This window comes from Enterococcus mediterraneensis (genome assembly GCF_900604485.1).
GTDB lineage: Bacteria > Bacillota > Bacilli > Lactobacillales > Enterococcaceae > Enterococcus_C > Enterococcus_C mediterraneensis.
This window is the reverse complement of sequence record NZ_UWOP01000001.1, coordinates 1,301,887-1,359,557: the sequence shown is the minus strand read 5'-3', so window position 1 is coordinate 1,359,557 and position 57,671 is coordinate 1,301,887. Positions and strand designations below refer to the sequence as shown.

Below are 57,671 nucleotides of genomic sequence, written 5' to 3'. Positions count from 1 at the left end.
TCATTTAATGTAAGTTGGGATAAAACTACTTTTGCAGCAACCCGCTCTTCAGAACTTTCTGCAGCTACTCCAGCCAGCTTATCCCCAGATTTTTCTTCATTTGCTTTAGCCAAAACTTCTTTGACTGAAGAAAACTGGTAGGTATTGCCAAACAGCTTTGTTTTTAAAATCATTCTTTCTTCACTCCCTCTAATTAAAAATCAATGTTTTAACAATTACCGGTAAAACGGCTCCTTCTGCAACCGGTAAGCCAATGTCGATATAATCGCCATTTTCTACTTTGACTGAATCTAAACAGACGAATGGATATTTTTTAGGTAAAAAAGCGTGGAGACTGTGTCCAAGTGCTTTTGCCATATCCGTATCTACTATGATGATCAATGGGATTTTTTGTTTGATCAAAGAATCTAAGCCCAACACTATCCCTTCTCCATAACGTTGAATATCTGTAAAAGCTGGGTTCTTGATACCTTTAATTGCCAAAGCGATTTTGGGTACATCTCCTTCTAAAGAATGCCAATTCAATTTATCTATGATACGGGCGGCCATTTTCTCAGAAGTCAATACTTCGTCTTCTTGTGACAATTTTAAAATCGGCAAATTTTTGATTGGCAAAACTTGTTCTGTGTAAACAATCGTGCTGCCGCTTACTTCAGCCGTATGTGAGCCAGCACCTACAACTGTTGCACGAATTGTTTCACGTGACTGCAAGACTTCTTTTTCTGTAAACAAACGAGAATGACGTAGTCGATGACCTAGTAACAGACCAATATCACCATATTTAAAGATATCTGTTGGTCTGTCTTCATATAAGCAATCAGCAACACCTCCAGAAAAAGTGATTGCTGGAATTTCATTATCAAGCCGCAGTCCATGATTGGTAATAAACAGATCATAAAAATGGCTTTTACCAATACCAACACTATTTTCCAACACATTGACTAACTCAGAAATAATGGGTTGTAATAAATCAGGATCAACACGTTGCCCAACTGAAACCGGAGATTGTATTTCTTTGATTAGTTGTTGAACTTTAGGAGATATATACACGATTTTTTGTGTTTGGGGATTTATTTTGATCAATCGTCCCCCAATATCAAAACAAGCTGTGTCATAAATCTCTCCGTCTTTAAACACAGCTAAATTACTTGTTCCGCCTCCGATATCAATATTGACAATTGTTCTGTGCTGTTCTTTTGAAAACTCCTCTGTACCGGCTCCTTTTCCAGCAATAATACTTTCAAGATCCGGTCCAGCTGTTGCTACGACAAAGTCTCCCGCATAACCACTCAATGCTTGTAAAACTTTACTAGAGTTTACCTTTCTAGCAGTTTCACCAGTAATAATGACTGCCCCCATTTGGATATCTTCTTTTTTAATACCTGCTTTTTGATATTGCTCTGAGACAAATCTTTTGATAGGTTCGTCATTAATTTCTGTTTGACTAAGTAAGGGGGTGAACATGATATCGCTTTTAAATATGATTTTTTTTTCTGAAATAGTGATTCGCGGAACTGAAAAAGCCGAAGCAAAATTCTCGACTGTTAACTCAGAAAGAACTAATTGAGTTGTAGATGTTCCTAAATCAATACCGACAGTCAGCAATTTTTCTTTTTCCATTTCATCACCTCCCAATGAAGTTTTTTGCAACAAAAAAGACACTCAAAGAATAGTAAAATAATTTCTACTTTCTTTAAGCGTCTTTGCTTAATTTCAAACAACATCATTGGTGTTTTTTTCAAAATAGAAGCAAGTTGTAGTTCCTTGCTCATTCGATTCAGTTTTAATTTTACCTTTTAGCTTATCTTTAACATAACTGTTTACAATCATCAGGCCTAAGCTGCTGTCATACTTTGCTTTAGCATCATAGCCATGACCATTATCTTGAACCTTGATACAGATAATGTAATCATCTATTTGACCTGATAATTTGATTTTTCCTTTTTCATTTGATGCATAGGCATGATCAAAAATATTTTGGATTAATTCATTAACAATCAAAGAAATTGTTACCATCTGATCACTTTGGACGTAAATTTTAGGATCGATCTCTACTATCCATTCAATCTCACGAGAATTTGAAAATATATGTCGGAAATTATATACCACCGCTTCAAGTGTCTGGATCAAAGATACCTGATCCTCAACTTGTTTGGACAATAATTCATGCGTGGCAGCAATCGCCATAATCCGCCCAACGCTTTCTTTCAATACTTTTTTAGCCTCAGTACTTTTTGTCCGACGCTCTTGTATTCGTAAAAGAGAAACAACAGATTGTAAATTATTTTTCACTCGGTGGTGGATTTCACGAATAGCAGCCGATTTAGACACAATCTCTGCTTCTTTCTCCTTGATAGCTGTATCATCTTGAATGATAACAATCAGCTTTGCTTCACTTTCAATCCAAATCCGTTTGATTTTAAAATGGTATGAAAGATAAGTCGTTTCTGTGTTTAGTGATTCTGTAATAAAGGCATTTTTGAATTGATAAAGTGAATATTCAAAAGTAGTATAGTCTAATGTTAAGTTATCATAGTGCATTCCATAAATTTCAGTTCGATAACCTAATTTACGGTATAGCTCTTTAGCAACTTGATTTGAACTGATTAATATACCAGCATCATTGTAGATAAGGATTGCTTCCGCTAACTGGTCGACAAAACCTTCTTGAACTTGATAGATCTGTTTAATAACATTTGATATTTTAAAACCGTTAGACTGTTCAGCTTTAGCAAAATTCCCATCAAATTCTTGAATAATATCCTTTTCAACAATGATTACTCCTATTGTTTTTTTATTATTTCTTATAGGATAGATATTTTGTCTAATAGGACGATTTTCTTGTGACAAGGCCATTAACCCAATGGTATTGAGGCTTGTTTCCATTGTGCGCATAACTCCCGGCTCATTTTCCAATAATGCTGCTTGACCAATAACACGCTTTTGATACAGTGATTCTTTATTTTTAGGACGTTTATGGTAAACAACCAATGCTTCTTGTGTCATCTCGTTATACACATCGATAAAGACATCTGCATCTGCATATAAATTTTTTTCAGTGATATGCTGAGCAGTTTTGATAAGCTCTTTGATATCGCTTTCAAAAAGGCTCGTATATTTCTCACATAAGTAAACAATTTCCCTGATATCAGTCATCGTTCATCACGATCACTTCTGCAATTTCGCTCATACGCGCACGCTTATCCATGCTAAGTTTTCGAATCATTTGATAGGCTTCATCTTCAGTAATTCTGTTTTCTTTAACTAAAATCCCCTTCGCCTTTTCAATGATTTTTCTTTCCTCTAAGCGTATCTTGAGTTTATTGATTTCCGACATCAAGTCTTGAGTTTGTTTCCCTTTGGCAATACTCATCTCCAATGTAGGTACTAATGATTTCTCATCTAACGGTTTCACTAAATAACCGATTGCACCTATTTTTTTGGCTTTTTCTGTATTTTCTGTATCACTATAGGCAGAGAGAAAAACAATTCCATTAGCTAACCCATCCTGCGCAATTTTCTTTCCGGCTTTCAATCCATCTAGTATCGGCATTTGAATATCCATCAGCACAACATCAGGCTTCGTTTTTTTACAAATTTCAATTGCCTCAAAACCATCGGCGGCTTCACCAACTACTTCATATCCAGCTTCTAAAACAATGTCTCGAATATCCAACCTTGTAATAGGCTCATCGTCGACTATCACAATTCTTCCATTCATCTTTTTCACACCTTTACAGATTCACTTTTTATGTCTTAGTAATAGAACATGTTACTGAAAAATTCAAAATATTAGCCAATCCCTCAATAACTGCTCTAAGCGCTGCTTCAACTGAGCTGATATCACCAGTTATCACAACAGAGCCTGAGAACCGGTCAATAAATCCGATTTGGACATCTCCACTTTTGGTGGCAATATCAACAGCGATAATTGCCGCTTCACTGGGTGTAATCGTTAAAATACCTAACGCACTATTTGTCACAAAATTCAGACCTAATTTTGAATATAGCTCTTTGGTAGGGCTTGCAATTATATGCGCCAGTGTTACCTGTTTACCAGGAACATATTCTTGAATCATTCGTTGTTTTTCTTCCAACAGGTATCGCTCCCTAATTAAGCAAATAAAAAACCCTCAATAAATACGCAAAGCAACCATCACTTTTCGCTATTTATTAAGGAGCTTCTTTGCTCTTTAGTTTTGAAGCACCACGTTGTGCTAAATAAAGTATAGGTTATCTCTATAAAAGTGTCAATGATTTTTTAAGCGATTTCATTAATGATTTTTTCTATGTCGCTTATGGTTGCCTTTCTCGGATTCGTATTTGTGCATCCGTCAGACAACGCGCCCGAACAAATAGCATATTTATTCTTTTCAATTTCATTCTTTGAAATACCATGTTCTGTCAAAGTTTCTGGCATATCCAATTTTTTACGCAATTGTTTGATATTTCGTACCAAACGTTGAATACCAATTCGTGGATTTTTAGTTGATGTAGCACTATCAACACAATTTGCCAACATCATATATCGCTTGGCTGTTTCATTTTCTGTTATATCAAAACTTTCTAATGAGCCATTGAACTCAATGACACTAGGTAGCAAGATTGCATTTATACGCCCATGTGGTACATGAAGCAATGCTCCAGCAGCATGAGCAATTCCATGATTCAAACCTAAAGATGTCAAATTAAATGCCATGCCAGCTAAACACGATGCTAAATGCATTTTTTCGCGAGCTTCTTGATCCGATCCATCAATATAGGCTCTCTCTAAGTAATCAAAAACCAATCTTACTGTTTTTTCGCAAAGAGCATCTGCTACTACATTTGATTGACTGGATACATAAGCTTCAATAACATGAGTTAACACATCCATTCCCGTATCTGCAGTTATTTTGGGCGGAACACTCATAACTAATGTTGTGTCCAATAACGCAATATCCGGCTGTAACTCATTTTTGACTAGGGGAACCTTGATTTCTTTTTCTGGAATCGTGATTACAGAAAAATTGGTCACTTCAGATCCTGTACCGCTAGTAGTAGGGATAGCTATAAACTGTTCTATTTCCGTTTGAAGTGTTCGCTTACCAAAAAAATTCATAGCTTTTGCTGCATCAATAGCTGATCCGCCGCCGACTGCAATTATCACTTCTGCATGAAATTCATCCATTACTTGAATTCCAGATATAACCTTATCAATCGGGGGATCTGGAACAATATCACTAAAAACATAACAGTCATTTTTAGCTAGATTTTGCAAAACTTGATCAATAACACCTGAATGGACAAGAAAGGGATCTGCTACGATAAAGACTCGTTTATTTTTTATTTGTTCTAATTCACAGAGAGCATCGTTTCCTACCCATATTTCAGTTGGAAAATTGATTTTTTCCATTCTTTCGTTTCCTCCTTCTTAACTTTAATTCTGCAAAAATCAAAAAACGCTTCAAACAGATCTCTACAGAATCCGTTTGAAGCGTCGTTGCTTCTTTTGTATACACCATTGTACACCCGACTTTTACAAAATCAATGTACAACGATAATATAAAATTGTCAATACAAAAAGGGAATTAGCCATACATCAGTGTACTTGTTACCTCTTTCAACTTTGAAAGACTAGCCGTATCCCATGCACCTCATTGTGCGTATTTTTTGAAAAAAGATGCTTGGGCTTAGACACTGTGCGGAGCGTAAGAAGAAACATCCTGTTTTACCTCGAAACAGCATGCCCGAAGATGAAATTTTAGAAAGACCTGACTTTAGAAATATATACTCTCCAAGGAACGGCATACTTTCTATTACAGTGGCGGGACCGTGCCAGATTCTCACTGGCTTCCATCTAAAAATCTCATAAACATCATTATTCATTTATCAAAAATTTATCACAAGTACCTCTACTTTACAAGCCATCTTTCTTGATTTTATGAAATACCTTATCACTACGTTCATAAAAAACATCTGATTGTCCTTGTTTAGCGTTAAAATAGCGTCCAATTGCATAAAAATAATCCGATAAACGGTTAACAAAGGCTATGGCTTCCTGATTAAAAGTAGCTGTCCAGTTTAACCGCACAATACATCGTTCTGCTCGACGAGCAACAGTACGTGCAATGTGGAGCATACTTGCTTCTGGTGTCCCACCCGGTAAAATAAAACAATCAATATCTGGTGATGCCGCTACATAAAAATCAATTCTTTTTTCCAACCACTCTACAGATTCTTTTTTCAAACGATAAGGACGCTCTACATCGCTTGGTGTAGCTAAATCTGTACCAACGTCAAATAAAAATTGTTGGATTTGTGTTAGCTCATTTTTTTCTTTTTCATATTCACTCCCTAATAAACTAGCTATGTAACCGACCCATGAGTTTAATTCATCGATAGTACCATAACTTTCTACACGATCTGAATCTTTCGATACAGATGAACCCCCGACTAGCTTGGTCATCCCTTTATCTCCGGTTCTAGTATAAATTTTCATTCTGCCATCTCCTCTAAAAATGTTATTATTTCCTTTATCCCCATTCCATTCATTGAAGAAACTTCAAAAATTTTTTCAGCACCTGCAGTTTTTAGATTTTGTCTCACTATCTCTAGATTTTCTTTAGGATACTCCATATCCATTTTAGAGATAATACCAATAACTGGTTTGGGGAAAATTGCTCCAAATCCCGGAGAAAAAATCTGCTCTACTTCCATAATGCTTTGAATCAAGCCAATAACTTGTGCGTCTGCTGCACTGACAATCAATGCATTATAATATTGGCGATGTAGAATAAACTCTCCTGGTGTGTCGATAACCTCTGGATAAAATGATAAAGCTTGTGTTTTTGAATACCTTAGTTCTTCCCCATAAATTGCTTGGCATAAAGAAGTTTTTCCACAACCAATAGCTCCCATAAAAATAATTTTTTTCATATTTCCTCCGTCAATCAAAAATAAAAATGGAGCCCGAAAAAGAATTTAATCTCTTTCCGGCTCCATTGCCATCTATTTTTATAAATCAGTGAACATACTACATTGTATGCTTAGTTAATTTTATTATCTATACAATTACTTGTCAAGTATGTTTGAAAGTTCAACATACCTTCTATAATCCTTTATATTTTCCTATTATTTGCTCTTCTATGCTGTAACGTTTCCAACACATGGCTTTCTCTTTTTTCATATCTACTGTAAGTTAGCATAATAATCGCTCCGCAGACGAAAAAGATTGCTGGAAGATAAGAAAATCCGAATTTGATTGCGCTTAAAGCACTGCTTGTTTGTTCCTGATTCGCTACATAGCCGAAAGCTTCCATAAGTTTCAGCGGCACAAAATCCCCAACACCAGTACCTACTTGGATACCGACCGCTGATCCAACTGCTGTTAAGAAGCCACTAGCACGAATACCATTTTTATATTCGCCATAATCTACCGTATCAGACAACATCGCAAATGGCATCGAAACAGCGATCCCGGTCCCAATACTAGTCAGAATCCACGTAATAACCAATAGAGGGAAATTACCACCGGCTAACCCTAAACCTATTTGTCCAACTGCCGCCAACAACAATCCAATAATCATCGTTGTCGTTTTAGAATAGCGTCGAACCAAAAATGGAATTAAAGCGATACCAATCATTTGTGTCAAAACTAACCCGTTTAATACGGACACATAATGAACATTTTCTAAATTATAACGAGCATAATAAATCAGTGACGATGTTCGTGTCGAATTACCCAACCAGTAAAAGATAAAGCTTGAAACAATGATTACCCACGGCCAGTTACCTTTAAGTGCTTTGAAACTATCCTTGATAGGCATGCTTTCAGCAACTTCTGTTGTATTGATCTCCCGTGTATTTTTGAATGCAAAGAAGAAAAGAGCTGTTGAAATGATGGCAAAAATGACTACTGTTAAAAAGAAACCTCTTTGATCATTGGAGCCGCCAAGCATAGATACAAGTGTCAACGTAAATGTGGCAGTAATGAAATATCCAATATTTCCACCATTCATTCGCATCGAGTTTAATTTTGTACGCTCTAATGGATCATTAGTCATGTTCGGTAAAATCGCTGTGATTGGTGTTGAAATACCGGTGTACAAAATACTTGCTGTCAGATACGTAAAGGCTGCATAAGCAACTTTAGCCCCACCATCCAAATTCGGCGTAAAAAATGTTAATGCCATGAATACACCAAACGGAATCGCTAATCGTGCAAACCAAGGACGTGATTTTCCATATTTCGATTTTGTTTTATCGATCGCCAATCCCCAAAATGGTACCGTCAATGTGTTGACGATTCGCACTACCAATGCGATCGTTGCCGCGGTTCCGATCGAAAGGCCAAACACATCTGTGTGGAAATAATTGATGAAGCTGGTCAATGTACAATACAATAAATTCCCTGCAGCATCTGTTCCAGCATAAGCCAGTCTGTTCTTCATAGTTAATCTAGGTTCTGCAACTGCTGATTCACCGGCGTGACTATCAATAGTAATAGCTATTTTTTCATTAACTTTATCCATTGCTTGATCTCCTTATTCTTAATTCTCGTTGTACTAGTCAATTGTCTCGATATTTTTTGCGATAGTTCTGGGGTGAAATCCCCGTAATTTTTTTGAAGCGGCTGGAAAAATAAACTTCGGAATTATATCCTACCTCTTTAGAAATCGTTTGAATATCCATATCAGAACGCAATAAATACTGTTTTGCCCGCTCGATCCGGATATCCTGTAAAACCTCTAGAGGTGTTTTTCCAAAAGTAGATTTGATCGCTAACGCAATATGATTACTGTGCATATGAAAGACTTCTTCCAGCATCTTATTAGTGATTGGCTGATTAAAGTTGTTTTCCAAAAACAATTGGACTTCATCTGCTAAAAGCGTCGTACGGTCTTTATGGATCTTCTGCTCTTCAACAAATTTTAAAAATCGCAAAAATAATTCTTCTGTCCGCCAAATGTCATATGTGCCATATTCTCTTTTAATCGTGCTATCTAAGATCTCTTGCATCAATTCAAACATCAAAATCGGTTCTTTGATTTTGGCGTGTTTCGGTAGATTCAATGTATAGGAATGCTGATGGTAATGAAGATCTGGTATCGGCAGATTGGAAATAAATCGGCTCGGTCCGTCACTTTGTTTCCATTGCGCTGTAGTATAAAAATGGATCCAATAAAAAACAGTCTCCTGTTCGCAAGGCTTCCATGAATAATGATGTTTGTCAGGTAAAAGAACGATAAGTTCATTTTCTTTTATCGTATAGCGTTTCATTTCTTCTTGCAGATATAGCACACCTTTTTTTACAACGATCAAATCAAAATAACCCAAATTTTTACGGTTAGGATGATACTGTCCTTCTTTGAATATTTTGACATTTCCTTCAATAAAATCGGGAAAGGGTGGAATAGAAATCGAAATCATTTCACCTGACATCATTATTTCTCCTCTCTATATTTTTTCAGGAACTCCTTGACTCTTTCGTCAAGCAGTAACCGGCTCTTCTTTTTTCATAGTTACTCTTTTATTTACGATCGGTTCGTTTAATAAATGGATTTTTCCTTCTTCTATCAGGTAGAACTGGTTAGCGTACGGAGCAAAGCTGGTAAAGATGAATTCGTCGTCTTTTTCTTCAAAGCTGCCATTGATCACTTTATATGATCCGTTTTCTTTGATAATAAATGTCTTTTGACCAAAGCTTTCTAAGTAAGCGACTAATTCTTCTCCCATATCCCAATCCGGTGTCTGACTATCATTTTCAAATAAGCGGGCAAATATTCCGCCATCACGGAAAAAGGTTGCTTGTCCAAAGCGTTCTCTCGATAGATCCGGCCGATTCAAATGCGGGCCAGCTACTGCGTATGTAGAAGCCGCCATACCTTTTTCTAATTCCAATGTAGTAGTGGAATGGGTATCATAACAATACAGAATACCCGCAGTTGCGCGATAACTTGCTTCTAAATAATCCGTATCTTTCAACGCATCAAATACTTTGAAGGTAGCTGCTGCTGTTACGCCACCCCATAATGAATGAATCATGTAAGACAACGCTTCCCACCAACGATCAGGATTTTGTCCTCTAAAATCATTGGAATATCCGATATTCGCTAACAGCAACTGACCATACTTTTCAGCACTTTCATAATATCCTGACTCGCTTAACGCTCCGGCTGTCGGACCAAAACCAGCATTATCATAGTAATGTTCAGTGATAGCTGCTTTATAAGATGATGTTTCATTCGCTACTCGTTCAGTTACTTTCTGCCATAAAGAATTGATCGCTTGATAGGTATCCAACATGTTGTTTTCTTTTAATTTTTTCAGTAGTTCTTGGATATATAGGAAGTAGACTCCCAGCATCTGTGCCTCTTCTTTTCCACGTTCATCTTCATGGAGATCTGGATTTACACGCAAATTGAAGACATCTGCTGCCCAGTTCAAATATGTTTTAGAATCGTTCAACAGCAAAACTTCATCGTCAAATTCTGATAACAGATAAAAAAGATGTCCAATATATTCAAAATCCATACAACGATAAAATTCACCATACAATTTACGAGGTTTTGTGAAGTCACCATTGATAAACCACTTAGGACGAACATACCGCACTGCACTTTCTTCTACTTTTCGGACCTGTTCTATATCTAGTTGTCCTAAAAGATTTTTCTTCAAGACCAGATTCAGTTTGCCTAAAGATTCGCCTTGATTGGAGACCGGCTCAAATGCGTACGGAACGTTGCCTGATTTTCCATTATATAAAGAATCGCAGATATATGCCGCACGCTCTTCGATCACTTTTTCCAGAGCATCCATTACATTGAAGACGACAAAATCTTCGGTACCGTCTGCTAAAGTGACTACAGCTTTGTGTTCGCCTAGGCAGATTGGTTTGAACGTGACCACAGTCGTTTCATCTTCTACAGTTATCTTTTCTGACAAATCCAGATACTGCAGTTTTTCATCTTTTTTATACCAAATCTTGATTGCTGCAATCGTTTGATTCTCTGGAAGTTCGATCGTTAATCGGGCTGTCTCACCTAATATATTGAGAGGTGTATACTCGATTTTCGGATGACCTAATGTCAGCCCTTGTTGATCAAAGTCTTTTTGATCACTGTTGCTTTTAAATACATAGATCCATTCTCTTGTTTCATTTTGCTCCAAAGTCAATGTTTCTTTAGAATAGATCCAATCACGATTCTCAAATGCTTCAGGATAACCGCCTGCTAAAATCAGTTTATGAAAAATCAATCCGTCCAAAGAAGGTGAAACATTTTCAAAGAATAAATTTTCATAATCGCAATAGGTCCCAATAGACAATGTTTTTCCTCTTACTTGATAAAGTCCTAGGTTGCCGCCAGTATTATCTCGGCGTACGGCATTTACCTTTGTATAATTTGTCGAAATGGAAGAAAAAATCGCTGCGGAATTATGGATATTACGCAAAACATCTTTGTCTCTGAACATGACATATGCTAAAGAAGCCCACACACCAAAATCAGTTATATTGACTTGTTCTGACGATTGATTAGATAAACGAATCTTCCAACATAAACCCTCACCCAAGTTATCGACAGAATATGCCATGTCAACGGTTACATTTGATAAAGAAAAAATGACAGTGATTTCTTCTGATGTTTCAACGATCTCAGGAATTACTTCTGTACTAGAATACTTTTTCCCATTGATCGTGATATCAAAATGACCAAATAATTTATCCTTTTGATGATATTCTGCTATGTCGAGATAGCTGTCTTCAATTACCCAATTCATCTTATAAGGATCATTTTTTTGATAAATATGAGAAACATACCCTTGTTTGTTTACTGCTAATTGTAAATTATTGTTTTCAATCATGTAAGCCCTCCTTACTATTTCTCATTAAAATTACCATTTTATGTAAGAGCTTACTATCAGTGATTTCAACAGAAATTTAAGATATTTCACATTTATTTTTTGAATCATCTTTTAAATATAACGCAGGTATCATCCCTTATGTATTTTTGTTTTTTGCTATACTAAAAATAAAACCAATAAGGAGGATATATGGAGAATAAACAGTTTTTGGCTTATCTCTTTGTTGCATTGATGGAGTCGTCACTTTCTAAAAAAGAAATAATCGAAGTTTTTACTTTGACGAAAAAAGTTCTAACAGAATATGAATTGGACTATGTGAAAAAAACTATCCTTACAGTATTAGGAGAAGACCCTGCACCAGAAAATACGATTGATTCCTTGGAATTTGAAAAAGTAATGACTAATTATTTTGACCAAATAAGCTTGGAGTTGGACGCAGACTTTATCGAAAGCAATGATGATCTTGATGATGAGCCAGTCTTTATTGAAGAATTTGATTTAGCAAATACAGAAGATCTATCCTTATGTGAGTTGATTGATGGTGATAACGAGGTAATGACTAATTGTGATCCAGTCGAAGCTGAGGAATCCATTGATGATTTTCTTCATTGGAAGTTTGGGAAGGATAGTTCTAATGGATAATCTTTAAAATTAATACCTGATACCCTATACGTTAGAAAAGAGCCTCAACCAAAAAACAATGTTCTCGGTTGAAGCTCTTTTCTAACACCTTACTGTTTTATTTATCCCCTGCACTGCTCTTAACAGCTGTTTCTTTGCTCTCTTCTCGCAGCTTTCCGTCTTCCATGACTAGCACGCGATCACAATAATCGATCAGACGGGTATCATGTGTGACCATGATCGTCGCTTTATTTTTGTCTTTGGTTTCTTTTGCCAGGATCTCCACTACTTCATAAGCTTTTTCTGTATCCAAGCTGGCGGTAGGCTCATCCGCCAAAATGATCGTAGGATCATGATATAATGCCCGAGCGATCGCCACCCGTTGGCGTTCACCCCCTGAAAGATCTTCAGGGTATTTGTCTTTCAGTTCTACGATCCCCAGCTGTTCGAACAAATCATCTGCGGATTGATCGCTGGTTTCTTTACTAACCTTGTCAACAAGCTGCAACTGCTTTTTGACGGTCAAAAACGGCACCAGATTTGATGCTTGCAAGATAAACCCGATTTCTTTGAAACGCAATTTCGCGCGTTCTTTTTCTTTTTTATCGCTGAAAGGTTTATTGTTGATCAATACTTCACCTTCCGAGGGCGCCTGCAATCCGCCGGCAATCGTCAGAAAAGTGCTTTTTCCAGAGCCGGAAGGTCCGATGATCGCGACAAATTCACCTTTTTCTACAGTAAAATCCGTTTTCTTCAATGCTTCGATTGTATTATCGCCGTCTTTGAATGATTTTTTTACATTTTTTAATTCGATCGCACTCATACTTCTCCTCCTATCCGATCGCTTTCAGCGGATCAATTTTAACGATACTTCGTACTGAGAAAAATGCTCCTAAAACAGCGATCACGATCATCAGCACACTGATTCCTGCAAAAAATCCGCTGTTTACTTGGAAAGGCACCGCATCCGGCAGAACCAAAGCAGTACCGATCGTTGCCGCCAATCCAACCACAACACCAATCGTCGCTAACAAGAATGTCTGGACAATCACAGAAGTTGCTATATAGCGGCTTGAGATTCCTTGAGCCTTCATGACTCCGAAGATCTCTGTTTTTTGCATCGTCAGCACGTACACGAATATCCCAATCACGATTGCCGCGATCACGATCAGAAAACCGATCATAAAGCCAAATGTCAGTACCTGTGCGCTGTATCCTGGAAGTTCATTGATGAATTTGGAAATAGATACTGATTCCAATTCATCTGGTACTTCATCAAGATGGCCCTTTGTCACGATTGCATTGATCCTTGCGTTATCGGAAGGACCTTCTTTTTCAAACCGGATTTCTTGGTAAGCTCCGATCGAGGTATAAAGAACCGGCGAAACGCTGAATTTCGCATCTTTCGTAAAACCGACGATCTTCAATGTCTTGTCATTGCCAGCGATTTTCAATGTGTCTCCTAAATCCAGACCATATTCTTCTTTTACACTCACATCAGCGACTGTTTCATCATCTCCTGAAAACATGTCCCCTTCCACGATATCCGGTGCCAAAAATTGATCGGGAATGATTCCGAAAAAGCTGACATCGACTTTTTTATCGTGTCCTTCTTTGGTGACTACACCGGCAGTTTGCGCTAAAACAGCTTTTTCATCTGCCTTGACTTCATCAAATAGCTTTCGTGGAAACATCGACATGTTCAGATTCTTATTAGATTCTTCTGATAATAAAATATCATCTGCTTGCCACTTGTCGATGGCCATTCGGTTTTCCTGTGCCAACCCATAAGCTAATCCGGTAAGAAAAAATACCAAATAAGCAATTAAAAACATTACACCAATAACTAAAGCATAGCGCAATTTTGAATGTTTGATCTCATTTATTGCTAAAAACATACATGCTATCCTCCCAAAATTTTATTAACCACTAAAAATAGAATAACATGTATATTTGAACTGAAGAAACTAAATGCTTGATGCTGTAAGAGAAAGCCAAATGAAAAAATAAAAAATCATGGTTAAATAAATATTGATCCCTTTGTTTCATTTAACCAATAAACCAAAAGTCCAGCTATGTAAAAAACGAGATACGCTTTTTGCATAGCTGGACTTTTTGCTGGTTCTTACTGAATTTTTTATTCGTTACATGTGTTGGTTAAACTTTCTGAAGTTTACCACGATAACTATTACTATTTATCTAACAATTTCAAGATATCATCCAAAACCGCTTCACCATCAAGTGTTTCATAAGCTTCTTTTGAAATCATCTTATAGGCGACCGATTTATAATTCAGAAAATCTTTCAGTCGGTTGACTTCGTATTCTGATTGCGGGCCGATCATCAATGCATCGATCTTTTGGTTTTGGATCGCTTGTTCTGCAATGATTGCCGGTGCAGAGTAAACATGAAGTCGAAGGTTTCTCTCATCTGCCGCATTTTGGATGTTTTTAACCAACAGCCCTGAAGTAATTCCGGCTGTACAAATCAACAATACATTTTTTTGATCAAATATGCCCATAACGATCACTTCCTATGAAATTTTACGTTTTTTGTTATAAATATCTAGTACAACAGCTAGCAGCAAGATCAGACCTTTAATGGCTTGTTGCCAGTCGACACCGACACCTAAAATCGACATTCCGTTATTCAATACACCCATTACCAAACCACCGATGATTGCCCCTGTGATTGTCCCGATCCCGCCGGAAGTAGAAGCACCACCGAAGTAAACAGCTGCCATAGCATCTAATTCCATAGAAGTTCCGGCTTGAGGTGTCGCTGCGTTCAACCGTGCAGCTAAAATCAGTCCTGCCAATGCTGCCATAACTCCCATATTGACAAATACCCAGAAAGTCAGTTTCTTTGTCTTGATCCCTGAAAGCTCAGCGGCCTTACGATTACCACCAGTAGCATAGATTTGTCGGCCAGCCACTGTTTTGTTTGTCAAAAAGGCATAAACCGCAACGATCACAGCTAAAATAATCAAAATAACCGGGAATCCTTGGTAAGAAGCAAAAATGTAACTTAATCCCATAACGATAGCTACTGTAAACAAGCCTTTTAAGATAAACATATTCATAGAAGGAACTTCAAATAAATTGCTTTTTCTTTTTTCTCGGCTTCGCCATTGACCTAATACTAGTAAACCAGCTAATACCGCTCCTAAAATCATCGTCAATAAGTGCAATCCGTTTTCTGAACTTAACACATCCGGTAAATATCCTGTTGATATTCTTTGGAAGATTCGCGGAAACGGCGCCAATGATTGTCCCCCTAATGCAACTTGCGTTAGTCCTCTAAACATCAATAAACCTGCTAGCGTTACGATAAATGCCGGAATCCCTACATAAGCTACCCAGAATCCTTGCCAAGCACCGATCAGAGCACCTACTAAAATACAAATAGGAACAACGATCCAAGGGCTCATACCATTGTTAACCATCAACATACCGGCGATCGCGCCGACAAACGCCATGACTGAGCCAACAGACAAATCAACATAACCTAATAATACAACCAGCAACATCCCTGCTGCCAACACTAAGATATGGCTATTTTGCAGAACAATATTTGTGATATTCAATGGTCTTAAAAAGATCCCGCCAGTCATCAGCTGAAAAGCGATCAATAATGCGATCAAAATAATGACCATACTATATTTACTAAATCCGTCTAGTATTTTTTCTTTGATATTAAGAACGTCTTTTTCTTTAGGTTTTTTACTTGTTTGTTCCATTTCTACATAACCTCCGCTTCTTCCATTGTCATGAGATTCATCAATACTTCTTGGTTTGCATCTTTTCGCAAGACTTCTCCTGTCATCCGTCCTTCATTCATCGTATAAATACGATCACACATTCCGATTATCTCTGGAAGCTCAGAAGAGATGATGCAAACACATTTTCCTTGTGCAGCCATTTCTTCAATGATCGTGTATATTTCATATTTTGCGCCAACATCGATCCCACGTGTCGGTTCATCTAAGAACAATACATCTGGTTCTGTCATCAACCATTTAGCAAGAACGACTTTCTGCTGGTTCCCACCGCTCAAGCTGCCGACGTTTTGAAAGATAGAATTGGCTTTTGTACGCATTCGTTTCCGGTAATCTTCCGCAACTGTCGCTTCTTTTTCTTTATCCAATACTCCGCTTTTGCTGATTTTGCTTAAACTGGCAAGTGTCGTATTTTCCCGAATATCCATCAAAAGATTCAACCCCAGAGCTTTGCGGTCCTCAGAGACATAAGCCAACCCGTTTTGAATAGCACTTGCGACGTCTTTTGTATTGATTTCTTTGCCATCTTTGAAGACTTTTCCAGAGATATTGCTGCCATAGGAATGACCAAAGATACTCATCGCAAATTCCGTGCGGCCCGCCCCCATCAAACCTGCGATACCTACGATTTCGCCTTTGCGAATATTGAAGTTTATCTGATCATTCATGATTCGAGACGTATCAATAGGGTGATGGACTGTCCAGTCTTTGACTTCAAAGTAAATATCACCGATTTTTGGATGGTGTTCCGGATAGCGATTGGTTAAATCTCGGCCTACCATGCTGCGGATGATACGTTCTTCGCTAATTTCTTCTTTTTCGAGTGTCTCGATTGTTTGACCATCTCGCAAAATCGTGATCCGATCAGCGACTTCGACGATTTCATTTAACTTATGGGAAATAATGATCGATGTGATTCCTTGATTTCTGAATTCCTTGATCAAGCTAAGTAGATTCTCACTTTCTTCCTCATTCAATGCTGCTGTCGGTTCATCTAAGATCAACAAGCGAACATTTTTAGAGAAAGCTTTTGCGATCTCTACTAATTGCTGATGTCCTACACCGATTTGAGAAACCAATGTATTAGGATCGATTTTCAAGCCGACTGTTTTTAAAAGATTTTCTGTTTTTCTTTCTGTCAGATTCCAATCGATAACTCCAAATTTCTTTTGTTCATTTCCTAAAAAAATGTTTTCCTTGATTGAAAGATAAGGACTCAATGCTAATTCTTGATGAATAATAACAATTCCACGATTTTCACTGTCTTTTAAATCCTTGAATTTACATAGTTCACCATCATAGATGATATCTCCAGTATAGCTGCCAAAAGGATACAAACCGCTCAAGACATTCATCAATGTCGATTTGCCGGCGCCGTTTTCTCCGCAAAGCGCGTGGATCTCTCCCCGCTCGATTTGCAGATTAACATCACTCAACGCTCTGACACCTGAAAATTCTTTGACGATGTTTTTCATTTCTAAAATATAATCAGCCATTTTTTTCACCTCTCGTAACAAGATTGGGTCAAGATATGAACTATCTCGACCCATCTAGCTTACATCGTATATTTTCTACTCTGCCAAATCACTTTCTTTGTAGTAGTCTGTATCGATCAATTCTTGTTTGTAGTTATCTTTATCTACAGACACTGGTTTAGATAGATAAGTCGGTACCACTTTGACTCCATTATCATAAGTTTCAGTATCATTAACCGGAACTTCTTTATCGTTATGGATAGCTTCGATCATTTCAACTGTGTTTTCTGCTAGGATACGTGTATCTTTAAAGATCGTTTGTGTTTGCTCGCCGGCGATGATTGATTTTACCCCAGCAACTGTTGCATCTTGTCCTGTGATTACTGGTAGTGGTTTATCGCTTGAGCCATAGCCTACACCCTTCAATGAAGAGATGATTCCCAAACTGATTGGATCATATGGTGAAAGAACTGCATCCAATTGTTTATCTGTGTAGTTAGCACTCAATAGGTTATCCATCCGTGCTTGCGCCGTGGAACCGTCCCAGCGAAGTGTAGCAATCTGATTGAATTTTGTTTGACCAGAAGGAACGACTAACTGTTCGCTATCAAAGTATGGCTTAAATACTGACATTACACCGTTATAATTAATAAGAGCATTGTTGTCATCTGGTGATCCGCCGAATAATTCGATGTTGAATGGACCTTCACCATCTTTTAATCCTAATTTGTCTTCAATATAAGAAGCTTGTAAAACACCTACCGCGAAATTATCAAATGTCGCGTAATAATCCACATATTCCGAATTCATTAATAGTCGGTCATAAGCAATTACTTTGATATCAGATTGATGGGCTTTTTCTAATACGTCTGTCAATGCTGATCCATCGATTGAAGCAATAACCAATGTATCAACGCCTTTAGTGATCATGTTCTCAATTTGTGCTACCTGATTTTCCACTTTATCTTCGCCATATTGAAGGTCTGTTTTATAGCCTTTTTTCTCTAGTTGCTCAACAATGTTATTTCCATCAGCGATCCAACGCTCTGCTGATTTTGTCGGCATAGAAATCCCTATAAAACCTTTCTCTTCTCCTCCACCGCCTGAAGCATTTCCTCCACCACAAGCTGCCAATGTTCCAAGTGTTACTAGTGATAATGCACCTAAAACAATTTTCTTAAACCCAATTTTCATCGCTAAACCTCCGTCTGCTTATTTGTACTCTTATATTAATCGATACAAAAAGCGCTTACATTGAATTTTATTTGCCTTATCTAAAGAATTATACGTTTTTTCTGCAGAATCTTGGATTTTTTTGGTAAAATCTTAGTTTTTTTACGAATTTTGGCTTTTTTCACAATTTGACACTCATGGTAAAATACTTTTGACAGCGCTTTAACGGAGGGGACTATGAAAAAGAAAATTATTCTGCTTTTGCTAGGACTATTTATATTTTTGAGCGGTTGTGGCTATAATCCAGCCCAGGACCATGTACAAACAGAGCCGGTCATCGGTTTTTCACAAGCTGGTATAGAAAGCAGTTGGCGAAAAGCCCATACGACTTCTATTCGTGAGGAGTTGCAAAAGAAAGGATTTCAAGTACTTTATAAAAACAGCTATTCCAATCAAAAACGTCAGATTCAAGACGTACTGTCTTTTATTGCCTACCAAGTAGATATGATCGTTATTTCTCCCATCCAAGAAGATGGTTGGGAAACAGTGTTAGAAGAAGCAAAAAAAGCCGGTATTCCTGTGATCATCGTGGATAGAAATATTCAGACTGAAAAAAGCGGACTATATCTGACTCACATCGGTTCCAGCTTCAAAGCGCAAGGAAATCGGGCAGGATTATATGTAGCAAATTATTTTAGTGAGGATAAAGATCAGCAAGTAAATGTCTTAGAACTACAAGGAGCAGAAAATACTTCTCCTACTACTTTACGACATAATGGTTTTGTAGAAACGATTGGTCGAAATAAGAATATCACGATCACCCAAACGTTAAGAGGAGACTATATCAGACTGAAAGCTAAAGAAGTCATGGCTAAAGCGATAAATGACGGAATTCTTGATGATATCGATGTTTTGTACAGCCATTCAGACGAGATGACGTTAGGTGCGTTAGAAGCATTAAAAGAAGACGAGACTCGTTTAGATAAAAATCTCGTAATCGTTAGTATCGATGCACAAAAAGAAATGATCGATTTGTTGAAAAACGGAACGGTCAATTGTGTTGTAGAGTGCAATCCATTTATGGGATGGTATGTTGCTAATGCGGTGACTCGTTACTTTAATGGCGATAAACTTCCTGAGGATGTCTATATTCCTGAAACGGTCTTCTCGGATCAGGGGAATCTTGATAGCATCCCTCCACGAAATTATTAAGGAGAACGACAAATGACAGAAAAAAACAGTATCAAACGTCTCCTTCATAGAACAAATTATCTGATGATTCTCTTAGCGATCACGCCGCTTTTAATCAGTGTAGTGATGTATACACGACATCTTTTTACTTATGAAAACAGCATCAATAATATTTCTCGGGCAAACAGCATTTCAACAGAAGTAGACGAGAAAATTTTAGAAGAAGCCTGGGGATTGACATATGGGCAAATCTCGCCACAAGAATTCACGGAAGATAATATCATCCTGACCATTAAAAAAAGAATCAATGAAATCAAGGAAAACACCCAAACACCTCAGGAAAACAGTACACTGGATGTAGCTTTGCGGGCGCTGAACAATCTGGAAAGTTATATCGACCAGATTATTGATAACTTGAACAATAATGAGGATTTTGAACATAACGAGATGCTGATGGCACACATTGAATCTTCTATCGGTCTGGTCCATGAGATCATTCAAAAATTCGTAGAGGTAGAGATCAATCTAGCCGCGGAAAGAAGTCAAAAAGTCCAACAGTCGTTGATCCTATTGTCAATCATCGAGATCTGCATCATCTGTGCAATCATTTATATTGCTCGAAAAACAAGTCAGCGTTTGATCAATCAGATTCAACTGCCAATAGAAAAAATGGTCAAAATGGCAGCGGAAATTTCCCAAGGTCATTTAAATTATCGTGTTGTCCAGCTGCCGGAAAATGAAATAAAAGTCCTTGGTGACAATATGAATAAAATGGCGGACAACTTAACTAGACTTTTAGAAGAAAACGCCTTGAAACAGTATAATTTGGCTCAAAGTGAAGTTCGTACATTACAGGCACAGATTACACCTCATTTTATTTATAACAGTTTGGACGCGATCTTAGCGTTAGCAGAAGCTGGTGATATGGAAAATGTACAAGCCATGACCTATGCCCTTTCTGATTTCTTTCGCATTTCTTTAAGCAAAGGAAAAGACTGGATCACGATTGAAAAAGAAGTCAGCCATATTCGCGACTATTTATTTATTTTAAAAATCAGATACGGTGATACGCTGTCTTATACAATTGATGTTTCTGAAGAAATTTACACTTATCCGATTTTAAAAATGATTTTGCAGCCAATTGTCGAAAATGCTGTTTACCACGGAACAAAGCTGGTTCGCAGACCGGGGAAAGTAGCGATCACAGGAGAGCTTGATAAAAACGGATTGATCCATTTCTCCATAACTGATAATGGAAAAGGTATACTGCCTGATAAATTAGCGGAAATAAACAACGAATTGGAAAATGGGCTAGATACTGAATTTAGAGACGGCTATGGTTTGTTCAACGTCAATAAACGTCTACTGCTTTATTACGGAAATGAAGCAAAAATCACTGTAAAAAGTACTTATGAGGAAGGAACGGAAGTCGACATCCGCATCCCTATATATGATAAAGAAGGAGATTTCGATAATGTATAATGTTTTTTTAGTCGAAGATGAGCATCTGATTCGTGCTTCTTTAAAGAAGCAGATAAAAAACTTAGAAACAACACTCCCTATCTCTTTTGTCGGTGAAGCTGGCGATGGTGAAACTGCATTACCGCTGATTTTAGAAACAAAACCGGATATCCTTCTCACTGATATCCGAATGCCCTTTATGGACGGTATTGAGTTATCACAGGAAATCAAAAAAATCATGCCTCACATTCGGATTATTTTTATCAGTGGATTTGATGAATTTACTTACGCCAAAGCAGCAATTCAGCTTCAAGCGGACGATTATTTACTAAAACCCATCAAACCGGAAGAACTGGAAAAAACACTCATAAAAACATTAGCCAATTTAGAAGAGAAAAACGGAACAATCAGACAAAAAGATAAAGAAGCAGAAACATTGTCGCAAGAAGTCAAAAAGAATCTATTTTTAAATTTGTTATTTAAAAATCAGCTTTCACTAACTGAAGCAATCAAAAATGCGCAAGAACTATCCTGTTCCATCGTAGGAAAAAAATATGCTGTTTTGCTGGCAGCAAATTACATGAATAAAAATTTTGAAGACTATTATATCTTTCGAGAAAGCCTAGGTTCCAGATTTGATGATGATCCTGAGATCGTTTTTTCCACCGTATCCTCTCGTTTCATCAAGATCCTTGTTTTAAACAAAGAGCCCCATCAACTGATGGATAAAGCAGAGGACGTTGCACAGTTTTTAGCTAAAACGGTTGTCAATAAAGACGGTTCAAAAATATTTATAACGATTGGTCAGCCAGTCGAACGAATCAGCGAAATCCAAGAAAGCTACCGGACTGCTAAAAATCTTTTAGAATTTTCGCGAATTGATTTTTCTCCTAACGTTCTTAGCTATAAATATCTGGATACTATTAGAAATAATAGCTTCCTCGATATAAATCTTAAAGAAAGAATAGCTGAGCTTTCAGTAAGTGAAATACCTGAGTTGATACAAGGACTAACAAATAATCAGCGCTTGAAAAAAGAACAGCAGCCGGCTTTTCGTTACTTTGTTTTAAATGAACTCAATGCTATCGTCAAACAAATAAAACAAGACTTTCCTCCCTCAGCACTTACAGAAGAAACTGATCTTTTAGCTGATATCGCCGCAGATGTCGAAAAGTATAAAAATTATCTGACAACGATCCTTTATATCTTGAAGGAGCCGCAGATACATCCGGAAATGTCTAAATATAAACAGATCATCCAACAGTCGATAATTTATATCGACAATAATTTTTCCAATCCAGAGATCTCTCTGAATAACGTCGCTGACTATATAAATTTAAGCAGTTCCCATTTCAGTACGATTTTTTCACAAGCTTTGGGACAAACATTCATTGAATATCTTACTAATAGAAGGATCAGCGAATCCAAAAAATTATTGCGGACAACAGACTGGAAATTAGCAGTGATCGCCAGTGAAGTCGGCTATAATGACCCTAATTATTTTAGTTATCTCTTTAAACGAAAAGAAGGGATATCTCCTAGTGATTACCGCAAACAGTAGTACAATAGTTCGAAATCATATCTTAAAAAAGAAAAATCGCTATAGATCTTAGTGAATCGATTCAAGCTACATAAAAATCAATCCCCAAAAGTTAGATTGAAAACTAACTCTTGGGGATTGATTTCCTATTATCGATGTTGGCTAGATAGTATACACTAACACTGTTTTAAATTCTTTGCTTTGAAAAACTCTCAAGTGATTTCAGTAATAATTCTTTAAACTTAGGCAAATCAATGTCAAAACCTACCTTCGCATTTTTCGGCTGTTTATATAAATCGTCATAATCACAGATTGTACTTCCTAATGATAAACCGTCATTCGTATCTACTGTTACAAACATCGGCACCATTTTGAATATTGAAGGATCAATAACATATGCCATAGCACAAGGATCATGCATATGGACACCTTCAATATGATCTTCCGATGCTAAAAACGGACGTGTCGTCGTCAAATCATAGAAATCAAGCAAGTCCGCGACAGTTTCAGCTACAGGATTGCCTAAAGAACGAATCTGCCGGATATCTTCTTTGAACAATTGGGCTTTTAATGTGACATCCAAACCGAACATCGCTGCAGGTACACCTGATTTCAAGACAATATCCGCAGCTTCCGGATCGACATAAAAATTAAATTCTGCTTGAGGAGTCATATTTCCGCCAAAACATGCGCCGCCCATGTAGGAAATTTGTTCGATTTTTTCTTTTAATTCTGGATGAGATAATAAAAATATCGCAATGTTTGTCAATGGCCCGGTAGCGACCAAAGTGACTTTTTCATGTTCCAGCAAGAGCTTTGCAATCAAGTCATTAGCTGAAATAGTCAAAGGAATGCTTGTAGGATCCGGAAGATCAGCTCCATCTATTCCTGTTTCTCCATGCACATTCTCTGCGATGATCAATGAACGCCGCAATGGTTTCGAGGCCCCTTGAGCTACTGGGATATCCTCTTTGCCTGCCAGCGCTAAAAGTTTCCGCGCATTTTGAAATGTTTTATCAGGTGTTTGATTGCCGGCAGAAGTAGTAACGGCCAATAACTCAATATTTTCCGAAGTTAACGCTAATAAAAGCGCCAATGCATCATCATGTCCCGGATCACAATCTAAAATAACTTTTTTCTTGTCCATATCATATTCCTTTCTCGCAGTCTAAAATAAATAAAACAACCTATGCCTTTGAGGACCTTAAACAGCTATAAATCTTTTTTCTAGTTAAAAGGAAAAGGATCAGTGCAGATAAGACGATCCCTCCTCCCAATAGAAAGACATTTGCATAAGTAGATTGAACACCACTAGCCACTTGCATAATGCTTCCGCCAGACATAGTACCTGATGCCATCATCTGTCCAAAAACCGCGACTCCAATCGAGCCTGTAATCGCTTGGACTAAATCATTGACGCCCATCACACGACCGGATTCTTCAATCGATACTGTTAAAGTAGCTAAATCAACGATCGGTGAATAGAAAAAAGAGGTGCCAAAGTAATAGATACAAGGCATGATAGCCAATGTTATGATTTTTCCATGAGGAATGGCAAAAGCGATAGCTATTAAACCCGTTCCCATAAAGAAAAGTGCCATGATCACCACTGCGGTTCGCCCGATTTTCTTAACAACTGGACCACAGACAAATCCAAGAACCGCAGCCAAAAGAATCGACCATACGAGATATCCGGATACTTCCGAGGAATCAATACCATAAACATTCAAGCCAATCGCATTGATCCCCGCATTCAATGTATAGCTGAAAAAGTAGCCAATAAAAATAATCGACATTGTGGCGATAAAAGCAGGATTTCTAAAAAATCGCGGCGTAATAAATGGTGCTTTCGCCTTATGGATATAAACCATAAATACTAGTAAAGATATGATCGATGCCAGTGCCCAAAACAGATTCATATCGGTAAAAAACATCGTGACAGATCCTGAAAATGCCCCAATCAGAGCAAATCCAACCTTATCGATATTTGCCCCGAGAGCATGATCATCTGGTAGATTTTTTGCTAAAAATGGTAGAAATAGGATTGAAAAAATTGGAAGAACAAATAACCATCGCCAATCGATTTTTGTTATATAACCTGCCGCCATTACACCCAAAGCCGCAGAAAATCGAAAAACAGCTACGAATACCCCATAATAAATCACACGATTTTTTTCATTGATATATTTCGAAACAAGAACCAAAAATACTGAACCGGCGGCTTGTCCGCCTGCTGATTGCAGGACCCGAGCCAATATAACCGCCCAAATACTTAATGTTCCCAGTAAAAACCCAATAATTGAACCTATCGAAAAAATAATCGTTCCTAAAACAGTCATTTTTTTCAGTGAAACAAAATCTCCCAAAGAACCGTAAATAACACAGACGATCCCTAAAACGATTCCTGGAATCGAAGTGATCAGAGAAGCCAACTCAGGTGTTCCTAATTGCTGACCAATATTAACAAAAATCATTCCAAAAGCTTGTTGTTCTAAAATTCCCAACGTAAAAATCGTTAAGACAATCGGAATCGCTTTTTTTGCCATCTGATTCATTTTTTCAAATTCTTGTGTTCCTTCTATAGGTACCGCTATGCCTACTGATTTCTCCGCTTCATTTCCTATAGTTTCCATAACTAACCTCACCTTCTGACATCCAATATACATCCAATCATTAATATTCATTTTTTTGATACAGTGATACTTCTTCGAAACACTTCCCCAATTTTTCTCTTACGTTAAATAGAAATCAACTGTTCATATCTGCTCCATTACCTAGGATCGGAGAAGAACTTGCGTAAAATAGTTTGGTTTGTAAAGTAATCGATTCAAGCGAACATATTACAGATATATTCATCGGCATCATTTGAACGCGGTTACAAAAAATTAGCTTAGTGATTTTCTTTATCGCGTTGAGATGTTCTATCCAAACCTTTTTGTTACTATTTGCTAATCACAAAACTTATTGAATTTCTATTTGTACTAAGTTTAATGAAAGCATTTGAATGAATCTAACAAAAGAAGAATCATTTTCCATCTTTTTTGGTAAAATTTACTTTAAAAAAAGAGTGCGTCAAACTATAAAAAAATAGAGGGTAAAATCAGCTTTGATTTTATCCTCTATTACTTAAAAATTATGGATCACTCTTCTAAACTACTCGTTAAAAATTTATAGATATTTGGTTCTACAGCATCTTTTAAACGAAATTCTAATTCTACAATGTTGGCCATTTTTTGCTCATTCATAGGTTTCTGCGTTTGACGAATGGTCTCAGCTATAGGATAGATTTCACCTAAATAATAAAAATCTGTCTCATTATCTTGCTGATTATATTTTCGTTTAATAAATAAGTGAATCTGCCAGTCTTCCGGGTGAAGTAAGAGTTGGACTTCCTTAGAATCCATTGTACGATTTGATTTAGTAAACCATTTAAATGTTTGCTCATCAATAAATTCATCTTCATAAGCAATTTGTGACGCCTGAAAATTCTTCCCTTTATCAAGAGTCACAAAGATAGCCATATGGTGGTTACTGAATGTATATCCACCGATTCCTTGCTCATTTTGGTTAAACGTCATATCTAGTACCCTTAAAACATCTTTCCGCCGGTACTTCTTGTAAAGAGTGAGCGGTTGACTTAAATCATACTCACGAGATTTCTCTACCCCAGTACCTGTTAAATCTAGCAGTAAAAATTCCCAATACTCATTCTTACGGGCTTCCTCAAAGAATGGTGTTATTACGAGTTGATCATCTATAAATTTAGCTAACTGGATCTCTTGATATTTGCGCCTTAGACTTGCTTCGAAAAAGGACAGATCTAATACATGGAAACTTGATAAAACCTGCTGTTTTGTTGCAGAAATACCACATCTTTTTAATACAGCGATCGCTTTTTCCACCGTAAGGGTAGTACGGTTTTCATCCATTAAAAAATACCGCAAAAGAAAGAGCTCATGGGGACGAACACCATTTAATAACTCTCTCGTGACAAATAAAAGTGCTAAGTTCTGCTGTTCTGTTATCACACCTTCATTTTCTTTAAATTTTAGTAACAAGTTATAATAGGTTTTCTCTTTGTTAGCAAGTAAAAGAGGATCAATTCCGCCCATCATTTGAAAATCCATTAAATATGGCGTGTGATTCAAGCGCTGCTTCAAAGCAAAAAAACTTTCTCGTATCTCTTTTAACGAATTCAATGTAGCTGCATCGATAGACTTGAAGATGCGTTCTTTTGCGACTTTTTCAAAATTGATTGCAGAAAGTCCTGATATATAATTAGTATCGAATGTATCACGACGCAAATTATTTTTATTACGTGAATTATCTCCAGAAAGGGCCATAGGAATCATATAATTATTTCGATAATTTCCGATAAAATCAATGACAGTCACAAAATCTTTGGATTTGTCTTTCCGCAATCCACGACCTAGTTGCTGGATAAAAATAATACTTGATTCTGTATTTCTCAACATGATCACTTGATTGATTTTAGGGATATCGATTCCTTCGTTAAAAATATCTACTGTAAAAATATATTGAATGATATTACTTTCCAGTTTTTGAATTTCTTGCTCTCGAATAATAGTCGAGTGATCTCCTGATAAATAGCTACTTGGGATCCCCCGCTGATTGAACAATTCTGCTAAGTGTTGGGCTTCTTCTTTACGACTGCAAAAAACGAGCCCTCTTGGTGTATTATGAGAACAGCCATAATAACGAATCTTTTCAATCAGGAAATCCACTCGTTCTTCTTCCAATAGAAATTGCAGATCCGTTGTTTCTTCAATCACTTGTCCGTCTCGTTCATAATCTGTCACCCCAAAATAATGGAAGGGACAAAGCAAGTCTTCGTCTAGAGCTTCTTGTAGCCGAATCTCATAGGCAATATTGTAATCAAATAATTCATAAATATTAAAACCATCCGTCCGTTCTGGAGTTGCCGTCATTCCCAACAGAAATTCTGGCTTAAAAAAATCAATGGTTTTAATATATGATTGTGCCCCTGCTTTGTGGACTTCATCTATCAAAATGTAGTCAAAAGCCTTTGCTCCTAAAGCGTTCTGATAGGAATCTTTAGAAATCGTTTGGATTGTGGCAAATAAATATTTCGCCTTTAGATCTTTACTATTTCCTGACAAAATACCGTAATCAGATTCAGACCCACCTAAAACTTTCTTGAAGGTCTCCATCGCTTTTTTTAGGATTTGTTCCCGATGTACAATAAAAAGCATTCTTTTTGGCTTTACTTGTGCTACATCAAAAGCAGCTAAGTAGGTTTTACCCGTACCTGTTGCTGAAATAACCAGGCCTTTTGTTTGTTCTTCTTGCCGCAGATACTTTAAACTCTCCAAGGCAGCTTTTTGCATTTTATTCGGTACGATATAACCTGCATCAACTTCTGTTGTGGTCACAGTTAAGAGTTTTGTTACTTCAGTTTCTTGATACTGTTCCTTGAATTTAGTCAACCAAGCTCGTGTAAGTGGCTGGGCCTCTGCCCATTCTTTCTCCAGATGCTGACGAATACTTGCTAGCATCTCCCCTTGATCGAAGGAGGTCAATTTTACGTTCCATTCATAATTCAGTTTCAACGCCTGCATCGTTAAATTAGAGCTTCCAATAATGAATGATTCATACTCTTTTTGTTTAAACAAATATCCTTTTGCATGGAATCCTTCTTTTTTAGAAATACGAACTTCTAGATTAGGGATATTTAATAATGACTCAAAAACATCTGGGTGGTTGAAGCTCAAATACGTCGAAGTGAGAATCCTTCCAGTTATACCGCGTTCTGCTAAATCTGCAAGTTGTACCTTGATAGCATTCAATCCGCTTTGAGTAATAAAAGCTACAGATAAAATAAAGTCTAAGCAACTAGCGAATTCTTCTTGTAAAGTATTTAAGAAGAATTCCTTCTTTTCTGGCCGATTGACGATAAAGCGTGGATTCAATGTACCACTATCTATTTTTTGATCAATAAAAGCTTTATGGAGTGCCTGCTCTAAAATATGGGTATCAATCATTTCCTACACCTTCTGTTATCAATTTATCTACAGTTGGTAAGTCAGCTGGTGCCCACTCTAACTCGCTCAATTGGGTTGGTTTAAGCCATTTAAGTTGAATATGCTCTGTTAATTCTGGCTTTCCTTTTTTCAAATGGCAAATAAAAGTAGTTAAATGAACAATACCAAAATCATATTCATAGGCCGTTGTTACAAACTCCGGCTCTATGATATCAACTTGAATTTTAAGTTCTTCTGATAATTCTCGTTGTAATGCTTCAACCGGTTTTTCCCCAGTTTCAATCTTCCCACCTGGAAATTCCCATAAATTGGCTAATGCTCGCCCTGGTCCTCGTTGACAACATAAAATTTCGCCATCCTGAACTAAAATCGCGCCAACTACAAAAATGTCTTTTTTCCCCATCGATTTATTCACCTTTTTTCCTTCTTACGTAGACTCAGGATCTCATAAAATCAATAGGCTTGCAACCTGACAATATACAAAACCCCCATTTTAGTTTTTAGCTAAAATAGGGGTTCTATCAATTTATCTGCTCCGTTAACAATAGGTTTGCCAATAGAAAACACTCCTTGAATATTCAAGAAGTGTATCCCTTATTGATTCACAAAAATATTCCAAACCTTTGAAGTAAATTCGAACAGTATTTATCTACCTATCAAAAATCCCCACTGCCAACTTCTACATTTCATCAATCTTCGCATTCGGCTATTTCAGTGAAAGTTTCGGCTGGTTTATCTTTTTTTATTTGTTTGATCAAAACGATTGCTAGTAAAACAATGACTGCGCCAAAAAGGGGTGTATAGGTGATCCCCATTGTGTCAGTAACTTGTGCTCCAACAGTCGAGCCTAAAGTGATACCGATATTGAAAGCTGCGATATTAAAGGCAGAAGCTAATGTAATATCCTCAGGCACATATTTTTCAGCTAATTGGACGACATACAGCTGCAAGCCAGGTACATTCATAAATGCAAACAGCCCTAACAATATCGCTCCTAATAATCCTAGGATACTGTTTCCAATCAAAATCGTGACGAACAGAAAAACCAACGATGCCAGTAACAGCTCAAACATTTTGATCAATGACGCAAGAGGTTTTTCATTGGCTAAGCGGCCGCCGATCGTATTTCCTACAGCTACCATCACACCGTAAACGATCAAAATGATCACGACTGCATTGGCAGAAAAACCAAAGTCTTCCAAAATCGGTGAAAGATACGTATATGCCGCAAATGTACCGCCGTAACCAAACGCCGTGATCAAAAAAGACAGCACTAAAGGTTTATTGGTAAATATCCGGACAGACCCTTTTAAATCGACTTTTCCAGGAATCGGCAGATGACGAGGAACCAAAAAAATGCTGGCAATCAATCCAAGCAGACCAACGGCGGCAATAAAGATAAACGACATGTTCCAAATTGTCTGTTGTCCGATGAAAGTTCCCAACGGTACACCGGTGACAGTAGCGACGGTTAAGCCGGTAAACATGATGGCGATTGCGCTAGCGCGGCGTGATGGAACGACGACATCAGCGGCGATCACTGTTGAAACAGACATAAAGATTCCGTGAGCAAGTGCTGCTAAAATCCGTCCTACGATCAAAATCATAAAAGTCGGTGCGAATGCAGCCAGCAGATTACCGCTGATAAATAGGAGCATGATCCCGATCATCAAGTTGCGACGATTCCATTTACCAGTCAAAATAGTCAATAAAGGAGCCCCGATCGTTACTCCCAAGGCATATAAAGAGACGGTCAGTCCGGCTTGGGCCAATGTAACATTGAAACTTTTAACGATCATCGGCAGCAAACCAACGCTGATAAATTCCGTTGAGCCAATTGCAAAGGCATTGATGGCAAGTGCTAATAATGTTAAGTTTGGTGAGATTTTCTTTTCCATTTTTTTCCTCCAAAAAAATTATTTGTAAGCTACGAGAAGATACTATATACTGTTAATGATTTTTTGATAAGTACCCACTTTTTTGTACTATAGGTACTTTTTAGTAACTTTTTGATTGTACCAAGGTTTTAAAGGAGGATTTTTTTTTTGGAAAATCGTGCATATATGATCGGTGTGGAAGCAACGATGGATGTTATCGGGGGAAAATGGAAACCAATCATTCTTTGTAATCTTCGCCATGGACCGATGCGGCCTAGCGACTTGAAACGAGGGATCACCGGGATCAGCCAAAAAATGCTGACACAACAACTTCGGGAATTAGAAGACGACAAGATTATTGATCGGAAAGTCTATCAGCAAGTCCCACCAAAAGTTGAATATTCATTAAGCGAATATGGCGAAAGTCTTTCAGATATTTTAGATAGTTTATGCAGTTGGGGCGAACAGCATGTCGCGCATCTGCAAGATGAAGGACAATCCGTTTATTTGAAGGCAAATTAAAAAAACTGCGGCATAAGTTTTTCAAGCTAAAAGTATCCAAACTGTATAACTCTCTCACAAAAATCAATCTTGTTTTTCTGAGTAATCAATACAGTTTGAAGATTTATTTAGCATTGACTTATGTCACAGTTTTTTTAGTTGATAGAAATATCATCAACGATCGTCGCCCAATGATTCGTCGGTCCATGACCGTGTCCGACAAAGATCGGCTGACTGATCGCCGCTTGAATAAATTTCTTTCCGATTATGATCGCTGTTTTCAAGTCTGTACCTTTCGCCAGTTCAGCGGCGATACATGCTGAAAAAGTGTCGCCGGTGCCGTGAGTATTGGCGGTGGCTACTCGTGGCGCACTCATCCAAAAGCTTTCTCCAGAGGCCAACAAAACAAAATCGGCCGCCGCTTTATTTTGACTGTGCCCGCCTTTGACCACTACGTTTTGTGGGCCAAGTACTTGCAACTTTTTGGCTGCAGCGATCATTTCCTGATCCGTGACGATACGTTCACCGATGATCACTTCCGCCTCCGGCAAATTCGGTGTCACGATCGCAGCTAACGGCAGCAGTTTTTCATTGATGGTTTTCACTGCTTCTTTTTGCAGCAGATGATGCCCGCCTTTTGCCACCATCACCGGATCCACGACTAACGGGCCAAAATCTACTTGCTTCAGTTTTTTTGCGACAGTTTCCACCCGTTCCGCATCTGCCAGCATCCCGGTTTTTGCCGCACCGATCGCAAAATCCGCGGCTAAAGAATCAAACTGCTCTTCAATAAAAGTGCTGGGGATCGCCATACTGTCTTGTACGCCATAAGTATTTTGAGCGGTCAACGCGACGATGATACTCATACCAAATGCTTTGCGGGCTTGAAAGGTCTTTAGATCAGCTTGGATCCCTGCGCCGCCGCCAGAATCAGAGCCGGCGATCGTCACGACTTGAGGTGTTTCATTCACCATTTTTTGTGCCTCCTGTTTCCTGTTACATTCTAATTTTGTAGTCCTTCTATCATTCCTATAAACTAGGGCTGTCGGCTAAAACTGCCGTGATTTTTTGTTTCAGCCGGCGGACTTTTTCGCCGACATTTTGCGCCTGCATGATCTCACTGACGATAGACACACCGGCGATACCAGTCCCGTAAAATTCCGTCAGATTTTCTTCTTTGATCCCGCCGATAGCCACACTTGGTATCGTTACAGCCTCGTTGATAGCTTTCAGTGTGGCAAGCGAGGTCAGAGAAGTGTCTTTGGTTTTTGTCGGAAAAATCGCGCCGATCCCTAAATAATCGGCACCAGTTTTTTCAGCTTCCTGGGCTCGTGCCACGGTTTTTGCAGAAACGCCTAAGATCTTTTCCGGTCCGATCAATGAACGGACGACATCCACCGGCATTTCATCATCTCCGATATGCACACCGGCAGCGTCCACAGCTAAACAAATATCCACCCGATCATTGATGATCAGCGGGATCTGATATTGATCGGTCAGCTTCTTCACCTGCAAAGCCAAGTCATAAAATTTTCCCGTCACTAATTCTTTTTCCCGCAACTGAACAAGTGTCACGCCGTTTTTACAGGCCTCTTCGATCACCGCTAAAAATTTTTCATCACTAAAATCATACCGTTCCGTTACAAGATACAAGGTCAAGTCCATTGTGTTTCCCATCCTTTCACCTCAGTCCACCAATCTTCTTCCATCAATAGCGACAATCGATTCAATGTTTCTTGTCGAAAAGCAGCCAGCCCCACCGCGGCTTTTGCCTGTTCTCCGCAAAGATTAAAATAACTAACGCCGGCGACTACCGCCGCAGCCGGTTCGACTCCAGCACCAAGCAATGCCGCGATCAGCGCCCCCACGATGTCTCCCGTACCGGTAAAACGATCCAATGAAGACACACCGTTCGTCAAACGCCAAATATGGTTCCGCCCGACGATGATATCTTGCGCACCGGTCGCTAAAAAGATCGTTTGCGGATATTTTTTGACCAATTCCTGCAAGGTTTCCGTCAATTCAGCCAACGCTTCAGCACTTTGATCCAAAACACTGCCGTCCACTCCGCGGGCATGGCTTGATAAACCGCATAGATTCCGCAACTCGGAAATATTGCCTTTGACCACTGTCGGTTGTTCCGCCACCAACTTGCGCCCCACTTGGTTCCGGATTTCACTGACTCCAAAGCCGACAAGATCCACCACAGTCGGCTTTTTTGTTTCATTTGCCAGTTTTGCCGCGGCTATCAGACTTTCCTCCCGCTCTTCTGACAGATGACCGGTATTCAATAATAAACTATCCGTTTGTTGGAACAATTCAGCAAACTCTCTTTGATCAGCCGCCATGATGGGTTTTGCCCCCACATAAAGCAGTGCATTGGCCATCGTTTCGCATGTGACTTCGTTTGTTAGACAATGGACCAGCGGCGAATTTTTTAGTGGAAATGTTTTTGAAATATCTAAATCGATCATCCTGCTATCCCTCCTGAAAATAAATACTGCCAACGTTTGAAGATGGGAGCTTTTTGTAATTTGACTAATACCACGAAGGCAATAGCTGAACCGATCAATGTTGCTCCGACAAATCTTGGCGTATAGATCAGCCAATACAGATCGTTTTGACTGCCGGTGAACCAGACCATCACCGGATAAGATAACAACGAACCGATGATCCCTGTACCGACTACTTCACCCAGCATCGACCAGATCAGCTTTTTTCCTCTACGATAAAATACCCCCGCCAAGCAGGCGCCGAATGCAGAGCCGGTCAATGCCAACGGTGGGATCCCCAGCATCAGCATGCGAATTAGTCCGCAAACCAGTGCCATTGATGTACCGTAAACCGGTCCTAACAAGACACCGGCAATAATATTCATCACGCTGGACATGGGCGCCATCCCTTCGATCCGCATGATCGGTGATAAAACAACATCTAACGCGATCATCAAAGCCAATAGCATTAGTTTATGGACTCTTTTCTCCAAATAAAAAACACCCCTTTTCGCTAAGAAGCCAAAATGGGTGCCAGAAAAAAACGGAAAAACCCAACCAAGCAAAAGTGGTCGGGTATCATCAGTCATTAGCTACATTTCCCTGCGGCAGTCTTAACTGCATCAGGTTCCATGGGTATAATCTCAGCCAAACAGCACCCCAAATGTTCCTCTTCAATTGATTTAAGTATAACATACTTTTTTTAAGGCAACTAGCTTATAATAAAGAAAAAAGAAAGGGTGTTCTTATGTTGCCTCCAGATTTTTCCGCGATACATCACGTTGCCATCATTGTTTCGGACTATCAAAAAGCCCGCCACTTTTATGTGGATATTTTGGGATTGCCTATCATTCGGGAAAATTATCGACCGGAACGACAAGACTACAAACTGGATCTGCAATTAAACGATGCTGAACTAGAGATCTTCGGGATGCAAAACCCGCCGAAACGGCCAAGCTTCCCTGAAGCTGCCGGTCTGCGCCATCTGGCATTTAAAACCAAAGATATTGAAGCGACTGTCGCTTATTTAGCTGAACAGGGCGTCGAATGCGAACCATTGCGCACCGATGATTTTACCGGTAAAAAAATGACTTTCTTCTTTGATCCCGACGGACTGCCGTTGGAACTCCATGAATAAGGATAAAATCGATACAAGGTTCTATCTGACTATTTATGTGCCTGTGACGCAAAAAAGAAGCGCCTATCCGTAAAAAACGATTGCGGATAGGTGCTTCTTTGTTTTCCAATTACAGTATCAGCAATCACGATCCCTTAGTAGCTGTCCTTCTATTTTTCCACTAACTACTTGACCGCTTGATCTTGTCAAAAATCGCCAGCCAGTCTTTTTCGAAAACGATCACCGTTGTTTTGAATTGTTGGTTTTCCGGTCTGTCAGCGACCGCATAAAGGACTTTTGCCGCCGCTTCTTTCGGATAGCCGTAAATACCGGAACTCAGCACCGGCAAAGCAAGAGAATGAAGATCATACTCATGTGCCAGCTTAAAGACCGCCTCATATGCCGCATACAATAATGCTTCTTCATTATGCTTGCCGTCAATATAGCGAGGTCCAACAGCATGAATGACATAGGTTGCCGGCAGATCGAAGGCCAGTGTGATCACCGCGCTTCCGACTGGTGTGCCGCCGATTTCTGCCATTGCTTGTTTCAGCTTAGGACCTGCTGCACGATTCAGCGCACCGTCCACGCCACCGCCGGGAACCAGCGCCGCATTTGCGGCATTGACGATCCCATCCACCTGAAAATCCAAACGCGAAATATCACCAAGTTTGATCTCAATCATCACGTCCGCTCCTTTTCTTCGTTGTGGCTATGCCTAAAACAATTCTTTTAACAAAAATTTGCGGAGATTCTTGTCCCGCAACTGACCAAAACAAAAATAAATGATCCTAGCTTCAACATTTCTCTTCATTTTGTTAAACAAGCTTCATCGTATGAACTCTCCAGATCGCTTTTACATCAGTTTTTAGAAAAGCTCAGGATGTTTGCTTTCAAAATCCGTTAACAATTCCCGGACTTCCGCTGTGGATTTCGTGTTCATCAAGCTGACCCGCAGATCGCTCGCTCCGGGGAACCCTTTGACATAGATCTTGAAAAAACGATGCAATCCAACGATAGGACGAGGGACTTGTTCCGCGTATTTATCCTGCAGATCCAGCTGCAGACGCAATAATCCGATCAGGTCTTTTGGCGAATGCTCTTGCGGCTCTTTTTCAAAGGCATAAGGATTTTTGAAAATACCGCGACCGATCATGATCCCATCGACACCGTATTTTTCCGCCAATTCCAGCCCCATTTGCCGATCCAAAATATCACCGTTGATGGTGATCAGCGTTTGCGGAGCGATCTCGTCCCGCAACTTAACGATTTGCGGGATCAATTCCCAGTGAGCATCAACTTTGCTCATTTCCTTGCGGGTCCGCAGATGGATCGAAAGATTGGCGATGTCCTGCTTCAACAAATGACTGATCCAAGGTATCATTTCAGCCTGCTCAGTAAAGCCGATCCGTGTCTTCACACTCACCGGCAAACCGCCCGCTTTCGCAGCCTCGATCAATTCCGCCGCCACATCCGGCCGCAAGATCAAGCCGCTGCCTTTGCCCCGTTCCGCGACATTCGGCACCGGACAACCCATGTTCAAATCGATCCCTTTAAAGCCCATATCCGCCAACGCGATACTCATTTGACGGAAAAATTCCGGTTTGTCCCCCCAAATATGCGCCACCATCGGCTGTTCATCTTCTGTAAAAACCAAACGACCACGAACGCTCTCGATCCCTTCCGGATGACAAAAACTATCTGAATTCGTAAACTCCGTAAAGAAAACGTCCGGCGCTCCGGCTTCTTGTACGACATGCCGGAACACGACATCCGTCACATCCTCCATCGGCGCCAATATAAAAAAGGGCTTTGGCAGTTCTGCCCAAAAATTAGTTGCCATTATGTATCTTCCTCCCAGCGCACCTCGCGCGATATCCAATAAGTATTTCAAAACAACGTTATTATACTAAGGTTTGCCGGAAGAAGCAAAATGGAGGATCGGGGGGTGGGTGTTGATGGTAATTGATATAGAGGGCTGGAACATTTTGGAGGATTGATTGCGAATAAAAAGACACTTTCCAACTTTTGGAAAGTGCCTGAAAAGTTGATATATAGATATATTAACGTTTTGAGAATTGAGAAGCTTTACGAGCTTTTTTAAGACCTGGTTGGCTGTTTTGGAATTTTATAGAGTTGAAAAATACTATATTAGGAGGATTTACAGCAAAATTTCAAAAGGAATAGTTTCACTATATTTTATTGAATTTTAGATATTCGTTACCAATATTCGTAATCAAAAGAAATTAATTGCACATCAGAATATTAAATAGTTGCATACCACTATACTCACTTGAGTACTGGTCTGTATTTACTCTTTATACTAATTCCTTAATTATATTAACTACCCGTATTTTTTAAGAATTTCTGAGTATCTGCACTTTCAATTAGTTGGTCTTTATATTGCTCCATGATGGTAAAAACTTGGACAAATAAATCAGAAAAATCAAAACGATCAAAGAAAGCTTTCTCACCATGAACTATAGAATTTCTATTTTTAAGCATCATAGCATCAATATAATACCTTTTAGTTTCATAAATATTATCTAACCCTATTACCTTAATTATTTCATCAAATAAATCGAAGTTTAGATTAGAATCTGTGTTAATTAGACGTTTCCCAGGCCTATCCACAAAATTGACAGAAAATTCTTCATCTAATACGTCAGTAATATCTTTTACTAGTACTTGTTGAACAGATATCTTCTTTGACTTACCAATTTCTGATATTTTTTTAGTCAACTGCAATGTCACAAATGATTCTCTGAGCTCTCTTACTTTAATATTTTGCGAAGATACCAATAATACATATGCATTAGAAGCATGTCTGATATAACCTTCCCAATGAGCACATAGCAATGCTATTCCAGCTCTAACTAAAATACTTTTTGTAAGAGTAGTGTTTTCCGACTCCACTGCAAAAGAAAGATTTATCATCTCTCTTTTTCTCCAGGAAAGATCATTTATCAACTCATCTTCAAAATCTTCGATATTAGCTATGTTCATAGAAAGTTTCCTTTCCCAACTCAAAAACTTTCTTCATCCTATCAAGCGCTCTGACACCATGTTTAGTACTATCTTTGAAATCCCTATTATTCGAGATACTCTTTACCTTTTTGTTCAAACTCTCTTGATTATTTTGATAAAAATCGTAATTAGTATATACGGGAACAAAGATTGCTTCAAAAAGCCCCAAGAAAAATTGTCCTTTAAATTTATTATCCGCACTATAATATTTTTTAAACGCCTTTTTTCCAAAAACTTCCTGTAATAAATCACATGTCTGATAAAATCTCGCTTCAATTTCAGTGTATCGTTCATCATTAAATGTCTCTGATATGTTAATAACTTCCTCTGTCAAATAACTCTCCATATCATCCTGTGGATTAATATTTTTCCCCTCAGTTTCAAGTAAAATCAAAAATCTAACTACCAATTCTTTCACAAATTGCTCATCTTTTTTCTTTTCAGTAATATCAATAATCTCATTAAGTTTTTCATAATTAGATAACTTTTCAATGAACTTATAAAAACGATTATTAATCATAATCATCAGGCTATTTCTAACCTCTTGTCCCTTAAGAATAGATCCATTTCGATTTAGTCGCTGAAAAAGCTCATATTTAATATTGGGATTTACAGTACTGTCAACAATGCTAATATTAATTTTCCTTCTCTTGATATTTCGTCTTACTTCAGCTGGTAAGCTATTAGCTATATCATCTTTATCATCCCATTTTTTACCTTCAAGATCCGGAAGAAACTTAGTACCTAATAATACACTTGGCTCATAAAACTCATCCTCATTATCTCGCTTACGCAATAATCCCATGAACTCTAGTATTGTTGAAGTTCTTTGAAGGCCATCAATTATATCCCACCTACCATCAGCATTATTAGATACGAATATTGGCGGAATAGGTATGTCTAAAATCAATGACTCAATAAACTCTGATTTTTGCTTTTGAGACCACCGAAAGTACCTTTGATACTCTGGAAATATGACCAAATCTCCATCCCTATATAAATTAGCAACCTCCCCAATTGACATAGGATAACTATCTGTCTTTATTTCTTTCCTGCTATTTTCTATCTGTTCTACTAACCCCATCGTTGCTCCTCCTTCTACTTCTCCCAACTCAATATAGCTGAAGCAACCACTTTATTTATATTAAGCTGATTATATTCATAAGCGCCTTTTTTCCATGATTTTCCCATCTCTTCCATTTGCTGCAGTTCTGGATATTTCAACAAAGCTAAATCTGACCTATTTAATTGTGTACTTCCACTAATTTGTTTGATAAAAATCTCCACTAACGATGAATTCAAATATAAACTAAGCCCTATTGCAATATCTTCTGGAAGTCCTTCTTTATTAAGATGAAAATAGTTTATCTTATTATCAAAGGCATAATATTCAAAAGATAAATTATCTGGTACTACAACTGCATTTACTCTATGACGCGACTCTTTAGGGCTAAATCTTCTAACCACAACATAATTTCCTGCTTTACGCAACCGAGAATAATTTTTTTCTGTTACTTTAAGATAGTTGCCTTTTTTAGGATGTTTCAGAGGCCAAACTACCATATTTTCATTCTCACGAATATGATCTTGAAATATATAAGGAACTGCTTGCTTATATATTTTTTCAGAAATTGAATCTGGCTCTTCGCGAAAATCAACTACAGGACCAGTTGACACTTTGAGTTCACCTAAACTGGTTAGCGATACCCCATTCCTCTCAATAATTTTTCTAATTTCAAGTTCCACCTTATTGCTTGAAACCTTCATTAAATAATTATTTTCTTTATCTACTAAATCGTATCTTAAGCTAGATACGAGTTCCATGTCATCAAAACTATCATCTGTAGAACAACTCACATCTATCAATACATCATTTTTTTGTCTTTTCTTATTTAGTTTAAGAATAACATTTTCTTGAACTACTTTATCAAATAAATACCTAGATTCAAAAACATGAATACGATCAATTGAGTTTCTCTGAAAAATATTTTCTCTAAATTTTTTGAAATAAGTTCCGTTCATAAAACTGCGTGGTATTATCGTAACCAATTGCCCGCCTTTTTTTAGATGTGACATTGCAATTTCAATAAATGATGAATAATAATTTATATTAGAGTAGCCCATATTCCGAAGATGAATTGAAATGTTTGAGGATTGGATTATTTTTCCATAAGGCGGATTAACTATGGCTATATCTGCATCTATCTTATCTTTAGAACAATACAAATAGTTTTTTACTACTATCTTAAAATCTAATTCTACTTCAAATGATTCTTTAATATCATGTTTCATTTCTTGAAATCGCATTTCAAGTTTTTGAGATAATTTCTTATCTATCTCGTAAGCGATAATCCTAATTTTTCTTATATTAGGAAAATTTTCAGCAATAAACTTTACAGTGCTAAAGGAAAGATTACCTTCCCCTGCTCCTGGGTCTAAAATACAGATCTCACTTTGTTCGTGAGGAATAGTGAATAAAGATGACATAAATGTAGCGATATTACTATTTGTAAAATATTGGTTAAATTTATTATCAACTTTTTTTGTCATACTTTTTATCCCCCTTACCATCTATTCTCTAAAAAAATAACTGTATGAAAAATTAAGCCTTCACTAATAAAATCTCTTTTTCTAAATTACTCTGACAATATAAAATTCATTAGTAGCTTCCAATACATTGGTATTTATCTAAAATATCTTGACTGTTTCATTAATTTGAACTTTTACTGTATTACATTACTATTTACCATATTTTTTCTTTTTCGTCCTATCAAGCAAATAATCCACACTAACATCAAAATAATCAGCTACCTTAATTAATGTACTGGCCGTCCACTCAATCTTCCCAGTTTCATACTGCGAATAAGTATTTTGTGAAACATTTAGTAACTGCGCCATTTGTTGTTGTGTCACGTCATTATCTTCTCTTATTGAACGAATATTCTTATATTTCATCTTCATCACCTATACTCATTATAGGTATCTGTAATAAAGATATTGCTATTTATCTTTAATACAGATAAAATTAAAGTCTTCAATAATTGAAAAATTAGGAATGACTATGTTCTTAGAAAAATAATTGGAGCAGTTTTTCAAAAGAAGTTATCTTGAACACTTACTCCAACTTTTAAACGAAGATTACAGCTAATAATTGATTAAAAATAACATCAGTCTAGCTCGAGATAAAGCAATGAAAGTGCCTACTCAAACCAATACAAAAACCTAAAAAAATTGAAATTTCAATTCACTGAATATGTTCACGTCAAAATATTTGAATTGGGATTTTTTAAAGGTGCAAATTAGAAACCTATGCTATCAAGTGGAAAAACTTGAATTTCACTACCTCCCAGATTACGATTGGTAAAGCCTTAGATAAATTCGGCAATGAAAAAAGCACAAAAGGGAATAAAACGACAATTTTCCATATTCAAAATGAGCTAAAGCAATTACTTCAACAGTGGAAAATCCAACAAAAAGAAGAACTAGCTCAGTTTGAAATCGAACAAACCGAAGAACAGCTACTCTTTACCTTCTTTGATGATAAAGGGAATATCAATCAAAGACTTCATACAGATTATTTGAACTACCGCATGAAATCTATTGAGCGACGACATAAACACCTTACCCATGCGATCCCATACAAGCTACGGCATACTGGGGCAACTCTAGCCAAACAATCTGGCGTAGCTCTGGAACAGATTTCTGAAGCATTGACTCACAGCGATACCAACACTACAAGAACCTATGTAAACACACCAAACGTCATTCAAATGCCATTGGTGAAATTGCCTGTCGCAAATTGTCTCAAAAAGATGCAAACCGGAATGGTGTCAACAATGGTGTCAACTCAAAAAAAGACGCTTCGCAAAGTGAATTGCGAAACGCCTGAAAAGTCGATATATATATATATTAACGTTTTGAGAATTGAGAAGCTTTACGAGCTTTCTTAAGACCTGGTTTTTTACGTTCAACCATACGTGCGTCACGTGTAAGCAAGCCAGCGCGTTTAAGAGCTAAACGGAAGTCTGGGTCTACTTGTAGCAATGCACGTGCGATACCATGACGGATCGCGCCTGATTGTCCTGCATAGCCACCGCCAGTTACGTTTACAAAAACATCATAAGAGCCTTTTGTTTCAGTAACACCAAATGGTTGGTTGATGACTTCGCGCAAGTCAGCGTGTGGAATATATTCTTCAACATCTTTATTGTTTACAGTAATTTTACCAGAGCCTGGTACCAAACGTACGCGGGCAACTGCGTTTTTACGACGGCCTGTGCCGATATATTGAGCTTGTGCCAATGAAATTCCCTCCTATTAGATTAAGTTTGTGATATCCAATACTTCTGGTTGTTGTGCAGCATGTGGATGTTCTGCTCCGCCGTAGACGTGCAATTTCATTCCTTGTTGACGACCTAAAGTGTTTTTAGGAAGCATGCCTTTAACAGAAGTTTCGACCAAACGACGAGAATTTTTAGCACGCAATTCACCAGCAGAGACTGATTTCAAGCCTCCAGGGAAATTTGAGTGACGGTAATAAATTTTATCGCTTGCTTTGTTACCTGTTAATTTGATTTGATCTGCATTGATAACAATGACAAAATCACCAGTATCCACATGAGGTGTGAAAGTTGGTTTATTTTTGCCGCGTAGCACAGAAGCTACAACAGCTGAAAGACGACCTAACGGAACATCCGTTGCGTCTACTACATACCATTTACGTTCTACTTCGCCAGTTTTGGCCATATATGTTGTACGCACGATTTTTTCCTCCAATTCAATTTCGAATGTTTGACAATCACTTGAGTTTCCGGGGCTCTCGTGGGGCAAACAATACCATTTAACATAATACCTTCTGCAACAGACAAAGTCAACGAGTTTCTCCTATTTTTTAGTTTTTTCTTGCTTTCTTTCATAAAAACGAAAACTCGACAATTTTTTCAGAAAGTTTTTCATTTAACGAGCCATGGAAAACGCCAAAAAATACAATTTTATTGAATAAACATGTTTATTTTGTATATTTTATAGAATTTATTAATATTTTTGTATATTTATTTATAAAATAGTTGCTTTTCTATTTTCATTTTGCTAAGATAGCGACATCAACTTGAAAGAATGATAGAAAGGACGATAAAAATGAAAGAAAAAGTGATTTTAGCATACTCCGGAGGTTTGGATACTTCCGTTTCAATTAAATGGCTGACAGATGAAGGATACGATGTAGTAGCGTGTTGTTTGGATATCGGGGAAGGCAAAGATACTGCCTTCATTAAAGAAAAAGCATTGCAAGTCGGTGCGGTAGCTTCTTACGCTATCGATGCAAAAGAAGAATTTGCGCAAGAATACGCGCTGATCGCATTGCAAGGCCATACCTTCTATGAACAGTCTTATCCGCTGGTTTCCGCATTGTCACGTCCTTTGATCGCCAAAAAATTGGTGGAATTAGCACGGACAACTGGGGCTACCACCGTTGCTCACGGCTGTACTGGTAAAGGAAACGACCAAGTCCGTTTTGAAGTAGCTATCAATGCATTGGCGCCAGATTTGAAAGTCATCGCACCTGTTCGGGAATGGCATTGGTCACGGGAAGAAGAAATCGAATATGCTGCAGCAAAAGGTGTTCCGATCCCAGCTAATTTAGATAACCCTTATTCTATCGACCAAAACATTTGGGGTCGGGCCTGCGAATGTGGAATCTTGGAAAATCCTTGGGCAACTCCGCCAAAAGGTGCCTACGAATTGACTGCTGAATTGGAAGATACGCCTGATACACCGGACATTCTTGAAATCACTTTTGAAGAAGGCGTTCCAGTAGCATTGAACGGCGAAACTTATACATTGTCAGAACTGATCATGGAATTGAACCTGATCGCCGGCAAACATGGGATCGGTCGGATCGACCACGTGGAAAATCGTCTAGTAGGGATCAAATCACGGGAAGTTTACGAATGTCCTGGAGCCATCACATTGATGCAAGCTCATAAGGAATTGGAAGACTTGACATTTGTTCGGGAATTGGCGCATTTCAAACCAGTTATTGAACAACAATTGAGCCAAATCATTTATGACGGATTATGGTTCAATCCATTGACTGATTCTCTGATTGCTTTCTTGAAAGAAACACAACAATACGTCAACGGTGTGATCCGGGTGAAACTGTTCAAAGGCAATGTGATCGTTGAAGGAAGAAAATCAGAAAACAGCCTATACAGTGAAGAATTAGCGACTTACACTTCCGCTGATACATTCGATCAAGCAGCGGCGGTCGGCTTCATCAAACTATGGGGTCTGCCAAGCAAGGTCCACGCAGAAGTACAAGACGCAAAAGAAAAAGCGTGGAGCAACTAAACAGGAATATTATCAAAGAGAAAACAGAAGACGCTTATGACAGCTTCTGTTTTCTTTTCATTGAACGGTAATTAATAATGAGGTGAAAAAATGGCAAAATTATGGGGCGGTCGTTTTGACGGCAAAAACGAAGCATGGATCGACGCGTTCGGCGCATCCATCACCTTCGACCAGAAATTAGCGCAACAAGATATCCGGGGCAGTCTGGCCCATGTAAAAATGCTGGCGCATACCGGCATCATTCCCGAAGCAGACGCGCAGGAGATCATCAAAGGGTTAAAAATACTCCAAGAAAAAGTCAGCAAGAACGAATTGGCATTCACTATCGAAAACGAAGATATCCATTTGAATATCGAATCCTATCTTCATCAAGAGATCGGTGCGGTAGCCGGCAAACTCCATACTGCCCGCAGCCGAAATGACCAAGTGGCGACAGACATGCATTTGTATCTGAAAGAAACTGTCTTGGCTATTTTGGATAAGATCACACAACTGCGGGAAGTGCTGGTGGCTAAAGCTGAAGAGCATATTTATACTGTAATGCCCGGTTACACGCATATGCAGCACGCACAACCCATCTCTTTTGGACATCATTTGATGGCTTATTATGCAATGCTGTCGCGAGATCAAGAACGTATGACAGAAAGCTTGAAAAGAATCGATCTCTTGCCTTTAGGCAGTGCGGCGTTAGCCGGTACGACATTTCCTATCGATCGGGAATTCACCGCGAAAGAACTGGGTTTTAACGGCATTTACAGCAACAGTCTGGACGCGGTCAGCGATCGGGATTTCATTTTGGAATTTCTAAGTGACGCATCGATCTTGATGATGCATCTTTCCCGTTTTTGTGAGGAATTGATTTTGTGGTGCAGTCATGAATTCAAATTCGTGGAATTGACTGATACCTTCTCTACCGGCAGTTCCATCATGCCGCAAAAGAAAAATCCTGATATGGCGGAACTGATCCGGGGTAAAACCGGCCGGGTCTACGGCGATCTTTTCGGACTTTTGACCATCATGAAAGGTCTGCCGTTAGCTTATAACAAGGATTTCCAAGAAGACAAAGAAGGCATGTTCGATACCGCGGAAACCGTCTTGAAGAGTTTAGAGATTATGGCAGGCATGATCCACACGATGAAGGTCAATGAAACAGTGATGCTGGAAGCAACGGAAAAAGATTTCTCCAATGCTACTGAATTAGCCGATTACTTGGCAGCAAAAGGTATTCCTTTCCGAGAAGCTCATGAGATCGTAGGTCGTCTTGTTTTGGAATCCATCCAACAAGGACACTATCTGCAAGATATCCCATTGTCTCGCTATCAAGAGATCGTGCCGGAAATCGAAGAAGATGTCTATGAGAAGCTGTCTTCTTACAATGCAGTCAAGAACCGCCATTCATTAGGCGGTACCGGCTTTGACCAAGTAAAAGCACAGATCACTGCGGCGAAACAGGAATTAGCCGTTGAATAAAAAAACGCCGCTTCTGCTCGATAATGATCAGAAGCGGCGTTTTAATTTGTTTGATTATGCGTCGATCTCTGGTGCTTTGCCAAGATGAGCTTGAATCATCCAGATACGTTTTTCAGTAGCGGTCTTGAACTCGATAAAGATATCTTGTGTGCAATCGTCGCCTTCTTCACCGGAAACTTCGATTCCTTTTTGGTAAAGATCAGCTAAGTAACGATAGCCTTTAACTAAGATTTCTAAGCGTTCAGGGATAGTACGATCCCAACGACCGACTTCATCTTCGATTTTTGTATGTTCGGCCATTTCTTTCAATGTAGAATAAGGAGAGCCGTCTAATGTGATCAAACGTTCAGAGATCTCATCTAATTGTGCATTGACATCATCCATGAAGTCATCCATCATTGGATGCAAAGTCAGAAAACCTGGTCCTCTCATGTACCAGTGTGTTTGGTGGATCACCATTGCCATTTGACTTAAATCGGCAACTAGTTGGTTCAACGTTTCTTTGGTTTGTTCAAATTTCATCATTCATTTCCTCCTCCGATTGATTCTATAAATTACCTACATATAAAAGCATAGTATTAACCTTAAAAAATGTACAGCGATATGGGCTAATTGAGAAGTCTTTTCATCTTTACTTTTCCAACTGCTCTTGGACTTGTTTGGCGATAGTCTGCATGATCTGAGTCATTTCTCCCAATAGCGTTTCTTGATCAGCAACCCCTGCCACAAACGCCAGATACAGATTATTCATTTCTTTGCTTTGATCGTCTACGATCTGCCATTTGCCGTTTTGCGGCTGCATATCCACCGTCACATCGACCGCTTTTGCTTTGGCATTCGTTTCCGGGATCGTCTCTTTTAATAATCTCACTGTTTCTGCGACGACTTTGTTTTGATCTTTACTCAATGCCTCGTCTTCCAGAAGTTTGGCGACGAGTTTTTTCGAGGTAGCTTCCATCATACCGGTAAAATCGAGTCCTTTCACTCCATACGTTACATGGCGGATAGCACCATCTTTTGTTATTTTTTTGACCTCATAAGTGGCTTTTGCCTGGACTTGTGCTAATAAGAGATCCGTGATTTCCTTTGCATCTTTTTCAGTGATCTGATTAGCAGACAACAATCCTTCTGTGAAGCTTTTTTGGAAATTTTCCTCATTTTGTTTGAATGTCTCGCTGAGGTTCTCCCCATTTTGGAAATTCTCGGTAAATTTCTTCTCTGATTTTTGATAAACCAAATGATCCACAAAAAGCGCCGCTGCTTCCTTGTCCGGGATCGCAGAAACACATCCTGCTAGGATACCCGTAAAGATCACTGCTATCATTCCAATCAACCAGCTCTTTTTCATATTTTTCCCCTTTCGCTCCTTTTCTTCATTATCAGAAAAAAACTCTTTTTTGTCTAGCAAACGGAAACTCTCCGCGTACTTTCTTATAACAAACGTTAGGAGAGAAGATATGTTAGCATTTATTTTCGGCTGTTGTTTCGGTTCATTTTTTTGTTTGGCCGCACAGCGTATCCCGGAAAACCGTTCGTTGATTTCCCCAGGTTCTCATTGTGAACAGTGCCAAACCCCTTTGCGCTTTCGGGAGTTGATTCCATTGATCTCGATCCTTTTACAGCGGTTTCGCTGTACTCATTGTCAAGTAAGGCTTTCTGCCAGCTACTTTTGGGCGGAATTATCTTGTGGAGTGATCTTCTGGCTGTTTTTCCCGTTGTCGCCGGAGCTAGCTTCTATTACCCGCTTTTTTTGGCTGTTGTCGGCTTTTTTATTATCATTGACCGATTGCTTTTATTTGATCGTAGAACCTAAGATTTTTTATTCTTGCAGTCTCATTCTTTGGCTTCTTCAACTGTCGCAAATGCCTTTTCACTGGTTGACAGTAGTTTATTGTCTAATGCTTTGCGGTGTGATCTTATGGAAGTATCGGGAACGGTTCGGCTTTGGCGATGTTTTATTGTTGCTGTCATGGAGTCCGTGGCTGACGTTGACTGAGTTTTGTCTGCTGCTGCTATTGGCAAGTATCTTCGGTTTATTGATCTTTGCTTTTTACAATCTGCTAGTAAAAAAATCATTGAAAGAATTGCCTTTTGTACCTTGTTTGAGTATCGCATTAGCAGTCATCTTACTACTGTAAATCAAAAAAACGGCGCCGCATCGATTTGTAATCGATGCGGCGCCGTTTCTTCGGCTAAAAGCCTTATTCTTGTTCATTCAAAGCGTCTTCTGCTGCCATTTGTGCTTCGATATCAGAGATACTGTACACATTTTCGCTGGCTACAGCGACTTCTTTTGGTTCCATGTTACGGTAGCGAGCCATACCAGTACCAGCTGGGATGATCTTACCGATGATAACATTTTCTTTCAAGCCAAGCAGTGGATCTTTCTTGCCGCGGATAGCTGCGTCAGTCAAGACACGCGTCGTTTCTTGGAAGGAAGCGGCTGACAAGAAGCTGTTTGTTTCCAATGATGCTTTAGTGATACCAAGCAAGACTGGACGGCTTGTTGCAGGAACACCGCCGGCAACCAATGTGTTGTAGTTGCGGTCTTTGAAATCAGCGATATCCAATAAAGTACCTGGTAAGATATCAGTATCGCCTGGATCCATGACACGAACTTTACGCAACATTTGACGGACCATTACTTCGATATGTTTGTCGCCGATTTCTACCCCTTGCATACGGTAAACACGTTGTACTTCACGTAGCAAGTAGTTTTCAACAGACAGCACATCGCGGACTTGCAATAATTGTTTTGGATCGATCGAACCTTCAGTCAATGGTGCACCGCGGTGGATATAATCGCCTTCTGCGACTTTCATCCGGGCAGTGAATGGTACTGTATAAGTCCGAGTATCGGTTTGTCCTTTGATGGTTACTTCTTTGGTACGAGTTGCGGCATCTTCTGAGATATCGATGACTTCACCGGTAACTTCAGTGATGACTGCTTGCCCTTTAGGATTACGAGCTTCGAAGATTTCTTGGACACGAGGCAAACCTTGTGTGATATCGTCTCCGGCAACCCCACCGGTATGGAATGTACGCATGGTCAACTGTGTACCAGGTTCACCGATAGATTGCGCTGCGATGGTACCTACTGCTTCGCCGACTTCGACTTCGCTGCCAGTTGCCAAGTTGCGTCCATAACAATGTTTACATACACCATGTTTTGTATTACATGTGAAGACGGAACGGATCGAAACAGTTTCGATACCTGCGTCTACGATTTGTTTTGCAAGATCTTCTGTGATGATTTCATCGTTGCCGACGATCACTTCGCCAGTTTCAGGATGAACGACAGATTTGCGGGTATAACGTCCCACCAAGCGTTCTTCCAATGATTCGATGATTTCGTTGCCTTCACGGATTGCTCGGATATCCAAGCCGCGGTCTGAGCCGCAGTCTTCTTCACGGATGATGACATCTTGCGCCACGTCAACCAAACGACGAGTCAAGTAACCTGAGTCGGCAGTCTTCAAGGCGGTATCGGTCATCCCTTTACGGGCACCGTGAGTAGAGATAAACATTTCCAAGACAGAAAGTCCTTCACGGAAGTTGGAGATGATCGGCAATTCCATGATCCGGCCGTTTGGCGCAGCCATCAATCCACGCATCCCAGCAAGCTGAGTAAAGTTGGAGATGTTACCACGGGCTCCGGAATCGGACATCATGAAGATTGGGTTTTTCGCATCCAATGATTCCATCAATTTTTGTTGGATTTCATCTTTGGCAGCGTTCCAAACGCCGATTACACGTTCATAACGTTCGTCGTCAGTGATCAAACCGCGACGGAATTGTTTTGTGATCGTTTCGACTTGTTTGTGGGCATTTTCGATAATGTCGTGTTTTTCGCTAAGGACCATGATATCCGCGATCCCTACGGTAATACCGGCATGTGTCGAATGTTTGTACCCTAAATCTTTCATGCGGTCAAGCATCATAGAGGTTTCAGTAACTTTGAAACGTTTGAAGACTTCCGCAATGATGTTTCCTAGATTTTTCTTCTTGAATGGTCCCACCAATTCTTGTTCCTTGATGAAGGCTGGAATATCTGTTCCTGCTTCCACGAAGTATTTGTCTGGTGTTTGGACAGTCAAGTTGAAATCAGTTGGTTCGTTTAAGTATGGGAATTCTGGCGGCATGATCGAGTTGAAGATCACTTTACCTACCGTCGTTACCATCAAACGAGATTTTTGTTCTTCAGTAAATGGTTTTTCACCTAGTGCTCGTGGATCTACAGCGATACGTGAGTGTAAATGCACGTAGCCGTTGCGCCATGCAGTCACAGCTTCATCCATATCCCGGAACAGCATACCTTCGCCTTCACGGCCTTCTTCTTCCATCGTCAAGTAGTAGTTACCTAAAACCATATCTTGAGAAGGAGTAACAACTGGTTTACCGTCTTTAGGGTTCAAGATGTTTTGAGCAGCCAGCATCAGCATCCGTGCTTCAGCTTGAGCTTCTTCATTCAATGGTACGTGGACCGCCATTTGGTCTCCATCGAAATCGGCATTGTAGGCTTCACAAACCAATGGGTGCAAACGGATCGCACGACCTTCAACCAAGACAGGTTCGAAGGCTTGGATACCTAATCTGTGCAATGTAGGTGCCCGGTTCAAAAGTACTGGGTGTTCTTTGATAACATCTTCCAAAACATCCCAAACTTCGTCTTCTTGACGTTCGATCTTACGTTTGGCGTTTTTGATGTTTGATGCCAATTCACGAGAAACCAATTCCCGCATAACGAATGGTTTGAACAATTCGATCGCCATTTCTTTTGGCAGACCGCATTGGTACATTTTTAGGAAAGGTCCAACAACGATAACGGAACGTCCGGAGTAGTCGACACGTTTTCCTAGCAAGTTTTGACGGAAACGACCTTGTTTACCTTTCAGCATGTGAGAAAGAGATTTCAATGGACGGTTACCTGGACCAGTAACTGGACGTCCACGACGACCGTTGTCGATCAATGCGTCAACCGCTTCTTGCAGCATCCGTTTTTCATTTTGAACGATGATGTTCGGTGCGTTCAAGTCTAATAAACGTTTCAAACGGTTGTTACGGTTGATGACACGACGATACAAATCGTTCAAGTCACTAGTTGCAAACCGTCCGCCTTCTAATTGCACCATTGGACGCAAATCAGGAGGGATAACTGGCACAACATCCATGACCATCCAGCTTGGTTTGTTGCCGGAAGCCCGGAAAGCTTCCAAGATGTCCAAACGACGGATCGCTCTTGTCCGTTTTTGACCAGAAGCAGTTTTCAATTCTTCTTTTAATTCTGCTGCTTCGCTGTCTAAATCGACTGCGTCCAGCAATTGTTTGATGGCTTCCGCACCCATAGCAGCGGTAAAGCCTTGACCGTATTGTTCGCGTTTTTCGCGGTATTCACGTTCAGTCAATAATTGTTTTTTCTCTAAGTTGGTGTCGCCTGGTTCGATCACTACGTAGGAAGCGAAGTAGATGATTTCTTCCAACGCACGTGGGCTCATGTCTAAGACTAGACCCATACGTGAAGGAATACCTTTGAAGTACCAGATGTGTGATACTGGCGCTGCTAGTTCGATATGTCCCATCCGTTCGCGGCGGACTTTAGAACGAGTCACTTCTACACCACAACGGTCACAGACGATCCCTTTGTAACGGATACGTTTGTATTTCCCACACGCACATTCCCAGTCTTTCGTTGGGCCGAAAATACGCTCGTCAAATAGACCTTCGCGTTCAGGTTTTAACGTACGATAGTTGATAGTCTCAGGTTTTTTAACTTCACCATAAGACCAGCTTCTGATTTTTTCGGGAGAAGCCAAGCCTATTTGCATACTTTCGAATTTATTTACATCGATCAAAAGGGGTTCCCTCCATTTCATTTCATGGCAAGCAAGTTCGTACTGATTCGGTCAGCGCCAGCTTTCTGATAATCCAGAAAGCTCTGACGCGACCTTCAGCACTTATAATACTGGGGCTGTTTAGCAGCCGTCAGTTTTTAATCGTTGTCTTCTGCAGTTTCGATCTCTTGATCCAGCATCGCTTGATCTGCTTGTGCTTTTTCTGCAGCTTGTTGTTCTAATTCTTTTGCTGATTGTTGTTCAGCGAATTTGGTCAACGCGTCAACGGTGATCAGATCATCATCGTCATCGTCCATGTCCCGCAATTCGATTTCGGCTTCGTCGATGTCCAAGACACGCATATCCAAGCCGAGAGATTGCAATTCTTTTACCAAGACGCGGAATGATTCCGGTACGCCTGGTTTTGGAATTGGTTCCCCTTTGACGATCGCTTCGTAGGTTTTCACCCGTCCGACTACGTCATCTGATTTGTAGGTCAAGATTTCTTGCAAGGTATAAGCGGCACCGTAAGCTTCCAGTGCCCAAACTTCCATTTCCCCGAAACGTTGTCCACCAAATTGTGCTTTACCACCCAATGGTTGTTGCGTAACAAGAGAGTATGGTCCGATCGAACGGGCATGCAATTTGTCATCAACCATGTGGGCCAATTTGATCATGTACATTACGCCGACAGAGATCCGGCCGTCAAATGGTTCACCGGTGCGTCCATCGTATAAAACAGTTTTCGCATCGCTGGCCATACCAGCTTCTTTAACTGTTGCCCAAACATCTTCATCAGTCGCTCCATCGAAGACTGGTGTTGCAACGTGGATGCCTAATTGACGAGCAGCCATCCCTAAGTGCAATTCCAATACTTGTCCGATGTTCATCCGTGATGGCACCCCTAAAGGATTCAACATGATGTCGACTGGTGTACCGTCTGGCAAGAACGGCATATCTTCTTCCGGCATGATCCGGGAAACAACCCCTTTGTTACCGTGACGACCCGCCATCTTATCGCCTTCGTGGATCTTACGTTTTTGCACGATGTAGACCCGTACCAGCATGTTCACGCCTGGAGACAATTCGTCGCCGGCTTCGCGGGTAAAGATCTTCACATCATGGACGATCCCGCCGCCGCCGTGAGGTACGCGTAAAGAAGTATCGCGGACTTCGCGGGCTTTTTCACCAAAGATCGCATGTAATAAGCGTTCTTCAGCGGATAATTCAGTCACGCCTTTTGGTGTAACTTTTCCGACCAATAGATCACCATCGTGAACTTCCGCACCGATGCGGATGATCCCCATTTCGTCTAGGTCTTTCAATGCGTCTTCCCCGACGTTCGGGATTTCCCGTGTGATTTCTTCAGGTCCTAATTTAGTATCACGTGCTTCTGATTCATATTCTTCGATATGGACCGAAGTATAGACATCGTCTTTTACTAGACGACGGCTCATGATGATAGCATCTTCATAGTTGTAACCTTCCCATGTCATGAAGGCTACCAAGACGTTTTGTCCAAGCGCCATTTCACCGTTTTCCATTGATGGTCCGTCGGCTAATGTATCGCCTTTTTCTACTTTTTCACCTAAAGTCACTAATGGACGTTGGTTGTAGCTGGTACCAGAGTTGGAACGGCGGAATTTTGTTACAGAGTAGACATCCAATGCGCCATTGTCGCGACGTACGCGGACTTCGGAAGCATCAACGTATTCTACGACACCGTCATGCTTACATAGCAAAGCGGCACCTGAGTCATGGGCGGATTTGTATTCCATACCAGTTCCTACCCAAGGAGATTTAGGGTTGATCAACGGCACAGCTTGACGCTGCATGTTGGCACCCATCAAGGCACGGTTGGAGTCATCGTTTTCTAAGAACGGGATACAAGCAGTCGCGACCGCAACAACTTGTTTTGGCGAAACGTCCATGTAATCGACTTTATCGATAGAAACTTCCAAGTTTTCAGAAGTTGCCCGAGCCATTACCACATTTTCGGCAAAAGTTCCGTCTTCATTCAATTTACTGTTTGCTTGCGCTACTACATAGTGGTCTTCGATGTCAGCAGTCAAGTAATCGATTTGGTCAGTAACGCGTCCTGTTTCACGATCAACACGGCGATATGGTGTTTCGATAAAGCCGTATTTGTTGACTTTCGCATAAGAAGCCAAACTGTTGATCAGACCGATATTCGGTCCTTCAGGCGTTTCGATCGGACACATACGGCCATAGTGGGAATAGTGAACGTCCCGCACTTCATATCCGGCACGGTCACGAGTCAAACCGCCAGGTCCTAAGGCTGAAAGACGACGTTTGTGAGTCAATTCTCCCAGAGGATTGGTTTGGTCCATGAACTGTGACAACTGTGAAGAACCAAAGAATTCTTTGATACTTGCTACAACTGGACGGATATTGATCAATTGTTGAGGTGTCAATGTTTCTGTATCTTGGATCGACATCCGTTCACGAACGACACGTTCCATCCGTGCTAGTCCGATTCGGAATTGGTTTTGTAATAATTCACCAACGGAACGGATCCGACGATTTCCCAAGTGGTCGATGTCATCCACGTTGCCGATGCCTTCCATCAAGTTAAAGAAATAACTCATAGAAGCGATGATATCAGCTGGACGGATCGTTTTGGTCATCGTATCTGGATAACCGTTGCCGATCACGTTGATTTCCCGTTCAGGATCTCTTGGTGAGAAGACCTTGATCACTTGAACTGTCATTGGATCAGTTACCACACCATCTTCTGATGGATAGTAAGTTACTGAATTCAATCCGTTCACTAAATGTTCGCCTAATGTATCCATCACTTGGTGAGTCAACACGGTTCCTTTTTCAACGATGATTTCGCCGGTTTCAGGATCGACCAATGTTTCAGCCAATGTCAGGTTCAATAAACGAGTACGCAGATCTAATTTTTTATTTACTTTGTAACGACCAACATTTGCAAGGTCATAACGTTTTGGATCAAAGAAACGCGCGTTCAGCAAGTTTCTTGAGCTGTCAGCGGTTTTTGGTTCGCCTGGACGCAAACGTTCGTAAACGTCTTTCAAACCTTCTTCTGTCCGAGAATCGCTGGCATTTTTATGCAAGTCTTTTTCGATGGTGTTGCGTAATGATTCACTTTCGCCGAAAATTTCAAAAATCGTGTCATCTGAACCAAAACCTAATGCACGAACCAAGACAGTTAAAGGAATTTTACGTGTCCGGTCGATACGTACATAAGAGATGTCTTTAGCGTCAGTTTCCATTTCCAACCATGCGCCGCGGTTCGGGATCACGGTAGATCCGAAACCTTCTTTGCCGTTTTTGTCTACTTTGCCGTGGAAATATACACCTGGTGAACGAACCAATTGAGAAACAATAACCCGTTCTGCCCCGTTGATGATAAATGTTCCTTGTTCGGTCATCAGCGGGAAGTCGCCAAAGAAGACTTCTTGTGCTTTGATTTCGCCGGTTTCACGGTTCGTCAAACGCAATGTCACGTGTAATGGCGCTGAGTAGTTGGCGTCATGTGCCCGTGCTTCTTCTACTGTGTACTTTGGTTCTTTCAATTCATAGTCAACAAATTCCAACGATAGGTTGCCGTTGAAGTCATCAATTGGCAAGATGTCTTCAAACATTTCTCTTAATCCTTCATCTAAAAACCATTGGTAAGAGTCTGTTTGAATTTCGATCAAATTCGGTAATTCCAATACTTCACTGATTCGTGCGAAACTTCTGCGTTCGCGGTGCTTTCCGTATTTTACTACGTGTCCAGCCAAGCTCTTCACCCCTCTAAAATTCGTTCAAAAAGGCTATCCGACTTTTCGTTACAAAAATATTACAAATATTAAATTTAAGTAACAAAAAGTATTTTTTGCGGCTTTTGGACATAAAAAAAACCAAAAATAGAACGTTTCATTTTTTGATACCTTCTACTTTTGCTTTGCCTATGTAAGCCGAAACGGACAATATTTCGTTTCTACTTTCTTGTTTGTCAGATAGTTTTTGCAACTAATGATTATATCTGCTTTTCATTAGAATGTCAAGCTTTCATTGAAAATCATTTTCTCTGCTTCTTTGTTCTTTCATCTAAGGATGGATTTTCGGGGATATTCGACGGCTGTTGCAGAATTCTCGTGCGCTCCTTTGGTGTTTTTGTTACACTGAAAGCAAGAAAAAAGCGCTAGACAGCGCTCAAAGAAAGGCGATCAACATGAGGATGACCACCAAACAAAAAGTATTGCAATTGTTGAAGCAAACCGAAACAGTCCTCTCTGGAGAAAAACTGGCGCAGCAGCTGGAAGTATCTCGCACAGCAGTCTGGAAAGCCATTCGCGAATTGGAAAAAGAAGGCTACCGTTTCGAACATGCCGCTAGCGGCTATCGTTACTTGCCATCAGATATTTTGGATCCGCTGGAGATCAAAGGCGGCACACTCTCGTTTTTAGAGGTGGAGATCTTGGAAAATTCTCAATCCACGATGCAAGACGCTAAAGCAGCCGCCGCACAAGGTAAGACTGCCCCTTTACTGATCGTAGCAGATGCTCAATCCGGCGCTCACGGTCGCTTCGGTCGTCCCTTTTTCGCACCAAAAGGCGGCGGCATCTACATGAGCCTGTTGCTGCAGCCGAACCAAAGTTTTGCCGAGCTGCCTCAATACACGCTCTTGGCGGCAGTGGCAGTCAGCCAAGCCATCGATGCCCTATCTGGCAAGACATCAACGATCAAATGGGTCAATGATATTTATTTAGATGGAAAAAAAGTTTGCGGTATCCTTTCCGAAGCTACCAGTGATTTTGAAAGCGGCACGATCTCTCAAGTGATCATCGGCATGGGAATCAATTTTTCGATCCCTGACGCTGACTTTCCGCTGGAACTTCAAGAAAAAGCCGGTTCGATCTTCCCTGCGTCTGCTCCTGTTTTGCGCAACCAGCTGATCCATACCATCTGGGAAAACTTTTTCCGTTTATTGTCTCAACCAGCTTCCGATTACCTATCGACTTATCGGGAAAAATCTTTTGTTTTAGGAAAAACCGTGCATTTTACGCAACAGGGAAAAACTTACAGTGGTCGGGCATCTGCTATCACTGACCGCGGCGAATTAGTAGTAGAGACAGCTGAAAAGACCTTTACGTTGTCTTCTGGCGAGATCAGTCTGCAAGCTATCGAATAAGACCAAAGCAAAAAAACATCCGAATGTCAGCTGTCGAAAGTTCCCATGATTGCAGGAACTGTCGCTAACATTCAGATGTTTTTTCTTTTGAAAGATTAGCCTACCCAAAGCTGCCAGAAAATCGACAGCAACAGACCAGCCGCATAAGCGCTGTTAAAGAGCACCATGTTTTTCAAGGAATAAACGAAGCTGTGGGGATGAGGCAATTCCTTGCGATGTGCCCGCAAATGACTTTGGACCTTCGGAAATGTCAATAAAGCCAACAAGACTGGCCAATCGAAGACTCGTGCCAAAACGCCGATCAATAAAACCGCATAACAGCCATACATCAAGACGGAAAACAAACGAATGCCCGTTTCTCGTCCAATATAATAAACCAGTGTGTACCGATGATTTTGGATATCGGTCTCCAGATCCCGCAGATTATTGGCTAACATGATATTGGCGATGGTGAAGATCAACGGCAATGAAGCCCAGACCATCGCAAAGATCTGCCAGATATTGCCGGTCAATGCGAAAGATCCTTTGCCCAACTGCAAAGATAAGTAAAAGATCGTTGGATCCATCGTATTCACATAGACTACCATTGCAAAGATCCCCAGACCCATGGTAACACCGCTGAAGACTTCTCCTAACGGCATCCGCGACAATGGGACCGGCCCATAGGTATAAAAAACACCGATAAAGCAGCAGACAAATCCCATTACAAACAACAGCCAGCCGGTGCGGATCGTC

49 protein-coding genes, 1 pseudogene and 2 riboswitches (2 of these 52 only partly in view) are annotated in these 57,671 nt (G+C 39.6%); of the genes and pseudogenes, 11 read left to right on the top strand and 39 right to left on the bottom strand.

Annotated features, from left to right (window positions below):
* The 11 genes from EFB00_RS06610 to EFB00_RS06560 all read right to left on the bottom strand — a co-directional run.
* Nucleotides 1-173, bottom strand: partial view of an ethanolamine ammonia-lyase subunit EutB gene (locus EFB00_RS06610; protein ID WP_122646072.1) — the beginning only. The gene continues 1,192 nt to the left of window position 1, outside the view; the window shows 173 of its 1,365 coding nt (coding positions 1-173); its start codon is at nt 171-173; its stop codon lies off the left edge, out of view.
* A gap of 16 nt (nt 174-189) precedes the next feature.
* The gene (eutA, locus tag EFB00_RS06605) at nt 190-1,620 is read right to left on the bottom strand and encodes an ethanolamine ammonia-lyase reactivating factor EutA (RefSeq protein ID WP_122646071.1); all 1,431 of its coding nucleotides are present in this window, start codon (nt 1,618-1,620) and stop codon (nt 190-192) included.
* A gap of 93 nt (nt 1,621-1,713) precedes the next feature.
* Nucleotides 1,714-3,147 carry a histidine kinase N-terminal domain-containing protein gene (locus EFB00_RS06600; protein ID WP_206423492.1) on the bottom strand — a complete coding sequence of 478 codons (1,434 nt, stop codon included), beginning with the start codon at nt 3,145-3,147 and terminating at the stop codon, nt 1,714-1,716.
* A 1-nt stretch (nt 3,148) separates the two neighbouring features.
* Complete coding sequence (locus EFB00_RS06595) at nt 3,149-3,721, bottom strand: ANTAR domain-containing response regulator (protein WP_122646069.1); 573 nt, start codon at nt 3,719-3,721, stop codon at nt 3,149-3,151.
* 28 nt (nt 3,722-3,749) lie between these two features.
* Nucleotides 3,750-4,097, bottom strand: a complete 348-nt coding sequence (gene eutS / locus EFB00_RS06590) for an ethanolamine utilization microcompartment protein EutS (RefSeq protein ID WP_122646068.1) — start codon at nt 4,095-4,097, stop codon at nt 3,750-3,752.
* 164 nt (nt 4,098-4,261) lie between these two features.
* Nucleotides 4,262-5,395 (bottom strand): 1-propanol dehydrogenase PduQ, encoded by a 1,134-nt coding sequence (locus tag EFB00_RS06585; protein ID WP_122646067.1) that lies wholly within the window; start codon nt 5,393-5,395, stop codon nt 4,262-4,264.
* Between the two features lie 300 nt (nt 5,396-5,695).
* Nucleotides 5,696-5,864: riboswitch (adenosylcobalamin (AdoCbl) riboswitch) on the bottom strand.
* Between the two features lie 35 nt (nt 5,865-5,899).
* Entirely contained in the window at nt 5,900-6,481 is a 582-nt protein-coding gene (locus tag EFB00_RS06580) for a cob(I)yrinic acid a,c-diamide adenosyltransferase (protein ID WP_122646066.1), read from the bottom strand.
* The gene (locus EFB00_RS06575) at nt 6,478-6,918 is read right to left on the bottom strand and encodes a EutP/PduV family microcompartment system protein (protein ID WP_122646065.1); all 441 of its coding nucleotides are present in this window, start codon (nt 6,916-6,918) and stop codon (nt 6,478-6,480) included. The genes EFB00_RS06580 and EFB00_RS06575 overlap by 4 nt, the downstream gene beginning before the upstream one ends.
* Nucleotides 6,919-7,100: 182 nt before the next feature.
* Complete coding sequence (locus EFB00_RS06570; protein WP_420889752.1) at nt 7,101-8,513, bottom strand: MFS transporter; 1,413 nt, start codon at nt 8,511-8,513, stop codon at nt 7,101-7,103.
* A gap of 37 nt (nt 8,514-8,550) precedes the next feature.
* Nucleotides 8,551-9,423 (bottom strand): helix-turn-helix transcriptional regulator, encoded by an 873-nt coding sequence (locus EFB00_RS06565; protein ID WP_122646064.1) that lies wholly within the window; start codon nt 9,421-9,423, stop codon nt 8,551-8,553.
* Nucleotides 9,424-9,471: 48 nt separating this feature from the next.
* Nucleotides 9,472-11,844 carry a hypothetical protein gene (locus EFB00_RS06560; protein WP_122646063.1) on the bottom strand — a complete coding sequence of 791 codons (2,373 nt, stop codon included), beginning with the start codon at nt 11,842-11,844 and terminating at the stop codon, nt 9,472-9,474.
* 189 nt (nt 11,845-12,033) lie between these two features.
* Between EFB00_RS06560 and EFB00_RS06555 the strand changes: the two genes are divergently transcribed.
* On the top strand, nt 12,034-12,486 hold the full coding sequence (locus EFB00_RS06555) for a hypothetical protein (protein WP_122646062.1): 453 nt from the start codon (nt 12,034-12,036) through the stop codon (nt 12,484-12,486).
* Between the two features lie 97 nt (nt 12,487-12,583).
* Here the strand turns inward: EFB00_RS06555 and EFB00_RS06550 are convergent, their stop codons facing one another.
* The 6 genes from EFB00_RS06550 to chvE form a co-directional block, all read right to left on the bottom strand.
* A complete protein-coding gene (locus EFB00_RS06550; protein ID WP_122646061.1) occupies nt 12,584-13,288 on the bottom strand; it encodes an ABC transporter ATP-binding protein in 705 nt (234 codons plus the stop codon).
* 10 nt (nt 13,289-13,298) lie between these two features.
* The gene (locus tag EFB00_RS06545; protein WP_122646060.1) at nt 13,299-14,363 is read right to left on the bottom strand and encodes an ABC transporter permease; all 1,065 of its coding nucleotides are present in this window, start codon (nt 14,361-14,363) and stop codon (nt 13,299-13,301) included.
* A gap of 293 nt (nt 14,364-14,656) precedes the next feature.
* Nucleotides 14,657-14,986 (bottom strand): PTS sugar transporter subunit IIB, encoded by a 330-nt coding sequence (locus EFB00_RS06540; RefSeq protein WP_122646059.1) that lies wholly within the window; start codon nt 14,984-14,986, stop codon nt 14,657-14,659.
* A gap of 12 nt (nt 14,987-14,998) precedes the next feature.
* Nucleotides 14,999-16,204: a multiple monosaccharide ABC transporter permease gene (gene mmsB, locus EFB00_RS06535; RefSeq protein WP_122646058.1), complete on the bottom strand. Its 1,206-nt coding sequence runs from the start codon at nt 16,202-16,204 to the stop codon at nt 14,999-15,001.
* Nucleotides 16,205-16,206: 2 nt separating this feature from the next.
* Entirely contained in the window at nt 16,207-17,739 is a 1,533-nt protein-coding gene (mmsA, locus tag EFB00_RS06530; protein ID WP_122646057.1) for a multiple monosaccharide ABC transporter ATP-binding protein, read from the bottom strand.
* 75 nt (nt 17,740-17,814) lie between these two features.
* On the bottom strand, nt 17,815-18,912 hold the full coding sequence (gene chvE / locus EFB00_RS06525) for a multiple monosaccharide ABC transporter substrate-binding protein (RefSeq protein WP_122646056.1): 1,098 nt from the start codon (nt 18,910-18,912) through the stop codon (nt 17,815-17,817).
* Nucleotides 18,913-19,128: 216 nt separating this feature from the next.
* Between chvE and EFB00_RS06520 the strand changes: the two genes are divergently transcribed.
* The 3 genes from EFB00_RS06520 to EFB00_RS06510 are packed head-to-tail and all read left to right on the top strand — an operon-like array spanning nt 19,129 to nt 23,104.
* The gene (locus EFB00_RS06520; RefSeq protein WP_122646055.1) at nt 19,129-20,103 is read left to right on the top strand and encodes an ABC transporter substrate-binding protein; all 975 of its coding nucleotides are present in this window, start codon (nt 19,129-19,131) and stop codon (nt 20,101-20,103) included.
* 12 nt (nt 20,104-20,115) lie between these two features.
* Nucleotides 20,116-21,564, top strand: coding sequence for a sensor histidine kinase (locus EFB00_RS06515; RefSeq protein WP_122646054.1), 1,449 nt, complete (start codon nt 20,116-20,118; stop codon nt 21,562-21,564).
* Nucleotides 21,557-23,104, top strand: coding sequence for a response regulator (locus tag EFB00_RS06510; RefSeq protein WP_122646053.1), 1,548 nt, complete (start codon nt 21,557-21,559; stop codon nt 23,102-23,104). Before EFB00_RS06515 ends, EFB00_RS06510 begins: the two co-directional genes overlap by 8 nt.
* A 166-nt stretch (nt 23,105-23,270) precedes the next feature.
* On the opposite strand, the gene EFB00_RS06505 is transcribed toward EFB00_RS06510, so the two are convergent.
* From EFB00_RS06505 to EFB00_RS06485, 5 genes are all read right to left on the bottom strand, one after another.
* Nucleotides 23,271-24,230: a nucleoside hydrolase gene (locus EFB00_RS06505; RefSeq protein ID WP_122646052.1), complete on the bottom strand. Its 960-nt coding sequence runs from the start codon at nt 24,228-24,230 to the stop codon at nt 23,271-23,273.
* Between the two features lie 40 nt (nt 24,231-24,270).
* On the bottom strand, nt 24,271-25,716 hold the full coding sequence (locus EFB00_RS06500; RefSeq protein WP_122646051.1) for an MFS transporter: 1,446 nt from the start codon (nt 25,714-25,716) through the stop codon (nt 24,271-24,273).
* 507 nt (nt 25,717-26,223) lie between these two features.
* Entirely contained in the window at nt 26,224-29,106 is a 2,883-nt protein-coding gene (locus tag EFB00_RS06495) for a DEAD/DEAH box helicase (RefSeq protein ID WP_122646050.1), read from the bottom strand.
* Nucleotides 29,099-29,509 carry a (deoxy)nucleoside triphosphate pyrophosphohydrolase gene (locus EFB00_RS06490; RefSeq protein ID WP_122646049.1) on the bottom strand — a complete coding sequence of 137 codons (411 nt, stop codon included), beginning with the start codon at nt 29,507-29,509 and terminating at the stop codon, nt 29,099-29,101. Before EFB00_RS06490 ends, EFB00_RS06495 begins: the two co-directional genes overlap by 8 nt.
* Nucleotides 29,510-29,795: 286 nt before the next feature.
* Nucleotides 29,796-31,004 carry an MFS transporter gene (locus EFB00_RS06485; protein ID WP_122646048.1) on the bottom strand — a complete coding sequence of 403 codons (1,209 nt, stop codon included), beginning with the start codon at nt 31,002-31,004 and terminating at the stop codon, nt 29,796-29,798.
* A gap of 147 nt (nt 31,005-31,151) precedes the next feature.
* On the opposite strand from EFB00_RS06485, the gene EFB00_RS06480 reads away from it, so the two are divergent.
* Nucleotides 31,152-31,505: a winged helix-turn-helix transcriptional regulator gene (locus EFB00_RS06480; RefSeq protein WP_122646047.1), complete on the top strand. Its 354-nt coding sequence runs from the start codon at nt 31,152-31,154 to the stop codon at nt 31,503-31,505.
* Nucleotides 31,506-31,639: 134 nt separating this feature from the next.
* Here EFB00_RS06480 and thiD read toward each other — a convergent pair whose 3' ends face one another.
* Genes thiD through thiW form a run of 4 tightly spaced genes read right to left on the bottom strand, consistent with a single transcriptional unit; the run spans nt 31,640 to nt 34,446 of the window.
* Nucleotides 31,640-32,458: a bifunctional hydroxymethylpyrimidine kinase/phosphomethylpyrimidine kinase gene (gene thiD / locus EFB00_RS06475; protein WP_122646046.1), complete on the bottom strand. Its 819-nt coding sequence runs from the start codon at nt 32,456-32,458 to the stop codon at nt 31,640-31,642.
* Nucleotides 32,459-32,513: 55 nt separating this feature from the next.
* Nucleotides 32,514-33,161, bottom strand: coding sequence for a thiamine phosphate synthase (gene thiE, locus EFB00_RS06470; protein ID WP_241153414.1), 648 nt, complete (start codon nt 33,159-33,161; stop codon nt 32,514-32,516).
* A complete protein-coding gene (gene thiM / locus EFB00_RS06465; protein ID WP_122646044.1) occupies nt 33,140-33,958 on the bottom strand; it encodes a hydroxyethylthiazole kinase in 819 nt (272 codons plus the stop codon). The genes thiE and thiM overlap by 22 nt, the downstream gene beginning before the upstream one ends.
* A complete protein-coding gene (thiW, locus tag EFB00_RS06460) occupies nt 33,955-34,446 on the bottom strand; it encodes an energy coupling factor transporter S component ThiW (protein ID WP_164709483.1) in 492 nt (163 codons plus the stop codon). Before thiW ends, thiM begins: the two co-directional genes overlap by 4 nt.
* 113 nt (nt 34,447-34,559) lie before the next feature.
* A riboswitch (TPP riboswitch) is annotated at nt 34,560-34,649 on the bottom strand.
* A gap of 75 nt (nt 34,650-34,724) precedes the next feature.
* On the opposite strand from thiW, the gene gloA2 reads away from it, so the two are divergent.
* Entirely contained in the window at nt 34,725-35,114 is a 390-nt protein-coding gene (gloA2, locus tag EFB00_RS06455; RefSeq protein ID WP_122646043.1) for an SMU1112c/YaeR family gloxylase I-like metalloprotein, read from the top strand.
* Nucleotides 35,115-35,274: 160 nt separating this feature from the next.
* Here the strand turns inward: gloA2 and EFB00_RS06450 are convergent, their stop codons facing one another.
* The 6 genes from EFB00_RS06450 to EFB00_RS06425 form a co-directional block, all read right to left on the bottom strand.
* Nucleotides 35,275-35,778, bottom strand: a complete 504-nt coding sequence (locus EFB00_RS06450; protein ID WP_122646042.1) for a macro domain-containing protein — start codon at nt 35,776-35,778, stop codon at nt 35,275-35,277.
* A gap of 183 nt (nt 35,779-35,961) precedes the next feature.
* Nucleotides 35,962-36,936: a tRNA dihydrouridine synthase gene (locus tag EFB00_RS06445; protein ID WP_122646041.1), complete on the bottom strand. Its 975-nt coding sequence runs from the start codon at nt 36,934-36,936 to the stop codon at nt 35,962-35,964.
* Between the two features lie 497 nt (nt 36,937-37,433).
* Nucleotides 37,434-38,099 (bottom strand): MAE_28990/MAE_18760 family HEPN-like nuclease, encoded by a 666-nt coding sequence (locus EFB00_RS06440; RefSeq protein WP_122646040.1) that lies wholly within the window; start codon nt 38,097-38,099, stop codon nt 37,434-37,436.
* Nucleotides 38,086-39,204 carry a DUF262 domain-containing protein gene (locus tag EFB00_RS06435; protein ID WP_122646039.1) on the bottom strand — a complete coding sequence of 373 codons (1,119 nt, stop codon included), beginning with the start codon at nt 39,202-39,204 and terminating at the stop codon, nt 38,086-38,088. The genes EFB00_RS06440 and EFB00_RS06435 overlap by 14 nt, the downstream gene beginning before the upstream one ends.
* 14 nt (nt 39,205-39,218) lie before the next feature.
* A complete protein-coding gene (locus EFB00_RS06430; protein WP_164709438.1) occupies nt 39,219-40,670 on the bottom strand; it encodes an Eco57I restriction-modification methylase domain-containing protein in 1,452 nt (483 codons plus the stop codon).
* Between the two features lie 189 nt (nt 40,671-40,859).
* Nucleotides 40,860-41,081 carry a helix-turn-helix domain-containing protein gene (locus EFB00_RS06425; protein ID WP_420889751.1) on the bottom strand — a complete coding sequence of 74 codons (222 nt, stop codon included), beginning with the start codon at nt 41,079-41,081 and terminating at the stop codon, nt 40,860-40,862.
* 335 nt (nt 41,082-41,416) lie between these two features.
* Here EFB00_RS06425 and EFB00_RS06420 point away from each other — a divergent pair.
* Nucleotides 41,417-42,009 (top strand): annotated as a pseudogene (locus EFB00_RS06420) (site-specific integrase); the annotation flags it as partial.
* A gap of 20 nt (nt 42,010-42,029) precedes the next feature.
* On the opposite strand, the gene rpsI reads toward EFB00_RS06420, so the two are convergent.
* Entirely contained in the window at nt 42,030-42,422 is a 393-nt protein-coding gene (rpsI, locus tag EFB00_RS06415) for a 30S ribosomal protein S9 (protein ID WP_122646037.1), read from the bottom strand.
* A gap of 15 nt (nt 42,423-42,437) precedes the next feature.
* Nucleotides 42,438-42,884, bottom strand: coding sequence for a 50S ribosomal protein L13 (rplM, locus tag EFB00_RS06410; protein ID WP_338133845.1), 447 nt, complete (start codon nt 42,882-42,884; stop codon nt 42,438-42,440).
* Between the two features lie 372 nt (nt 42,885-43,256).
* On the opposite strand from rplM, the gene EFB00_RS06405 reads away from it, so the two are divergent.
* Both EFB00_RS06405 and argH read left to right on the top strand, forming a co-directional pair.
* Nucleotides 43,257-44,468 (top strand): argininosuccinate synthase, encoded by a 1,212-nt coding sequence (locus EFB00_RS06405; RefSeq protein WP_122646035.1) that lies wholly within the window; start codon nt 43,257-43,259, stop codon nt 44,466-44,468.
* Nucleotides 44,469-44,558: 90 nt separating this feature from the next.
* On the top strand, nt 44,559-45,938 hold the full coding sequence (argH, locus tag EFB00_RS06400) for an argininosuccinate lyase (RefSeq protein ID WP_122646034.1): 1,380 nt from the start codon (nt 44,559-44,561) through the stop codon (nt 45,936-45,938).
* A 54-nt stretch (nt 45,939-45,992) separates the two neighbouring features.
* On the opposite strand, the gene EFB00_RS06395 is transcribed toward argH, so the two are convergent.
* Nucleotides 45,993-46,460 carry a Dps family protein gene (locus tag EFB00_RS06395; protein ID WP_122647054.1) on the bottom strand — a complete coding sequence of 156 codons (468 nt, stop codon included), beginning with the start codon at nt 46,458-46,460 and terminating at the stop codon, nt 45,993-45,995.
* A 109-nt stretch (nt 46,461-46,569) separates the two neighbouring features.
* On the bottom strand, nt 46,570-47,286 hold the full coding sequence (locus EFB00_RS06390; protein WP_164709437.1) for a DUF5105 domain-containing protein: 717 nt from the start codon (nt 47,284-47,286) through the stop codon (nt 46,570-46,572).
* A 109-nt stretch (nt 47,287-47,395) separates the two neighbouring features.
* Between EFB00_RS06390 and EFB00_RS06385 the strand changes: the two genes are divergently transcribed.
* On the top strand, nt 47,396-48,076 hold the full coding sequence (locus tag EFB00_RS06385; protein ID WP_122646032.1) for a prepilin peptidase: 681 nt from the start codon (nt 47,396-47,398) through the stop codon (nt 48,074-48,076).
* A gap of 63 nt (nt 48,077-48,139) precedes the next feature.
* On the opposite strand, the gene rpoC is transcribed toward EFB00_RS06385, so the two are convergent.
* Complete coding sequence (rpoC, locus tag EFB00_RS06380; RefSeq protein ID WP_122646031.1) at nt 48,140-51,790, bottom strand: DNA-directed RNA polymerase subunit beta'; 3,651 nt, start codon at nt 51,788-51,790, stop codon at nt 48,140-48,142.
* A 137-nt stretch (nt 51,791-51,927) separates the two neighbouring features.
* Nucleotides 51,928-55,542: a DNA-directed RNA polymerase subunit beta gene (rpoB, locus tag EFB00_RS06375; RefSeq protein ID WP_164709436.1), complete on the bottom strand. Its 3,615-nt coding sequence runs from the start codon at nt 55,540-55,542 to the stop codon at nt 51,928-51,930.
* Between the two features lie 440 nt (nt 55,543-55,982).
* Between rpoB and EFB00_RS06365 the strand changes: the two genes are divergently transcribed.
* Complete coding sequence (locus EFB00_RS06365; RefSeq protein WP_122646029.1) at nt 55,983-56,936, top strand: biotin--[acetyl-CoA-carboxylase] ligase; 954 nt, start codon at nt 55,983-55,985, stop codon at nt 56,934-56,936.
* 95 nt (nt 56,937-57,031) lie between these two features.
* Here EFB00_RS06365 and menA read toward each other — a convergent pair whose 3' ends face one another.
* Nucleotides 57,032-57,671, bottom strand: the 3' portion of a protein-coding gene (menA, locus tag EFB00_RS06360) for a 1,4-dihydroxy-2-naphthoate polyprenyltransferase (RefSeq protein WP_122646028.1). Its footprint extends 320 nt past the window's final position; the window shows 640 of its 960 coding nt (coding positions 321-960); its start codon lies beyond the right edge, outside the window; it ends in the stop codon at nt 57,032-57,034.

Bases quoted from the DNA above. Each gene is read 5' to 3' on its own strand.
- thiW (WP_164709483.1), bottom strand. From the start codon at position 34,446: ATGCTATTGGCTTTGATGATCGCGTTAGATGTTGTTTTATCACCGATC.
- thiE (WP_241153414.1), bottom strand. From the start codon at position 33,161: ATGGGAAACACAATGGACTTGACCTTGTATCTTGTAACGGAACGGTAT.
- EFB00_RS06485 (WP_122646048.1), bottom strand. From the start codon at position 31,004: ATGGAAAAGAAAATCTCACCAAACTTAACATTATTAGCACTTGCCATC.
- gloA2 (WP_122646043.1), top strand. From the start codon at position 34,725: ATGTTGCCTCCAGATTTTTCCGCGATACATCACGTTGCCATCATTGTT.
- EFB00_RS06555 (WP_122646062.1), top strand. From the start codon at position 12,034: ATGGAGAATAAACAGTTTTTGGCTTATCTCTTTGTTGCATTGATGGAG.
- EFB00_RS06585 (WP_122646067.1), bottom strand. From the start codon at position 5,395: ATGGAAAAAATCAATTTTCCAACTGAAATATGGGTAGGAAACGATGCT.
- EFB00_RS06405 (WP_122646035.1), top strand. From the start codon at position 43,257: ATGAAAGAAAAAGTGATTTTAGCATACTCCGGAGGTTTGGATACTTCC.
- EFB00_RS06505 (WP_122646052.1), bottom strand. From the start codon at position 24,230: ATGGACAAGAAAAAAGTTATTTTAGATTGTGATCCGGGACATGATGAT.
- EFB00_RS06540 (WP_122646059.1), bottom strand. From the start codon at position 14,986: ATGGGCATATTTGATCAAAAAAATGTATTGTTGATTTGTACAGCCGGA.
- EFB00_RS06445 (WP_122646041.1), bottom strand. From the start codon at position 36,936: ATGGCAACTAATTTTTGGGCAGAACTGCCAAAGCCCTTTTTTATATTG.
- EFB00_RS06490 (WP_122646049.1), bottom strand. From the start codon at position 29,509: ATGGGGAAAAAAGACATTTTTGTAGTTGGCGCGATTTTAGTTCAGGAT.
- EFB00_RS06570 (WP_420889752.1), bottom strand. From the start codon at position 8,513: ATGGATAAAGTTAATGAAAAAATAGCTATTACTATTGATAGTCACGCC.
- chvE (WP_122646056.1), bottom strand. From the start codon at position 18,912: ATGAAAATTGGGTTTAAGAAAATTGTTTTAGGTGCATTATCACTAGTA.
- mmsB (WP_122646058.1), bottom strand. From the start codon at position 16,204: ATGGAACAAACAAGTAAAAAACCTAAAGAAAAAGACGTTCTTAATATC.
- EFB00_RS06430 (WP_164709438.1), bottom strand. From the start codon at position 40,670: ATGACAAAAAAAGTTGATAATAAATTTAACCAATATTTTACAAATAGT.
- EFB00_RS06440 (WP_122646040.1), bottom strand. From the start codon at position 38,099: ATGAACATAGCTAATATCGAAGATTTTGAAGATGAGTTGATAAATGAT.
- EFB00_RS06510 (WP_122646053.1), top strand. From the start codon at position 21,557: ATGTATAATGTTTTTTTAGTCGAAGATGAGCATCTGATTCGTGCTTCT.
- EFB00_RS06580 (WP_122646066.1), bottom strand. From the start codon at position 6,481: ATGAAAATTTATACTAGAACCGGAGATAAAGGGATGACCAAGCTAGTC.
- argH (WP_122646034.1), top strand. From the start codon at position 44,559: ATGGCAAAATTATGGGGCGGTCGTTTTGACGGCAAAAACGAAGCATGG.
- EFB00_RS06395 (WP_122647054.1), bottom strand. From the start codon at position 46,460: ATGAAATTTGAACAAACCAAAGAAACGTTGAACCAACTAGTTGCCGAT.
- mmsA (WP_122646057.1), bottom strand. From the start codon at position 17,739: ATGGCTGATTATATTTTAGAAATGAAAAACATCGTCAAAGAATTTTCA.
- EFB00_RS06450 (WP_122646042.1), bottom strand. From the start codon at position 35,778: ATGATTGAGATCAAACTTGGTGATATTTCGCGTTTGGATTTTCAGGTG.
- EFB00_RS06495 (WP_122646050.1), bottom strand. From the start codon at position 29,106: ATGATTGATACCCATATTTTAGAGCAGGCACTCCATAAAGCTTTTATT.
- EFB00_RS06385 (WP_122646032.1), top strand. From the start codon at position 47,396: ATGTTAGCATTTATTTTCGGCTGTTGTTTCGGTTCATTTTTTTGTTTG.
- EFB00_RS06515 (WP_122646054.1), top strand. From the start codon at position 20,116: ATGACAGAAAAAAACAGTATCAAACGTCTCCTTCATAGAACAAATTAT.
- EFB00_RS06595 (WP_122646069.1), bottom strand. From the start codon at position 3,721: ATGAATGGAAGAATTGTGATAGTCGACGATGAGCCTATTACAAGGTTG.
- thiD (WP_122646046.1), bottom strand. From the start codon at position 32,458: ATGGTGAATGAAACACCTCAAGTCGTGACGATCGCCGGCTCTGATTCT.
- EFB00_RS06520 (WP_122646055.1), top strand. From the start codon at position 19,129: ATGAAAAAGAAAATTATTCTGCTTTTGCTAGGACTATTTATATTTTTG.
- thiM (WP_122646044.1), bottom strand. From the start codon at position 33,958: ATGATCGATTTAGATATTTCAAAAACATTTCCACTAAAAAATTCGCCG.
- EFB00_RS06435 (WP_122646039.1), bottom strand. From the start codon at position 39,204: ATGGGGTTAGTAGAACAGATAGAAAATAGCAGGAAAGAAATAAAGACA.
- EFB00_RS06575 (WP_122646065.1), bottom strand. From the start codon at position 6,918: ATGAAAAAAATTATTTTTATGGGAGCTATTGGTTGTGGAAAAACTTCT.
- EFB00_RS06545 (WP_122646060.1), bottom strand. From the start codon at position 14,363: ATGTTTTTAGCAATAAATGAGATCAAACATTCAAAATTGCGCTATGCT.
- EFB00_RS06390 (WP_164709437.1), bottom strand. From the start codon at position 47,286: ATGAAAAAGAGCTGGTTGATTGGAATGATAGCAGTGATCTTTACGGGT.
- EFB00_RS06365 (WP_122646029.1), top strand. From the start codon at position 55,983: ATGACCACCAAACAAAAAGTATTGCAATTGTTGAAGCAAACCGAAACA.
- EFB00_RS06565 (WP_122646064.1), bottom strand. From the start codon at position 9,423: ATGTCAGGTGAAATGATTTCGATTTCTATTCCACCCTTTCCCGATTTT.
- EFB00_RS06500 (WP_122646051.1), bottom strand. From the start codon at position 25,716: ATGGAAACTATAGGAAATGAAGCGGAGAAATCAGTAGGCATAGCGGTA.
- EFB00_RS06560 (WP_122646063.1), bottom strand. From the start codon at position 11,844: ATGATTGAAAACAATAATTTACAATTAGCAGTAAACAAACAAGGGTAT.
- EFB00_RS06550 (WP_122646061.1), bottom strand. From the start codon at position 13,288: ATGAGTGCGATCGAATTAAAAAATGTAAAAAAATCATTCAAAGACGGC.
- EFB00_RS06425 (WP_420889751.1), bottom strand. From the start codon at position 41,081: ATGAAGATGAAATATAAGAATATTCGTTCAATAAGAGAAGATAATGAC.
- eutA (WP_122646071.1), bottom strand. From the start codon at position 1,620: ATGGAAAAAGAAAAATTGCTGACTGTCGGTATTGATTTAGGAACATCT.